The sequence below is a fragment of the Herbaspirillum sp. LeCh32-8 genome, from assembly GCF_017814915.1.
GTDB lineage: Bacteria > Pseudomonadota > Gammaproteobacteria > Burkholderiales > Burkholderiaceae_D > Herbaspirillum.
In genome coordinates, this window is the sequence record NZ_JAGIPZ010000001.1 from 663,967 (window position 1) to 721,637 (window position 57,671).

Consider the following 57,671-nt stretch of genomic DNA (forward strand, 5'->3'; position numbering starts at 1 on the left):
GCTGCTGATTTCGGTGGAGCCGTTGATCGACATGGGACGTACGGCGTTGAACGTCAGCGGCTCCATGACGGCCGGCACGATTACCAGCCAGGTGATGGGGCAAACCGACAAGCAGGCGATGCACAGCGATGACGAGGTCGCATTGGCGCAATAAGCCGCCACGCAACTGAGGCGGAGCAAACAACAAGGCTTAAATACGATGGCGAAGGTCAAGACCAATTACACCTGCACGGAGTGCGGCGGCATCAGCAGCAAATGGGCGGGCCAGTGCCCGGCCTGCGGACAGTGGAACACCCTGGTGGAGACCCTGGTCGAGCCGGCCGGCGGCAACCGCTATTCCTCGACCCCGCAAAGCCTGGCGCAGACCGCGCCGGTGCTGAGCCTGGCCGACATCGAGGCGATCGACGTGCCGCGCTTCGGCACCGGCATCGAAGAGTTTGATCGCGTGTTGGGCGGCGGCCTGGTGCCGGGCGGGGTGGCGCTGATCGGCGGCGACCCGGGCATTGGCAAGTCGACGCTGCTGCTGCAGGCGCTGGCCAATATCTCCAAGCTGAAGAAGGTGCTGTACGTGAGCGGCGAGGAATCCGGCTCCCAGATCGCGCTGCGCGCCAAGCGGCTGGCGGTCGATGCGCGCGATCTGCAGCTGCAGGCCGAGATCCAGCTGGAAAAGATCCTCGCCACGCTGGCCGAGCACAAGCCCGAAGTGGCGGTGATCGACTCGATCCAGACCATCTATTCCGACGCGCTGACCTCCGCGCCAGGCTCGGTGGCGCAGGTGCGCGAATGCGCGGCGCAGTTGACGCGCGCGGCCAAGACCTCGGGCATCACCATCATCATGGTCGGCCACGTGACCAAGGAAGGCGCGCTGGCCGGCCCGCGCGTGCTGGAGCATATCGTCGACACGGTGCTGTATTTCGAGGGCGACACCCACTCCAGCTTCCGCCTGGTGCGCGCCTTCAAGAACCGCTTTGGCGCGGTCAACGAGCTGGGCGTGTTCGCGATGACGGAGAAGGGCTTGAAGGGAGTGTCCAATCCTTCGGCGCTGTTCCTGTCGCAGCATGAAAACCAGGTGCCGGGCTCCTGCGTGATGGTGACCCAGGAGGGGACGCGGCCGCTGCTGGTGGAAATCCAGGCGCTGGTCGACAGCTCGCACGTGCCCAACGCGCGCCGCCTTTCGGTGGGCCTGGAGCAGAACCGCCTGGCCATGCTGCTGGCGGTGCTGCACCGTCACGCCGGTATCGCCGCCTTCGACCAGGACGTGTTCATCAATGCCGTGGGCGGGGTCAAGATCACCGAGCCCGCGGCCGACCTGGCGGTATTGATGGCGATCAATTCCTCGATGCGCAACAAGCCGCTGCCGCGCGGCCTGGTGGTGTTCGGCGAAGTCGGCCTGGCCGGCGAGATCCGCCCGGCGCCGCGCGGGCAGGAGCGTTTGCGCGAGGCGGCCAAGCTGGGTTTCTCGATCGCCGTCATCCCCAAGGCGAACGCGCCCAAGCAGCCGATCGAAGGGTTGAAGGTCATCGCGGTGGAGCGCATCGACGATGCGCTGCAGAAGTCGCGCGAGATCGACGATCTCGGCAGCTGACCGTTCCGGCGTGCAGTTCGGCGGCGCAGTGCGCGTCGCCGCCACTTGACCGGGAGGTTCTCAGCCCGGCACGTCGAAGGTGACGATGACCTGGTTCATGTCGCCCTTGACCGGCCCCTGCGGCAGATGGCCGCCGCCCTTGACCCGGTAGTAGAGCAGGAACGGACGGGTCGCGTCCTTGCCATTGAAGAAGCTGGTGTTGCCGCTGCTGGCCTCGGTCACGCTCCAGCAGGTGTCGGCGTTTTGCCAGCACAACACCGCCTCGAATCCTGCCGGCTTGCTTGCCACGCCATAGCGCCATGCCACGTCGCGGATGGTCGAGCCGGGCGGTATGCGCTCGATCACGCGGAACTGGGTAATGTAGTCGGCGTTCTTGGCGCGGATATCGGGTCCGGCCGCGTCCGAGGCATACGAGCCGACCGGGCCGGTTGTCGGCGCGGCGGGCACAGGCGCAGGCGGCGTGGATGGTTGCACCGGCCCGATGATGACGATGGGACGGCTGCCGTCGCGCGCGCCGGGGGCGACGCTCAGGTTGCGGTCGACATAGGTTTGCGCGCAGGCGAGGGCGGGCAGTAGCAGCGCGGACAAGATCGGCCCGCTGCATAACAGTGCGGCCGGTAACCGCCGTTCAGCCATGGCGGCGATGATGCTGCAGCGGCAGCGTGATCTGGATCAGCAGGCCGCCGTGGGTTTCTTCGTGGCCCTTGAGCATCAGCTTGCCGTTGTGGCGCAGCACGATGCGGTTGACGATGGCGAGTCCCAGGCCGGAACCGTTGGCCTGGCTGCGGGCCACTTCCAGGCGAGTGAAGGGGCGCAGCAGGCGTTCGCATTCGCTGTCGGGCACGCCGGGACCATGGTCGCCGATTTCCACCACCACGTTATGTCCCTCGATGCGGCTGCGCAGGTCGATCTCGGCGCAGTCGGTGCCGGGCGTCTTGCCGTAGCGGCGCGCATTTTCCACCAGGTTGCTGAATACCCGCGCCAGCTCGGTGCCGTTGCCGGCGACTTCGGCGCTGGTGGCGATGTCGGTGCTCATCCTGACGTCGGTCAGGCGGGTCGCCTTGGCGGCCACGTCGTGCAGCAGCGCGGCCAGGTCGATGGTCTCGAGATTGCTGGCGTCGAAGGGTTTGGCGTAGTCGAGGAACTGGCCGATGATGCTGTCCATCTGCGCCAGGTCGGAATGCATGCCGTCGCGCGACTCGTCGGAGAGGTTGGCCATTTCCACTTCCAGCTGCATGCGCGCCAGCGGCGTGCGCAGGTCGTGCGAGATGCCGGCCAGGATCAGGGCGCGGTCGGATTCGACGCGGTTCAGGTCGGCCACCATCTGGTTGAAGCTGCGATTGGCTTCCTCGATTTCGGTGGGGCCGGATTCGGGCAGCGGTTCGGGTTGCCGGCCCTTGGCGATAGCGCGTGCGGCTGCCGTCAGGCGCGCCAGCGGCTGGTTGATCAGGGTGGAGATGAAGACCGCGCCGATCAGCGACAGGAACAGCGCGATCGAGCCCCAGCCCAGCCACTGCAGGCTGGACGTACGATCCAGGCGGCCGCGATCGAGCATCAGCCAGTACTGGTCGTCATCGATGTTGAAACTGATCCAGAAGCCTTCGACGTCGTTGACGCTGGAGGCGAACAGGGTGTTTTCGTCCAGCGACTGGCGCACGTAGTACTCAAGCTCGGGAACGATGGGGGAGTCCTCGGGCGGCACGATCTTGTCGCTCTTCTCCAGCGGGTAGATGCGGATGCCTTCGTTGCTGGCCAGGTCGAACAGCAGTTCACGCCGCATCTCCGGCGCCGAGTGGGTCAGCGCGGCGCGCGTGATGGTGACCACCGACACGATCTGCGCGGCCAGCGACTCCGCGCGCGGGCCGCGTTCGACCATGCGGAAGCTGGCCACCCAGGCCACCATGCTGGCGGTGATCAGGAAGGTCAGCAGGAAGAAGGTGCGCCAGAACAGGCCGTTGCTGAACCATCCTGATTGGGTACGGACTTTCATCGGCAAGCGGCCTGCAAAGCGTTGGACAACGCGGCGGTGGAGACGGAGGTCAAGCGGGAGATCAGCGCGGCTTCCCTTCCGGGATGAACACGTAGCCCAGGCCCCAGACGGTCTGGATGTAAAGCGGGTTGGCCGGATCCGGTTCGATCAGCTTGCGCAGGCGCGAGATCTGCACGTCCAGACTGCGGTCGAACACTTCGTATTCGCGGCCGCGCGCCATTTCCATCAGTTTTTCGCGCGACAGCGGCTGGCGCGCGTTGCGCGCGAACACCTTGAGCACCGAAAATTCGCCGGTGGTCAGCGAAATGCTCTCGCCGTTCTTCTTCAGCGTGCGGGTGCCGAGATCCAGCACGAAATCGCCGAATTCGAAGGTCTCGGGCGTCTCGGACGGCGCGCCGGGCAGTTCCTCAGGACCCTTGCGGCGCAGCACCGCATTGATGCGGGCCACCAGTTCGCGCGGATTGAAGGGCTTGGGCAGGTAATCGTCGGCGCCCATTTCGAGGCCGATGATGCGATCCACGTCTTCCCCCTTGGCGGTCAGCATGATGATCGGCGTCTGGTCGCCGGCGCCGCGCAGGCGGCGGCAGATCGCCAAGCCGTCTTCACCGGGCAGCATCAGATCCAGCACCAGCAAATCGTAGCGCTCGCGGATCCACAGTTTGTTCATGGCCTGCGCGTTTTCCGCAGTGACCACATTGAAACCTTGCTCGGTCAGGTAGCGGCGCAGCAGGTCGCGCAGGCGGATATCGTCATCCACCACCAACACTTTGAATTGATTGGCGGATGTTGTCGTATTAGTATTGTTGCCGTTGGTCGAGTTCATGGTGCCTATGGTAGCGTCTCCGCGATTTAGAGCAAGTCGCGGTCGAGTATTCATTACAAACTGTTACATACCTTACCTTAATCATCTTATACCATCGCGGCCTGCGGCCTACACTGGAATCAAGTTGAGCGTAACCCTAAAAGTATTCTGAAATTTGATTCTCTGCATCTGTGGAAAACGCGTTATGAAGATTGCTGTCGTCAACAAGCTCTGTCTGGCCTCGGTGCTGGCGCTGGGAGCGGTGACCGCCTCGCTGGCAGGACCGCCGCCGGGCGGCCGGCCGATGTCCGGTCCGCCGGGCGAGTTCCGTCAGCACGGGGGCGGCGAATTCAATGCCCAGGACCATCGCAACCAGATGGCAGCGGAGCAGGAACAACGTCGCGCCGCCGGCAAACTGAGCCCCGACGAGCGCCGCGAATTGCGCCGCCAGATCAACGAGGTTGGTCAGGATATCTACCGCGTCAAGCGCTGACCGGCTGCCATCCTGTTGACCCGGGGCAAGCAAAAGAGTTGCCGCCGTATGCCTGCTACAACGCATTGAGCCGCTCAAGCGGTAATTTTATGAAAAGAAAAGCCCGGACGAAAAGCTCGTCCGGGCTTTTTATTTTATGGTTCGGTTTCTTTCAGGCTGCATCGGCGCGCATGGGGCCGATTACCCGTGATCACACCTCATGCGCCTTGCCGAGCCGCTTTTCCAGCCGATGCTGCAGGGCTTCAAAGCACAGGCTCAAGATCCAATAGATGCCGGCCGCCGCGATGTAGAGCGGCAGCGGGCGGAAGGTCACGGCGATGACTTCCTTGGTCGCCAGCATCAGCTCGGTCACCGTGATGACGGAGACCAGCGAAGTGTCTTTGATCAGACTGATCAGCGTATTGCTCATGGAGGGTACGGCGATGCGCACCGCCTGCGGCACGATGATGAAGCGCAGTGTCTGGAAGTAGGTGAGGCCGATGCTATAGGCGGCGTTCCACTGGCCGCGCGTCACCCCCAAGATGGCGCCGCGCAGGCTTTCCGACAGGTAGGCGCCGGCGTTCAGGCTCAGGGTCAGTACGCCAGCGGTCAGCGGCGAGAATTCGATACCCACGCTGGGCAAGCCGTAATACACCACAAAGATTTGCACCAGCAACGGAGTGCCGCGCATCAAGCTGACGTAGACCGCCGCCGGCCAGTGGATCGGGCGCCAGGGCACGATGCGCGCCACCGCCAGCACGAAGCCCAGCGCCAGGCCGCCCAGCATTGACGCCAGCGCGAACAGCAGGGTATAGCCCACGCCCTTCATCAGCGTGGGGCCGGCTTGCTGCAGCAGTTCGAGAATTTCCATAGGCAATCGATATAAAAAATTATCCCCGCAAGGCGGGGATAAATGTCGTCCGAAGGGCGCCGTTCAGACGCCGGACCAGGTTCGCCGGAAGTCGCCGGCAAGCCCGTGGGCGCCGGCGAGCGGCTTATTGTGCTTTCGGCGGCTGGCTGACGTCAATGCCGAACCACTTCTCGGACACCTGCTTGAAGCTGCCGTCGGCCTTGATATCGGCCAGCGCCTTGTTCAGGGCCGTCTTGAACTCCGGGTTATCCTTGCGGAACGGAATACCGATCTTGTCGACCGCGCCGACCGGGTTGCCGCCCTTCAAAGGCAGCTTGGTCGACTTCAAGATGTAGCCCACCAGCAGGCTGTCGTTGAGCGCGGCGTCGATGCGACCGGCCGCCAGGTCAGCCAGGTACTCGGGCGAACCGGGGTAGGTGCGTACGTCGATGCCCGGCACGCTCTTGGCCTTTTGTTCGAAATTGGTGCCCTGGCCCAGGCCGAGCTTCTTGCCCTTCAGGTCGTCCAGGCTCTTGAACTGGCGGGTTTCGTCCTTGCGCACGATCAGCTGGGCGCTCGACAGGGTATACGGATCGGAGAAGTCGAAGGCCTTCTGGCGTTCGTCGGTGATGCCGACCTGGTTGATGATCACGTCATACTTGCCGGCGCCCAGGCCAGCCAGGATGCCGCTCCACTCGGTGGTGGTGAACTCGGGCTTCACGCCCAGCTTGGCGGCCAGCAGGTTGGCCACATCCACTTCGAAACCGGTCAGCTGGCCGGTCTTGGGATCCTTGAAGTTGAACGGCGGATAGTTGCCTTCCAGCGCCACCTTCAGGGTGCCGCGACTCTTCACGGTTTGCAGCAGGTCGGCAGCGGAGGCGGACAGGGCGCCGGCCAGCAGCGCCACGCCGGTGGTTGCCAGCAGCCAGGTCTTGATGTTCTTGTTCATGCAATCTCCTTTGAGAACGGTTGCCACGGGAAATCGCGGCCAGGCCGCAATGATGCCTTCGTTTTGCCAAACTACAAGGGTTTGCTTAATACATTCGTGTAGGAAGCTTATGCCGCGGGCCACCCGTTTCGGATCATACTGCGCCCGCGGCGCTCAGGCCTGCAACTGCTCCAGCGCGTCCTGCTGTTCAAGCCATTCATTCTCCAGCTGGTCCAGTTCCTTCACGCAGTAAGCCTGATCGGTGATCAGCGTCTTCAGTTCTTCCTTGTTGGCGGCGTCGTAGATGTCCGGGCTCGCCAGGCGCGCATCGATGTCGGCCTTGCGGGCGTTGAGCTTGGCGATCTGCTCGTCGAGGCGTTTGATGCGCTGTTCAATGGGTTTCTTCAGCGCCGACATCTTCTGTCGTTGCTCGGCTTCCAGGCGTTTCTGTTCCTTGCGGTCCACCGCCGGCGCTTCAGGCGAGGCCGTTGCTGCCGATGTCGCCGAAGATGTCGCCTTGCTCGGCAACGGCGCGGCATCCGCGCCTTCGCTGCGCGCTGCCAGCTTGGTCTTGAACAGCCAATCCTTGTAGTCGTCGAGGTCGCCGTCGAAGTCTTGCAGCTTGCCGTCGGCCACGATCAGGAACTGGTCGGTGGTGGCGCGCAGCAGGTGGCGATCGTGGGACACCAGCACCAGCGTGCCTTCGAACTGCGCCAGCGCCATCGTCAGCGCTTCGCGGGTTTCCAGGTCGAGGTGGTTGGTCGGTTCGTCCAGCAGCAGCAGGTTGGGGCGTTGCCAGACGATCAGCGCCAGCGCCAGGCGCGCCTTTTCACCGCCGGAAAACGGCGCGATCGGGGAGCTTGCCATGGTGCCGTTGAAGTTGAAGCTGCCGAGGAAGTTGCGCAGCTCCTGCTCGCGCACATCCGGCGCCAGCCGCGTCATGTGCCACAGCGGCGACTCGTCATGGCGCAGCATCTCGACCTGGTGCTGGGCGAAGTAGCCGATCACCAGGCCCTTGCCCAGGCGTGCGGTGCCGGACAGCGGATCGATCTCGCCGGCGACGGTCTTGATCAGCGTCGATTTGCCGGCGCCGTTCACGCCCAGCAGGCCGATGCGCTGGCCGTTCTGCAGCGAGAAATCGATGCCGCGCACGATGATCTTCTCGTCGTCTTCAATGCGATAGCCGGCGTTGACCTTCTCCATCACCAGCAGCGGATTCGGTGCCGACAACGGCTCGCGGAACTCGAACGAAAATTCGGCCGCCGCGCGCAGCGGCGCCAGTTCTTCCATCTTGGACAGCGCCTTCATGCGACTCTGCGCCTGGCGCGCCTTGGTGGCCTTGGCCTTGAAGCGGTCGATGAAGGATTGCAGGTGGGCGCGCTGGCGTTGCTGTTTCTCGATCATGCCGGCCATCAGCTCCAGCTGGGCCGAGCGTTGGCGCTCGAAGGCCGAGTAGTTGCCGGAGTAGCGCTTGAGCTTGCGATCGTCGATGTGCACGATCACGTTCACCACGCCGTCGAGGAAGTCGCGGTCGTGGGAGATGATCAAGAGCGTGCCGGCATAGCGCTTCAACCAGTCTTCCAGCCAGATGATGGCGTCCAGGTCCAGGTGGTTGGTCGGTTCGTCCAGCAGCAGCAGGTCGGACGGGCACATCAGCGCCTGCGCCAGGTTCAGGCGCATGCGCCAGCCGCCGGAGAAGCTGGCCACCGGGCGCTGCATCTGTTCCAGCGAAAAGCCCAGGCCCAGCAGCAGCTGCTCGGCGCGCGAGCGCACGGTGTAGGCGTCGGCGTCGGCCAGCGCGGTGTGCAGCTCGGCGATGCGGTTGCCGTCGTGCTCGCCGTCGGGTTGCGCCTCGGCCTCGGCCAGTTCGGCCTCCAGTTGGCGCAGGTGGGCGTCGCCGTCGATGGCGTATTCGAGCGCCGCGCGCTCCAGCGCCGGGGTCTCCTGCGCCACGTAGGCCATGCGCCAGCGCGCGGGGAAATCGATGCTGCCCTGGTCGGGATGCAGCTCGTCGCGCAACATCGCGAACAGGCTGGACTTGCCGGCGCCGTTGGCGCCGATCAGGCCGATCTTGTCGCCCGGGTTGAGCGTGAGGTCGACATTTTCCAGCAGCGGTTTGATGCCGCGCTGGAGGGAAACTTGCTGGAAACGGATCATCGGTGAATCGAAATCAAGGAAAGCGTGCGGTACCGGCTGCGTGCGCCGATCAGCCCAGCTGCAGCTGTTCGGCGGTGACCAGGAACACCATGTCGTCGCCGGCGCTGGTGGTCATCCAGGTCAGTTCCAGCTCGGGGAAGGCGGCTTCGGCGAATTCGCGCTCGTTGCCGATTTCCACCACCAGCACGCCGTTCTCGGTCAGGCGTTCGGCGGCGCCGGCCACGATCTTGCGCACCAGGTCCATGCCGTCCTCGCCGCCGGCCAGCGCCAGTTGCGGCTCACGCAGGTATTCCGGCGGCAGCTTGGCCATCGAGCCCGAGTTCACATACGGCGGGTTGCTGATGATCAGGTCGTACTTGCGCGGTGCCAGTTGCGTGTACAGGTCGGATTCGACCAGCGTGATGCGGTCTTGCAGCTGGTAGTCGGCGACGTTCCTGTGCGCCACCTCCAGCGCTTGCGGCGAGATGTCGACGGCGTCGACCTGCGCATTCGGGAAGGCGTCGGTCAGCAGGATGGGCAGGCAGCCGGAGCCGGTGCACAGGTCCAGCACGTTCTCGATGGCTTCGGGATCCTGGATCCACGGCGCGAAGTGGTGCGGCAGCAGCTCGGCGATGAAGGAGCGCGGTACGATCACGCGCTCGTCCACGTAGAAGCGGTAGGCACCCAGCCAGGCTTCGTTGGTGATGTAGGCGGCCGGCACGCGATCCTTGCTGCGGCGCTCGATCACTTTCATCACGGAGGCGATTTCTTCCGGCAGCAGGCGGGCGTCCAGGAAGGGATCGAGCTGATCCAGCGGCAGCTTCAGCGTATGCAGGATCAGGTAGGCGGCTTCGTCGAAGGCATTGCTGCTGCCGTGGCCGAAGAACAGCTGTTCGGTGTTGAAGCGGGTCACGGCGTAGCGCAGCAGGTCGCGTACGGTGGAGAGGGTGTTGGTTGTCATGGTTGATCTCTTGTCTTGGTGAGCGCGATTATTCTGGTGGCCTTGATGACATGCACCGTCATCCTGACGAAAGTCAGGATCCAGCGTCGTTCAACGGTCATCGATATGCAACGAAAGTCACTGGGTCCCGGCCTGCGCCGGGACGGCGGAGAAGTTGGAGGTCGATCCGCGCTGGCGGTCCGCGTTTCAGCCCAGCAGGTTCTCCAGCGTCTTGCGATAAATGTTCTTCAGCGGATCGATGTAGCGCACCTCGATGTGCTCGTCGATCTTGTGGATGCTGTCGTTGGGCGGGCCGAACTCGATCACCTGCGGGCAGATCTGCGCGATGAAGCGGCCGTCCGAGGTGCCGCCGGTGGTCGACAGTTCGGTCTCCAGGCCGGTCTCGTCCCTGATCGCCTTGGCCAGCGCGCCCGAGAGGTCGCCGCGCGGGGTCAGGAAAGGCAGGCCGCCGACGGTCCACTTCAGGTCGTATTCCAGGCCGTGCTTGTCCAGGATGGCGTGCACGCGCTGCTGCAGGCCTTCCACGGTGCTGGCGGTGGAGAAGCGGAAGTTGAAGTCGATCACCACGTCGCCCGGGATCACGTTGGACGCGCCGGTGCCGCCGTGGATGTTGGATACCTGCCAGGAGGTCGGCAGGTAGTATTCGTTGCCGGCGTCCCATTGCTCGGCCACCAGCTCGGCCAGTGCGGGCGCGGCCTGGTGGATGGGGTTGCGCGCCAGTTGCGGGTAGGCGATGTGGCCCTGGATGCCCTTGACGGTCAGCTTGCCCGACATGGTGCCGCGGCGGCCGTTCTTGATCATGTCGCCCAGGGTCTTGGCCGAGGTCGGTTCGCCCACGATGCAGTAGTCCAGCTGCTCGCCGCGCGCCTTGAGTTCATTGCAGACCACCACAGTGCCGTCGATGGCCGGGCCTTCCTCGTCGCTGGTGATCAGGAAGCCGATCGAGCCCTTGTGCTCAGGGTGGGCCGCGATGAATTCCTCGCAGGCCACCACCATGGCGGCGATCGAGGTTTTCATGTCGGACGCGCCGCGGCCGTACAGGCGGCCGTCCTTGATGGTCGGCTGGAACGGGTGCGATTGCCACTTCTCGACCGGGCCGGTGGGTACCACGTCGGTATGGCCGGCAAACACCAGCAGCGGCTGCGCCGTGCCTTTGCGCGCCCACAGGTTGGTGACGTCGCCGGACTGGATGGTCTCGCAGGTGAAGCCCAGCGGCGAGAGCAGTTCCGCCAGCCGCGCCTGGCAACCTTTGTCTTCAGGGGTGACGGAGGAGAGGGAAATCAGTTCCTGGGTAAGGGCCAGCGTCTTGCTCATGATTATTCTTCAAAGATGTGTTGATACTGATCGGCCTTGAAGCCGACGTGATATTGCTTGCCGTCGAACAGCACCGGGCGCTTGATCACCGAGGGGTTTTCCACCATCAGCGCCACGGCCGACGCGTCATCGGTAATCGAGGCCTTGCGCTCGTCGGACAGCGCGCGCCAGGTCGTGCTCTTGCGGTTGACCAGCACGTCGCGCTCGACGTCCTTCAGCCAGGCTTGCGCCTGCGCGGCATCGAGGCCGGCCTTCTTGAAGTCGTGGAAGGTGTAGGCGATGCCTTGCGCGTCCAGCCACACGCGGGCCTTCTTGACGGTGTCGCAGTTGGGGATGCCGTACAGCGTAATGTCTTTTGCCATGCTCTTTTACTCGTTCAATGCGCAATGCGTTCGCGCTTCATGCTTCCAGGTTCATGCGCCTCAGAACACGACGCCGCGCCGGTGTCCATGACAACCGGCGCGGCGCACAGGTCCAGCTCTGCGTCAGGGATTACTCGCCGCGCAGCAGTTCGTTGATGGAGGTCTTCGAACGGGTCTGGGCGTCGACCTTCTTGACGATGATCGCGGCGTACAGGCTGTATTTGCCATCCTTGGAGGGCAGGTTGCCCGGCACCACCACGGAGCCGGCCGGCACGCGACCGTAGTGCACTTCGCCGGTTTCACGATCGTAGATCTTGGTCGACTGGCCGATGTACACGCCCATCGACAGCACCGAGTTCTCTTCGATGATGACGCCTTCCACGACTTCCGAACGGGCGCCGATGAAGCAGTTGTCTTCGATGATGACCGGGCCGGCCTGGACCGGCTCCAGCACGCCGCCGATGCCCACACCGCCGGACAGGTGGACATTCTTGCCGATCTGCGCGGCCGAGCCGACGGTGGCCCAGGTGTCGACCATGGCGCCTTCATCGACGTAGGCGCCGATGTTGACGTAGGACGGCATCAGCACCACGTTGCGGCCGATGAAGGAGCCGTGGCGGGCAACCGCCGGCGGCACCACGCGGAAGCCGCCACGGGCGAAATCTTCAGCGGTGTAGTTGGCGAACTTGGTCGGGACCTTGTCGTAGAACTGCGGGTAGCCGGGGGCGCCCGACGACACCACGACGTTGTCTTCCAGGCGGAAGGACAGCAGGATGGCTTTTTTCACCCATTGGTTGACTTCCCACTGGCCCACGCCCTGGCGGTTGGCCACGCGCAGGGTGCCATCGTTCAGGCCGGAGATCACCTCGGCGACCGCGTTGCGGATGTCGGCCGGCGCGGACTTCGGGGACAGGCTGGCGCGGTCTTCCCACGCCTGATCGATGATTTGCTGAATGGACTGTGTCATGTTGATATGGCTGAACGCTCGGGCGAAAAATAAACGGTAACGGTGCGGGGCGACTTACGCCTGGCCGGCGAGTTTCTTGGTGAAGGCGACGATGCGCTGCGCGGCTTCCAGGCATTCCTCCACCTCGGCCACCAGCGCCATGCGGATGCGGCCGGCGCCGGGGTTGATGCCGTGCGCCTCGCGGGCGAGGTAGCTGCCCGGCAGGACGGTGACATTATATTCGGCGTAGAGGCGGCGGGCGAACTCGGTGTCGCTGATGTCGACCAGCTTGTCGACCTTGGCCCACAGGTAGAAACTGGCGTCCGGCAGCGACACGTCCAGCACTTCCTGCAGCAGCGGCGTGACCTGCGAGAACTTGGTCACGTACTTGGCGATGTTGTCCTGGACGTGGGTCTCGTCCTTCCAGGCTTCCACCGATGCGGCCTGGATCACCGGGCTCATGGCGCCGCCGTGATAGGTGCGGTACAGCAGGAATTTCTTCAGCAGCGCGGCGTCGCCGGCCACGAAGCCCGAACGCATGCCGGGCACGTTGGAGCGTTTGGACAGGCTGGAGAACGAGATCAGGCGCTCGTAACCGCGGCCCAGCTTGTGCGCCGCCTCCATGCCGCCCAGCGGCGGATCCTGCTTGAAATAGATTTCCGAGTAGCACTCGTCGGAGGCGATCACGAAACCGTAGCGGTCCGACAGCGCGAACAGTTCCTTCCAGTCTTCCAGCGACAGCACGGCGCCGGTCGGGTTGCCCGGCGAGCACACGAACAGCAGCTGCACGCGCGACCATACTTCTTCCGGCACGCTGCCGAAATCGGGCGCGAAGTTGCGCGCCGGGTCGGAGTTGACGAAGTAGGGTTGGGCGCCGGCCAGGTAGGCTGCGCCTTCGTAGATCTGATAGAACGGATTGGGGCACATCACCAGCGCGCCCGGCTTGTTCGGGTCGATCACGGTCTGCGCCAGCGCGAACAGCGCCTCGCGCGAGCCGTTCACCGGCAGGATCTCGGTCGCCGGATCCGGACGCGGGATGCCATAGCGATTCTGCAGCCAGTCGGCGATGGCGCTGCGCAGCGCCTCGCTGCCCAGCGTGGCCGGGTAGCTGGCCAGGCCGGCCAGGTTGTCGGCCAGCGCCTTCTGGATGAAGGCCGGGGTGGGGTGCTTGGGTTCGCCGATGCCCAGGCTGATGGCGCGATAGGCCGGGTCGGGCGTGATGCCGGCGAACAGCTTCTTGAGCTTTTCGAAGGGATAGGGCTGCAGTTGGTCGAGTAGGGGATTCACGGCGCTGAACTGGAAAAGCCTTTCGGCCGTTCCGCGCAACATCGCGGGCGGCCTTGGCAAAGGGCTGGGGAAAGCTTGCGATTATACCGTTATTGCAACATTGGATGAACCGCAGCGGCGGCGGCTGATGTTGGCAAAACGGCATCGCGCCGATGGGGCGCCGGATGAAAGACGCAAGTTGTCAAAACAATAAAACCGGCCGGGCAAACCGGACAATCACGGGTGCGATGCCGGTGTATTCAGCCGATTGTCAGTATGCAACGTGGCGTATTGTTGTCGCTCGCCAATTTTTCGCGCCGGCCTTGTTGACGCCGGCGATGTACTACGTCAAGAACTCCGGAGAACAATAATGAAAAGCTTGAAAACCCAGCTCCTGTCCGCCCTTGTGGTGATGTGGATAGGACTCTTGCTGCTGGCGGCCTGGTCGGCCTTCAGCGCCCGCGAGAACATGATCAACGAGCGCAAGGACGGCCTGCGCCGCGTGGTGGAGGCCGCCAACGGCGTGGTCGCCAGCTACGTGAGCGACGTCGCCGCCGGCCGCATGCAGAAGGCCGATGCGCAAAAGGCCGCGCTGGAGCGCATCGGCGCCATGCGCTATGACGGTGACAACTACCTGTTCGTGTTCGATTCCCAGCCGGTAGTGCTGCTGCTGCCGTCCAACAAGGGCATGGTCGGCAAGAACGTGGCTGACCGCAAGGACTCCGAAGGCAAGGCCTACTACGCCGAGATGGTCAAGGTCGGCAAGGCCGAGAAGAAGGGCTACGTCGAATACATGGGCCGCCTGCCGGGCACCGACGACAGCAATCGCACGCCCAAGATGAGCTACGTGATCCACAACGAGGACTGGGACTGGTTCATCGTCACCGGCGTGTTCCTGAGCGACGTGCAGTCGCATTTCCTGAACAACCTGTTCAAGCTGCTGGGCATTCTGCTGGTGGTGGGTGTGGCGGTTTCGGTCATGATGCTGGCGATCATCCGCCGCATCACGCGCAGCCTGGGCGGCGAGCCGGCCTATGCGGTCGACATCGCCACCCGCATCGCCGCCGGCGACCTGACGGTGCGCGTCAACACGCGCCCCGGCGACAGCAAGAGCCTGCTGTTTGAAATGGCGTCCATGCGCGAGCGCCTGGCGCAGGTGATCAAAGGCATCCACCAGGGCACCGACGCCATCGACATCGGCGCGCGCGAGATCGCCGCGGGCAACCTCGATCTGTCCTCGCGCACCGAGCAGCAGGCCGGCTCGCTGGCGACCACCGCCTCCAGCATGGATTCGCTGACCTCCACCGTGAAGCAGAACGCCGACAACGCACGTCAGGCCGGCCAGTTGGCCAACAGCGCCTCCGACATCGCCAGCCGCGGCGGCGAGGTGGTGGGCCAGGTGGTGCAGACCATGGAAGGCATCACCGAGAGCTCGCGCAAGATTTCAGACATCATCGGCGTGATCGACGGCATCGCCTTCCAGACCAATATCCTGGCGTTGAACGCAGCGGTGGAAGCCGCCCGCGCAGGCGAGCAGGGTCGCGGCTTTGCAGTGGTGGCTTCCGAAGTGCGCTCGCTGGCCCAGCGCAGCGCGCAGGCGGCCAAGGAAATCAAGGCGCTGATCGAGGATTCGGTGCAGCGCGTGGGCAGCGGCTCCGAGCAGGTGGCGCGCGCCGGCGACACCATGGGTGAAGTGGTGGCTGCGGTGCGTCGCCTGACCGATATCGTCGGTGAGATTTCCGCCGCGTCCGAAGAGCAGCGCAACGGCATCGAGCAAGTCAACCACGCCATCGGCCAGATGGACCAGGTGACGCAGCAGAACGCGGCGCTGGTGGAAGAAGCCGCCGCGGCGGCCGGCTCGCTGGAAGAGCAGGCGCGCCGCCTGAAGCAGGCGGTGGCGACCTTCCGCGTGGAGGCCGAGGCGGAAGCGGCTCAGGCTGCGCCGGTGGCGCGTCCGGTGACTCGTCCCGCCGTGGCCAGGCCGGTTGCCAAGGCTGCGGTCAAGGTCGCGGTGAAGCCGGCCACAACCGCCCAGACTTTGCCCGCGCCTGCCCAGAAGCCTGCTGCCAAGCCCTCGGCTGATGAAGGCGAATGGGAGACCTTCTGATGGTGCCGGTCGCGCCGGCGGCCATTGGCCGATAGCGATTGCGCAGAAAGAAAAAACGCCGCATCTGCGGCGTTTTTTCATGGGGCGTCGGATGCCGGCGCACAGGATCAGCCGCCGAAGCTTTTCACTCCCTGCCATTGCGCCTGGCTGGCCTGGTAGAGCGTATAGGGCGGATTGACCTGGGCGCCGTCGGCGGCAAAGGCGACCGGGCCGGACATGCCGCGATACTGCATCTTGTGCAACTCGGCCGAGAGCTTGCGGGGATCGGTGCTGTCCAGCCGGCGCATGGCTTCGACCAACATGCCGACCGCATCATAGGAAAACATCGCGTAAGCGGTCAGCGCCGAGTCGTATTTCCTGCGATAGCTCTTCTCGAACTCGGCATAGCCGGGGCGCCGATCCACCTGCAGGCCGTGCAGCAGCACGCTGGAGCCGTCCGGATACAGCCCCGTGCGCGGAAACTCCAGGTTGACGCCGCCGCCCGTGGAGAGCAGCTTGCAATCCAGACCCACGCGCTTGCAGGCTTGCAGCAGCGCCACCACCTGCGGGCCGATCGCGGTGAAAAACATCAGGTCCGGCTTGGCGGCCTTGATGCGCAGCAGGGTGGCGCTGAAATCCGAACTCTTGCCGCCCACCGATTCGCGTACCGCCAGCTCGATGCCGGCCTGGCGCAGCCGGGCGATGTAGCCGTCTGCCAGTGCGGCACCCAGTTGGGTGCCGTTGTCCAGCACCGCCACCCGGCGCGCCTTGATCACCTGGCCGCTGACTTCGGTCAGGTAACTGGTGGTGATCTCGCTATTGCCCAGCAACTGGAATACGTTCTTGTAGCCGCGCGTGGTGAGGCTGCGGCCAGTGGCGGTGGGGCTGATCATGGGAATGCCGGCATCGGCATAGATGGGCGCGGCGGCGATGCTGGTGTCGGTGCTGACGTGCCCGATCACGCCGCTGACATTGGCGGCCACGAAGGAATTGGCGGCGATGCGGGCGAAGTTCATTTCGGACTGGTCGTCCACCACCATCAGCGCGAAGCGGGTGGCCTTGCCGCCGATGACGATGCCGCGCAGGTTGGCGTCGTCGACGGCCAGCAGCGCGCCGTCGCGCGCGCCGAAGCTCAGGTTGCTCTGCTGCCTGACGCCGAAGCCGCCGGCAAAGCCGATGTTGACGATCTGCTCGCGGCCGGCGGCCGACGCCGACCGGGCCGTGGCGCCCAGCATCAGCGCGCCGGCGCCGGCCAGGATCAGGCGGCGCGATTGCGATACGATCATGAATCCCCTTGGTATGCGTTGTAACGTTCCCAGTGCCGTTGCGGACGTGGCCGCACGGTCGTTTGCAAGCACTATACCCAAAGTTTGTGGCGGCAGTGTGTCCGACGGGGAGGGGCGCAGGCGCATGCCGGGCGCGCGGCGATGGCGGCGGCAGGCCGTTTTTGGCCTGATTGCGGCCCTGCGATGTTATGATGTCGGCCTTTCCGGAAGCAAAGTTTCCGCTTTCAACCAACCAGTCTAATTTGTCGATAACGTGCGTCTAACTTCCATTAAATTATCGGGATTCAAGTCCTTCGTCGAGCCAACGCATTTCCAGGTTCCGGGGCAGCTGGTGGGCGTGGTCGGGCCGAACGGCTGCGGCAAATCCAATATCATCGACGCGGTGCGCTGGGTCCTGGGTGAATCCAAGGCTTCCGAGCTGCGCGGCGAATCGATGCAGGACGTCATCTTCAACGGCTCCACCCACCGCAAGCCGGCCGGACGCGCCTCGGTCGAACTGGTGTTCGACAACTCCGCCGGCAAGGCGGCCGGCCAATGGGGCCAGTACGCTGAAATCGCCGTCAAGCGCACGCTCACCCGCGACGGTACTTCGTCCTACTACATCAACAACCAGTCGGTGCGCCGCCGCGACATCCAGGACATCTTCCTGGGCACCGGCCTGGGCCCTCGCGCCTACGCCATCATCGGCCAGGGCATGATCTCGCGCATCATCGAAGCGCGTCCGGAAGAGCTGCGCATCTTCCTGGAGGAAGCCGCCGGCGTGTCCAAGTACAAGGAGCGCCGTCGCGAGACCGAGAACCGCCTGCACGACACCACCGAAAACCTGACCCGCCTGGAAGACATCCTGCGCGAGTTGAACACCAACCTGGAAAAGCTGGAAGCCCAGGCCGCCGTGGCCAAGAAATTCCACGAGCTGCAAGGCGATCAGGAAGAAAAGCAGAAACTGCTGTGGCTGCTGCGCAAGAACGAAGCGAAGGCCGAGCAGGAGAAGTTCTTCAAGGAAATCGAGCGCGCCCAGATCGATCTGGAAGAGCAGACCGCCAAGCTGCGCCACGTGGAAGCCGAGCTGGAGCACATGCGCCAGGCGCACTACGGCGCCGGGGACCGTCTGCACCAGGCGCAGGGTCACCTGTACCAGACCAACTCCGAGATCGGCAGCCTGGAGGCGCAGATCAAGTTCGTCATCGAATCGCGCAATCGCCTGCAATCGCAGCTGAACTCGCTGACCGCGCAGCGCGATCAATGGCAGCGCCAAGGCACGCAGCAGCAGGAAGAGCTGGCCGAGGCCGAGATCGCGCTGGAAGAATTCGGCATGCGCGTGGAGCAGTCGCAGCAGGCCGTGCACAACACCAACGACAGCCTGCCGGCGCTGGAGCAGGCCTGGCGCGAGTCGCAGGTCAAGACCACCGAGTCGCGCGGCAAGATCATGCAGGTGCAGCAGCAGATCGAGCTGCAGTCCACGCACCAGCGCAACGCCTCCAACATCCTGTCCGGCCTGGCGTCGCGCCGCGAGCGCCTGATGCAGGAAAAGAACGGCATGGCCATGCCGGACGACGTCCACCTGACCAACCTCAAGCTGCAGCTGGAAGAAAAGCAGGCCTCGCTGGAAGAGGCCAACATGCACCTGGAAGAAGCACAGGAGCAGGTGCCGCGCCTGGAAGAGGAACGTCGTGCCGCGCAGGAGCTGGTGAGCCGCGAAACCTCCGTCAACGCCCAGCTGGAAGCGCGCCTGTCGGCCCTGAAGCAACTGCAGGAAAGCGTGCAGGCGCAAGGCAAGGTCCAGCCCTGGCTGGAAAAGCACGGCCTGGCCGAACTGCCGCGCCTGTGGCAGAAGCTGCATATCGAGTCCGGCTGGGAAACCGCGCTGGAAGCGGTGCTGCGCGAACGCATGTCGGCGCTGGAAATGTCCAACCTGGACTGGGCCAAGGCCTTCTTCAGCGACGCCCCGCCGGCCAAGCTGGCGCTGTACGCGCCCAACGCCGGTGCGGCCCAGCCTGCCGCGCAGCCGGCCAACGGCCTGAAGCCCTTCATCAACCTGCTGCAGCTGAACGACCCCGGCCAGCGCGCGCTGATGAACGACTGGCTGCGCGACGTCTACGTTGCCGACGACACTGCGATCGCCTTCGCCGAGCGCGGCACGCTGCCGCTGGGCGGCGTGTTCGTGACGCGCGCCGGCCACGTGGTGAGCCAGTCCAGCGTGCGCTTCTACGCATCCGATTCGGAGCAGGACGGCATGCTGGCGCGCCAGCAGGAAATCGAGAACATCACCAAGCAGCAACGCGCCCAGTACATGCTGGCCGAAGAGGCCAAGGGCCGCGCGGTGCGCGCCGAGGCCGCGTTGTCGGGCGCCTCGCAGCGCCTGCAGGAGCTGCGCCAGCGTTCGGCCTACCTGACCCAGTCGGCGCACAGCCTGCAGATCGAGGTGATGAAGCTGGCCGAAGTGCAGGAGCGCTTCAACCAGCGCAGCACCCAGATCGCCACCGACCTGGAAGAAATCGGCATGCAGGAAGCCGAGCAGCAGCAGGTGCAGGCCGAGTCCGAGGCCCGCTTCGAGCAGCTCGACATCGAGCTGGCCGAGCTGCAGGAGCAGCATGAAAACGGCCAGACCGACTACCTGACCAAGGAACAGCAGTTGAACGACGCCCGTGCCCGCCTGCGTGAGCTGGAGCGCGCGGCGCAGGAAACCGAGTTCGCCGAGAAGTCCCACCGCAGCAAGATCGAGGAATTGAAGCGCAGCATCGCCACCGCGCTGGAGCAGGCGGCGCAGCTGTTCGCCAGCATGCAGCAGGGCAGCCTGGAGCTGGAAAGCCTGGACGACCAGGCCGCGCAAGCCGGCCTGCAAGAGCTGCTGGACCGCCGCAGCGAGCAGGAACGCGCGCTGGCCGACGCCCGCCACGAGCTGGACCAGCTCTCGCAGCAACTGCGCACGCATGAGGAAAGCCGCATGCAGGCCGAACGCAGCCTGCAGCCGCAGCGCGACCGCATCACCGAACTGCAGCTGAAGGAACAGGCGGCGCGCCTGAACCAGGAGCAGTTCTCCGAGGCGCTGGCGCAGACCCAGGCCGACGAGGCGGCGCTGTCCGAGAAGCTGACTTCCGACATGCGTCCGTCCTACCTGCAAGGCGAAGTGACCCGTCTGACCAACGCCATCGCGGCGCTGGGCGCGGTCAACCTGGCCGCGCTGGACGAGCTGGCCACGGCCTCCGAGCGCAAGCACTTCCTGGATTCGCAGCATGCCGACCTGAACGAGGCGATCACCACGCTGCAGGACGCGATCCACAAGATCGACATGGAAACCCGCGACATGCTGCAAGTCACCTTCGACAAGGTGAACCACCACTTCTCGGAACTGTTCCCGGTGCTGTTCGGCGGTGGCCAGGCCAAGCTGATCATGACCGGCGACGAGATCCTGGATTCCGGCGTGCAGGTCATGGCGCAGCCGCCGGGCAAGAAGAACGCCACGATTCACCTGCTTTCGGGCGGTGAAAAGGCGCTGACCGCGACCGCGCTGGTGTTCTCCATGTTCCAGCTGAACCCGGCGCCGTTCTGCTTGCTCGACGAGGTGGATGCGCCGCTGGACGACGCCAACACCGAGCGTTTCGCCAACATGGTCAAGCGCATGTCCGATTACACGCAGTTCCTCTTCATCTCGCACAACAAGATCGCGATGGAGATGGCGCAGCAGCTGATCGGCGTGACCATGCAGGAGCAGGGCGTGTCGCGTATCGTGGCGGTGGACATGGAGTCGGCCGCCAATTTCGCCAACGCGGAGCAGGCCGCCTGATGGCGGGAGCGCCGCGATGCACTCTTGTCGGTACGGCAACATGCGCCGACAGCAGCCAGCACAGCGGCTTCCCGGCCTTTGTCGGCTTGACAAGCAGGGCCCAGGAACACTACCCTGAAGACCTTGTCATACAGCCCGGCAGTGAGCGTGTTTTAAGCGCTTTTACCAGCCGGATATGCTTTTTGCGGCCCCCACGGGCCATGAAAAATAACAATATCTTGACCGCGATCTTGCCGCAGCCAGTCCGTTCTACGCAGCCGATGCGAGGACAAACCCCCTCGCCAGCCCACGCTTGCGCAGGCGCATTTGCAATGGATGGACGGCTCCCGCACAAGCGTGGGTCAGGCACTCTCGGATTTATAGGATTCGGATTCCTTCAATGAGCAGCTTCTTCGAACCGACCATGCCACGCTGCGCCGACGCCGGCGCCCACCAGCCAGCCAATGCGAAGGGGCGTGCAGCATGATGGATCTCCAGACCAGCCTGATTGTGATCGGCGGCGTATTCGTCGTCGGCGTCATTTCCTACAACAAGTGGCAGGAGCACAAGGCGCGCAAGACCGTGGAGCGCGCCTTTTCCTCCTCGCACGACGACGTGCTGATGTCGCCGGAAGAACAAGCCGAGCAGGGCGCGCGTAGCGAGCCCCCGGCGCATGATTTCGCGTCGCCGGCTCCCACCATGGAGCGCGGCGCCGACAATTTCTCCGCCACGCCGCAGGACGAGCGCGTGGAGCCGGGCCTGTACGACATGCCCGAGCGCAAGCCGGTGCCGGCCCCGGTCAAGGCCTACATGGACCAGGCTGAATTCGAACAGCGCGAGCCCTATCTCGGCGACGCCCCCGTTGCCGACGCCAACAAGCAGGCCGCCGACGCGGCCATGGCCGACGCCCTGGCGCAGGCGCCGCAATCGACGGTGGCGCAGGTGATCGCCGGCGCCGAAGAACAGATCGAGGCTGCTCCCGCCTTCACGCCGCCGCCGGAAATGCAGGCGCGCCTGGCGCCCAAGCGCGAGCTGCCGGTGGATGAGCTGATCGACTGCAACATCCCCATCGCCCTGGAAAACCCGCTGCGCGGCGACAAGCTACTGCCGTTGCTGCAGAACCTGCGCCATGTCGGCAACAAGCCGGTGCACTTCATCGGCCGCACCGCCGAAGGCGACTGGGAAGCCGTGGCCCATGGCGGCGTCTACACCGCCTTGCTGGCCGGTGCGCAACTGGCCAATCGCAGCAATGCCCTGAACGAAATCGAATACTCCGAGCTGGTCATGCGCCTGCGCGACCTGACCGATTCGCTCTCCGGCGAGCCCGAACTGCCGGATATGCCCGACGTCATCCGCACCGCCCAGGCGCTGCACCAGTTCATCGCCGACCATGACGTGCAGCTGTCGGTCAACGTGCGTTCCAACGGCGCGCCGTGGAACCTGGCTACGCTGCTGGCGGCGCTGACCCGCCAGGGCTTCGACCGTCGTACCGAGGGCTACCTGGTGATGCAGGACGGTGAGGGCGAGGTGCTGTTCGCGCTGTCGACCAACGCCACCCAGGCCGACGAAACCACCGACCGCCTGACCCTGCTGCTGGATGTGCCGCGCGTCTCGCCGGCGCGCGACGGCTACGGCGCACTGGTGGCCTGTGGCCGTTCGCTGGCGGCGCGCCTGGGCGGCACGCTGGTCGATGACAGCGACCAGCCCTTGCCTGACGCCTCGCTGGCCGACATCGCCGAGCAGGTATCGGCCTTCTACAGCGCCATGGAATCGGCCGATATCCCCGCAGGATCCACCCGCGCGATGCGCCTGTTCAGCTGAGGGGCGACGCCCCTTCTTCCGAGATGCAAGCAGATTTGTTTTCCGCAGGACGGCCCCCGGCAGGGGCGCCGGACTGGCTGGTTCGTGCGCATGAGCTGCGCACCGAACTGAATCGCCACAACCACAGTTATTACGTGCTGGATCAGCCCAGCATTCCCGACGCCGAATACGACCGCCTGTTCCAGGAGCTGCAGTCGCTGGAGACGGCGCACCCCGAGCTGGTGACGCCGGATTCGCCGACCCAGCGGGTGGGTGGCGCGCCGTTGCCGCAATTCGAGCCTGTGCGTCACGACATTCCCATGCTGTCGCTGGGCAACGGCTTCGCCGATGAAGACATCGAAGCCTTCGACAAGCGCGTCATGGACGGCCTGGAGAGCTTGCAAGAGGTGCGTTACGCCACCGAGCTCAAGTTCGACGGCCTGGCGATCAGCCTGCGTTACGTCGACGGCGTGCTGGTGCAGGCCGCCACCCGCGGCGACGGTACTACCGGCGAGAACGTGACGGCCAATATCCGCACCGTGCGCGCGATCCCGCTGCGTTTGCATGGCGACAAGATTCCTGCAGTGCTGGACGTGCGCGGCGAAGTGCTGATGTACAAGGACGACTTCGCGCGCCTGAATCAGCGCCAGCGCGATGCCGGCCAGAAGGAGTTCGCCAACCCGCGCAACGCCGCCGCCGGCAGCTTGCGCCAGCTGGACTCGCGCATTACCGCGCAGCGCACGCTGCGTTTCTTCGCCTATGGCATCGGCGTGCTGGAGGGCATGGACATGCCGGCCTCGCACTCGGCCTTGCTGGACTGGTACCAGCAGCTGGGCCTGCCGGTGTGCAAGGAGCGCGCCGTGGTCAGCGGCGCGGCCGGTTTGCTGGCCTTCTTCCGCGGCATCGGCGAGAAGCGCGAGCAGCTGCCCTATGAGATCGACGGCGTGGTCTACAAAGTTGACCGCCTGGACCAGCAGAAGCACCTCGGCTTCGTCTCGCGCGCGCCGCGCTTTGCGCTGGCGCACAAATTCCCGGCGCAGGAAGCGCTGACCGTGGTGCAGGGCATCGAAGTGCAAGTCGGCCGCACCGGCGCCATCACGCCGGTGGCGCGCCTGAACCCGGTGTTCGTGGGCGGCGTGACGGTGACCAACGCTACGCTGCACAATGAAGACGAAGTGCGTCGCAAGGACATCCAGGTCGGCGACACCGTCATCGTGCGCCGCGCCGGCGACGTCATTCCGGAAGTGGTCGCCTACGTGCCGGAGAAGCGTCCGGCCGATGCCCGTGCCTTCGTCATGCCGACCGCCTGCCCGGTGTGCGGTTCGCCCATCGTGCGCGCCGAGGACGAAGCCATCGCTCGCTGTTCCGGCGGCTGGCTGAAATGCTCGGCGCAGCGCAAGGGCGGCCTGCAGCACTTCGCCTCGCGCCGCGCCATGGATATCGAAGGCCTGGGCGAGCAACTGGTGGAGCAACTGGTGGACACCAATATCGTGACCACGCCCGCCGATCTGTACCGCCTCGGCCTGCTGGCGCTGGCGACGCTGGACCGGATGGCCGAGAAGTCGGCGCAGAACGTGCTGGATGCGTTGCAGAAGTCCAAGAACACCACGCTGCCGCGCTTCATCTACGCGCTGGGCATCCGCCATGTGGGCGAGGCGACGGCCAAGGAACTGGCGCGCCATTTCGGCAGCCTCGACAAGCTGCTGGCCGCCGGCGAGGAGCAGTTGCTGGAAGTGGCCGACATCGGTCCGGTGGTGGCGGCTTCGATCCGCGCCTTCTTCAGCGACGCCCTGAATGTGGAGCTGGTGGAGCAATTGCGCGCGGTAGGCGTACACTGGCCTGAAAGCGAAGGTGTCGACAGCGCGCCCAAGCATCTGGCCGGCAAGACCTTCGTGCTGACCGGCACGCTGCCCAACCTGTCGCGCGACGAGGCGTCGCAGCTGATCGAGGCGGCCGGCGGCAAGGTGGCGGGTTCCGTGTCGAAAAAGACCAGCTACGTGGTGGCCGGCGCCGAAGCCGGCAGCAAGCTGGCCAAGGCCGAAGAGCTGGGCCTGGCCATTCTCGACGAAGACGGACTCAAGGCGCTGTGCGCCGGAGGCGGTGCCGGGGCCGAATAAGACTGGTCCGCGGCATCGGTCGCAACAGTATCCAGGCGCCAGGCCTGCCGCTTGCCGGCAATCCTGGCGCAACAGAATCAAGCAATTTCACCTTCCTGATGGAGCAATGATGATCAAACGGATCAAGAAAGCAGTTTTCCCCGTGGCCGGCCTGGGCAGCCGCTTCCTGCCTGCGACCAAGGCGCAGCCCAAGGAAATGCTGCCCATCGTCGACAAGCCGCTGATCCACTACGCGGTGGAAGAGGCTGTCGCCGCCGGCATCACCGAGATGGTCTTCATCACCGGCCGCAACAAGCGCGCCATCGAGGACCACTTCGACAAGGCCTATGAGCTGGAAAGCGAACTGGAGGCCGCCGGCAAGCAGAAGCTGCTGGAGATCGTGCAGAACGTGGTGCCCAAGAACGTCAATTGCATTTTCATCCGTCAGTCGACTCCACTGGGCCTGGGCCACGCCGTGCTGTGCGCCCGTCCGGTGGTGGGTGAGGAGCCGTTTGCCGTGCTGCTGGCCGACGACTTCATGGACACTGACGCCGGCGTGAAGCCGGTGCTGGCGCAGATGACCGACATTTACTCGCGCGAAGGCATGAGCATGCTGGCGGTGCAGGAAGTGCCCAAGGCAGACACCAAGCAGTACGGCATCGTCAGCGCCACGTCCTACCAGCCCAACCTGGAGCGCGTGAACGCCATCGTCGAAAAGCCGGCGCCGGAAGACGCGCCGTCGACGCTGGCCGTGGTGGGCCGCTATGTGCTGAACAACCGTATCTTCGACTATCTGGAAAACATCGGCCGCGGCGCCGGCGGCGAGATCCAGCTGACCGACGGCATCGCCAAGCTGATGCAGGCTGAGTCGGTCCTGGCCTATCGCTACCAGGGCCAGCGTTACGACTGCGGTTCCAAGCTGGGCTACCTGAAGGCGACCGTCGCCATGGGCCTGAAGCACCCGGAAACCGGCGCCGCCTTTGGTGAATTCCTGACCGAAATCGGCAACAAGTAAAGTTGTGCCTTCCTCCCCGGCGTCGGCAGCGGTTGCCTGCGGGATAGGTGATAATCAGACAGGCGCCCGGTATTGCCCGGGCGTCGTCTTTTGGAGCACAGAAATATGGCCATCCGCGACATCCTCAAAATGGGCGACCCGCGCCTGCTGCGCCAGGCGCAGCCCGTGACCCAGTTCGGCACGTCCGAGCTGGCGTCCTTGGTGGACGACATGTTCCAGACCATGCGCGCCGTCAATGGCGCCGGCCTGGCTGCGCCGCAGATCGGCATTGATTTGCAGCTGGTGATCTTCGGTTTCGGCAGCAACCAGCGCTACCCGGATGCGCCGGCGGTGCCCGAGACGGTGCTGATCAATCCGGTGCTGACGCCACTGTCGGACGAGATCGAAGACGGCTGGGAAGGTTGCCTTTCGGTGCCCGGCATGCGCGGCGTGGTGCCGCGCTGGAGCCGCCTGCGCTACCAGGGCTTCGACCTGGACGGTAACGCCATCGACCGCACCGTCGACGGCTTCCATGCGCGCGTGGTGCAGCACGAGTGCGATCACCTGCAGGGCATCCTGTATCCGATGCGCATCCGCGACTTCACGCAGTTCGGCTTTACCGAGGTGTTGTTCCCCGAGCTTGATCCCAATCACGACGACTGAGATTTCTCTGCTCTACGTCTCATCCCGGCCTGAGCACCGGGATGACGTCCTTCCTTCCTTCCTTCCTTCCTTCCTTCCTTCCTGCCTTCCTTCGGCCACAGGCATGGCAGGCGCTTGCCAACACCATTGCGTCGGCATCTCCCCGTTGTTTTCCTGACGCTCCGCCCCGATCCTCGTGGCGGAGCTGATCTTGCATCCAATCCGATCAAGGAGTTATCGATGTCGAAAGCATTCGAATCGGCGGAAAACAAAGCCTTCCGTATAAATCTTTTTTACGTCCTGACCGGCGGTCCAGGCACAGGTAAGACGACGTTGCTGGCAGCCTTGCTAGACGCCGGTTACGGCGTCAAGGAAGAGGCGGGCCGGGGCGTGATCCGGCGCCAGATGGTAGCCGGCGGCGACGCGTTGCCATGGAAGGATCGTCTGGCGTTCTCCGCCGAGATGCTTGAGGCGGAATTGCGCCTGCATGAGGCGCATGCCGGACGGAGGGCCCCGGTCTTTTGCGACCGAGGCATTCCCGATGTACTTGGCTACATGCAGTTGGAAGACCTGGACAAGCTATCACAAGCTGCCGGATTGCTGGCGCGGGTGAAGCAGGCCGCCGGAAAGTGGCGATATGCGGAGCCGGTCTTTATCTTGCCGCCGTGGCGGGAGATTTATGAAACTGACCGCGAGCGCAGGCAGGACTGGGCGACGGCGGTCGCCACGCACGACGCGATGAGGGCAGTCTATGCGGCGCTGGGTTACCGGGTCGTCTCGTTGCCGCCGGGTAGCCCGGCGCAGCGGCGAGATCAGGTGTTGGGGCAGCTGGAGCGGCACGCCGGATGAAAAACGGCCCGCAGGAGTGCTGCGGGCCGTGGTCTTGCGGGATTGCGCCGCGGTCAGGCGCTATCCTTGACGCGCATGTTGATGTGCGCCAGCGCTTCTTCCACCTGGTCGATCAGGATCAGGCACAGGTCGCCCGGCTGGAGTGACGCCAGGGCGGTGTCGATGGCCAGGAACTCGCCGTAGATCTCCTTGACGTCGCTGGTGCGGCTGGCCTTTTCCAGGCCGCGCTGCAGCAGCGCGATTACTTCGCCGTCGACGCGGCCGCGCTGACATTGGTCCTGGTACAGCACCACTTCGTCGAAGGCATCGCCCAGCAATTCGGTCTGGCGGGTGATGTCGTCGTCGCGGCGGTCGCCGGCGCCGCTGATGACCACCGAGCGGCGCTGGGCGGGCATGCTGTCCACGGCCTTGATCAGGGCGGCGATGGCGTCCGGATTGTGGCCGTAGTCGGCGATCAGGGTGGCGCCCTTGTAGTCGAACAGGTTGAAGCGGCCCGGGGCGGTGCCGCTGTCGCTGATGAAGCTGGCCAGGGCGCCGGTGACTTGCTCCCAATCCAGGCCCAGCGCCCAGGCGGCGCCGACCGAGGCCATCACGTTCTCGACCTGGAAACCGATGGCGCCGCTGCGGGTCAGCGGGATGCCGGAGAGCTTCAGGCGTTTCTCGAAGTCGCCCTGCGCGGCCACGATGGCGTCGCCGTCGCGATAGACGATGCGGTGACCCTGGGCGCGATGGGTGGCCATGATCGGGTGGGCCGGGTCCAGCGCGAAGAAGGTGACCGAGCCGGGGCAGGAGGCTGCCATCCTTGACACCATCGGATCGGCCGCGTTGAGCACGGCGGTGCCGGTGGGCGCCACGTTCTCGACGATCACGCGCTTGACCACTGCCAGGTCTTCCACGGTGCTGATGTAGGACAGGCCCAGGTGGTCGCCCATGCCGATGTTGGTCACCACGGCCACGGCGCAACGGTCGAAGCCCAGGCCTTCGCGCAGTACGCCGCCACGCGCGGTCTCGAGCACGGCGGCGTCGACGTCCGGGTGGAACAGCACGTTGCGCGCGCTGCGCGGGCCGCTGCAGTCGCCGGTGTCGGTGCGCTGGCCGTCGATGTAGACACCGTCGGTGTTGGTCATGCCCACGCGCAGGCCGGTCTTGGCCAGCAGGTGGGTGATCAGGCGTACGGTGGTGGTCTTGCCGTTGGTGCCGGCCACCGCCACCACGGGAATGCGGCCGTCGTCGCCGTCTTCGTACATGGTGGAGATGATCGCTTCGCCGACGTCGCGGCTCTTGCCGTAGGACGGCGAGAGGTGCATGCGCAGGCCGGGCGCGGCGTTGACTTCGACGATGCCGCCGCCTTGCTCTTCCATCGACATGTGGACCGAGTTGCAAACCACGTCGACGCCGCAGATGTCCAGGCCGACCATCTGCGCCGCCGCGATGGCGCGTGCGGCCATGTCGGGGTGCACGTCGTCGGTGACGTCGGTGGCGGTGCCGCCGGTGGACAGGTTGGCGTTGTTGCGCAGAACCACGCGCACGCCCTGGGCCGGAATGGCTTCAGGATCGAGGTTCTGGGCGGACAGCACGGACAGCGCGATGTCGTCCAGGCGGATCTTGGTCAGCGAAGTGGCGTGGCCGTCGCCGCGCGCCGGGTCGGCGTTGACCTGGTCGATCAGCTGGCGGATGGTGTGCACGCCGTCGCCGATGACTTGCGGCGGATCGCGGCGGGCCGCAGCCACCAGCGTCTTGCCGATCACCAGCAGGCGGAAGTCGTGGCCCGACAGGTAGCGCTCGACGATGACCTCGTCGCTGATCTTGGCGGCATTGGCGAAGGCGTGTTCGATCTGCGCGCGGGTGCTGATGTTGACGGCGACGCCCTTGCCCTGGTTGCCGTCCAGCGGCTTGATCACGACCGCGGCGCCGATTTCCTCGGCGGCCTTGAGCGCGTCTTCCACGGTGGTGACCACGCGGCCGTTGGGCACCGGCACGCCGGCGGCGTGCAGCAGCATCTTGGTCAGGTCCTTGTCCTGCGCGATCGACTCGGCGATGGCGCTGGTGTTGCTGGTCTCGGCGGCCTGGATACGCTTCTGGCGGCTGCCCCAGCCGAACTGCACCATGCTGCCCTGGGTCAGCCGGCGGAATGGAATGCCGCGCTTGACGGCGGCGTTGACGATGGAGCCGGTGCTGGGGCCCAGGCGCACGTCTTCATCCAGCTCGCGGATGCGGGCAAGCGCTGCGGTCAGGTCGAACGGGGTGTCGGCTTGTGCGGCCAGGCACAGCTCCAGCGCCAGGTCGAAGGCCAGGCGGCCGACTTCCTCTTCGCTGTACTCGACCACGACCTGGTAGATGCCGGTTTCGATGGTGGAAACGGTGCGGCTGAAGGTGACCGGGCAGCCGGCCTGCGATTGCAGGGCGAGGGCGGCTGCGGCCAGCGCATGCGCCATCGATACGACCTGCTTGCCGCCGTCAGGCTCAAGGAAGCCGATCTGCGGGAAGCGGGCGCGCAGGCGCACCTCGAAGCCGGGCATGTCGTCCACCACCCGTTCCGATTCCGGACAGGAAACGATGGCTTCGATGGCAGTGTGTCTGCACCAGAGATTGGGGCCGCGCAGTGCGCGTATGCGGGATACGTCCATGGACAGGTTTTCCTAATGTCTCTTGATCTTGAATCTGGTCTGTGTTGCCTTGCCGCTGCGCCTTGGATCAGGCGACCTGGCTCTTGAACTTCAGGCCTTGCTGCTCCGCCTGCTCGGTGCCGAACAGCTCGATGCCGGCGCGGATCACTTCGGGCGAAATGCCCAGCGCCCACGCCGCGCCGACTGCCGCCAGCACGTTCTCGACCTGGTAGGCCACGGCGCCGTTTTCGGTCAGCGGGATGGCGTCCACCGAGCTGACCTTGACTTCGCGATCGCCCTCGGCCTGGATCAGGTCGCCGCCGCGCAGGAACACGGCGCGTTTTCCTTCCTTCAGGTGCGCCGCCACCAGCTCGGACTGCGGTTCGGTGCTGAAGAAGATCACTTCGCCGTCGCACAGCTGCGCCATGTCGGCCACCAGCGCGTCGTCGGCGTTCAACACGGCTGCGCCGTCCGGCAGCACCAGGTCGACCTGGGTGCGCTTGACCTTGGTGGCGATCTGTTCGGCGTTCTCGATGTAGTACTCGGGCAGGCTGTCGTCGGGGTCGATGTTGGCGACCACGCCGACCAGGCAGCGGTCGTAGGCCAGGCCTTCGGCGAGGATGGAGACGCTGCCGTTTTCGAACACGGCGGCTTCCACGGCGCGGTTGAGCAGCACGCGATGGGCTGCTTCCCAGTTGGCGCGGTTGCCGCGCTCGACCTGGCGTTCGCCGAAATACAGGCCGTCGCCGCAGGCCAGGCCGACATGCTTGCCGGAGAGGTGAATGATGCGCGCGACCAGGCGCGAAATGGTGGTCTTGCCGTGGGTGCCGGTGACGCCCACGACCGGAATGCGGCCGGTTTCGTCCTCGCCGAACAGGTTGTTGACGATGGCTTCGCCCACCGGGCGCGGCTTGCCGTCGGAGGGCTTCAGGTGCATCAGCAGGCCCGGGCCGGCATTGACTTCGACGATGGCGCCGCCCTGGTCGGCCAGCGGGCGGGTGATGTCTTCGGCCACGATGTCGACCCCGGCGATGTCCAGGCCGACGATGCGCGCGGCCAGCGAAGCGGCGGCGGCCACGCTGGGGTGGACCTTGTCGGTGACGTCGGAAGAGACATTGCCGTTGCGCAACAGCAGGATGCGGCGACCGGCGGCCGGCACCGAGTCGACGGTCAGTTTCTGGCGCTGCAGTTCCAGCACGGCGGCCGGTTCGCGTTCCAGCAGCACGGGGTCCAACAAGTGTTCTTCCAGCAGGCCGCGGCGCGGGTCGCGGTTGAGCTCGTCGAGCAGCTGCTGTACGGTCGACTTGCCGTCGCCGATGATGAAGATGGGTTCGCCGCGGGCGGCCGCGGCCAGCTTGCCGCCGACGATCAGCAGGCGGTGCTCCAGGCCCGGCACGAAGCGCTCGACCAGCACGCCGCTGCCTTCTTCCAGTGCGACCTTGTAGGCGGTCTCGATTTCCTCGCGGGTGTTCAGGTCAATGAACACACCGCGGCCATGGTTGGCGTCGCAGGGCTTGACCACCACCGGCAGGCCGATGTCTTCAGCGGCATCCCATGCATCTTCCGGGCTTTCCACCAGGCGGCCTTCGGGCACCGGTACGCCGCAGTTTTCCAGCAGGGTCTTGGTCAGGTCCTTGTCGCGCGAGACGCTCTCGGCGATGGCGCTGGTGTCGTCCGATTCGGCGGTCCAGATGCGACGCGAATTGCAGCCATGGCCCAGCTGCACCAGGTTGCCTTCGGACAGGCGGATGGTGGGGATGCGGCGTTCTTCGGCGGCATCCACGATGCAGGCGGTGCTCGGACCCAGGCAGAGCTTGTCGACCATGCGGCGCAGTTTTTCCAGCGCGGCGTCGACGTCGAACGGGCGGTCTTCGATGGCGGCCATCACCAGATCGCGGGCGGCGTACAGCGCGGCGCGGGTGACCGTCTCATGACGGGCGCGCACCACCACCTTGTAGACGCCGCGCACATTGGTCTCGCGCGCCTTGCCGAAGCCGCCGGGCAGGCCGGCCAGGTTCTGCAGTTCCAGCGTGACGTGTTCCAGGATGTGGCCGGGCCAGGTGCCTTCTTCCAGCCGGCGCACGAAGCCGCCGCGCACTTCATAGCTGCAGCGGTGCTCGATGAGCGTGGGCAGCCAGGTGGTCAGGCGCTGGGTGAAGCCGGGGATGGTGTTAGAAGGAAAGTCTTCCAGTTCGCCGATGTCGATCCACACTTCGAGGGCCGAGCGGTAGGTCCAGATGTTGGGACCTTTCAAGGGCAGGAAACGGAGGAATTCGATGTTTTTCATGTCTGGAGATATGCCGCGTAAATTACCGTTTGTGTCTATCTGTGGTGCCGGACCGCTTGGTGTTGCCGGGCTGTTATTTGTGAAACGTTTTCAGGCTCGTCTTCCGTTGACCTCGCGAAACAAAGTGGCGCCACTCGTTACAGCCGGACTGCAGCGTCTTTCCCGTGGCGCCGGCGCTGCAAGCTCTTCCTTACGGGGCGGCGTCATGGCGGGTTGGGCGGGTTCCGAAAAGGTACGACAGAATTTCTCGGTCAGCATTCCGTCAGAATAGCGCATGCTCCACTAACGTGTTCGAAGGCGTTTGGTTTACTGGGAATGACGAAAGAATAAGCTCGGGGCGGACGAGGCCTTGCCCGGCGGAAAATCAAGGGGTGCGCCTCGCGCGGAAAATCAGGTCGAGTTTGCTGGCGGCAGAGGCGGATCTCATTGGAGTTATGCTTGTTCTGAGGATGTGATTGGCCGCTATTGTCGCAGAGTGTCCGGTGGCCGTGGCGCGAATTAACCAAAAAAACGACGGTCAACATGGTGTAGACCGGCCGCAGACGCCCTTGCCGCCGCGCTTTCGCATTGTGCGGGAAACGTGGCTGAGCTCATGCGTGCACCGTTTGGCGGTGTCTGGCGTTATGCGAGGAACGCATGAACATGCAAGAGACGCAAGAGACGTATTCGCCGTGGATGGCAGGGCGATGCCGGCAGGGGCTGCGCTATAATCCCGCGCTGCCCGCATCGGGCCTTGCCATTCACTCACAACCAGCCAAAACTGCTCGCTTCGGGCCTAATGTTGCCGTTAAATGACTACTGATTCCCTTCCTTCCGCCACTGCCAGCCTGCCCGAACGCTGGAGAGCGGAAACTGCCGCCCGCCTGGCCGCCGACGAGAAGATCGCGGCCTGGCTGGAGCTGGACCTCGATTCGCAACTGCAATTTCGCACCTCCCTGTTGGTGGCCACCGAAACCCGTTTGCTGGCCAACACCCCCGAAGGTACGGTGTGGCAGGAATGGCAATACAGTCCCGAGCTGAACCTGAAGCACTTCGACCACGCAGGCGTGGGCACGCTGGAGCTGTGCGACGGCGCTGGCCGCCTGGCCGCCTGGCGCTACACGCTGGCGCAAAATCCCCAGGCGCTGCGCCTGATCAAGTTGTTCGAGCAGCAGCGCGACCTGCTGGCTTCCGGTGTGAGGCCGGTGGAAGAGGGCGACGTCTGCCCGCAATGCAAGGCACCCATCCCCGAAGGCCAGGAGGCCTGCGCCATCTGCCCGGAAACCAAGGAGGCGCCGCCGTCCACCTGGGCGCTGTTCCGCCTGTCGCGCTTTGCCAAGCCGTACAAGGGATCGCTGCTGCTGGGCTTCCTGCTGACGCTGGCCTCTACGGCCGCCACGCTGGTGCCGCCGTACATGACTATGCCGCTGATGGATAACGTGCTGATCCCGTTCCAGAACGGCGCGCCGATCGACACCCACCTGGCCATGCTCTACCTGTCCGGCCTCTTGGGCGCGGCCTTGCTGGCCTGGGGCCTGGGTTGGGCGCGCACCTACATTCTGGCGCTGGTGTCCGAGCGCATCGGCGCCGATTTGCGCACCACCACCTATGAGCATCTGCTGCGTCTGTCGCAGGAATATTTCGGCGGCAAGCGCACCGGCGACCTGATGGCGCGCATCGGGTCGGAGACCGACCGCATCTGCGTGTTCCTCTCGCTGCACCTGCTGGACTTCGCCATCGACGTGCTGATGATCATCATGACGGCGGCCATCCTGATCTCGATCAACCCCTGGCTGGCGCTGGTCACCCTGCTGCCGCTGCCGTTCATCGCCTGGATGATTCATGTGGTGCGCGACCGCCTGCGTCACGGCTTCGAGAAGATCGATCGTATCTGGTCGGAAGTGACCAACGTGCTGGCCGACACCATCCCCGGCATCCGCGTGGTCAAGGCCTTCGCCCAGGAAAAGCGCGAAGTGGCACGCTTTCGCGAGGCCAACCGCCACAATCTGATGGTCAACGACCGCGTCAACAAGATCTGGTCGCTGTTCACGCCGACCGTGACCTTCCTGACCGAAGTGGGCCTGCTGGTGGTGTGGGTGTTCGGCATCTGGCAGGTGTCCAACAACCAGATCACGGTGGGTGTGCTGACCGCCTTCCTGGCCTATATCAGCCGTTTCTACACCCGTCTGGATTCGATGAGCCGCATCGTGTCGGTGACGCAGAAGGCCGCCGCCGGCGCCAAGCGCATCTTCGACATCCTGGATCACGTCTCCAGCGTGCCTGAGCCGGCCAACCCAGTTCACCTGGAAAAGGTGAAGGGCGCCATCGAGGTGCGCAACATCGGCTTCCGCTACGGCAACCGTGCGGTGATCCGCAACATGAGCCTGTCGATCGCGCCGGGCGAGATGATCGGCCTGGTCGGCCACAGCGGTTCCGGCAAGTCGACCATGGTCAACCTGATCTGCCGCTTCTATGACGTCTCCGAAGGCGCGATCCGCATCGACGGCGTCGACATCCGCTCGCTGCCGATTTCTGAATACCGCCGCAACATCGGCCTGGTGCTGCAGGAGCCGTTCCTGTTCTTCGGCACCATCGCCGAGAACATCGCCTATGGCAAACCGGAAGCTACGCGGGAGGAGATCGTTGCCGCCGCACGTGCAGCGCACGCGCACGAGTTCATCCTGCGCCTGCCGCAGGGTTACGACTCGCTGGTGGGCGAACGCGGCCAGGCGCTTTCGGGCGGTGAACGCCAGCGTATTTCGATCGCTCGCGCGCTGCTGATCGACCCGCGCATCCTGATCCTGGACGAGGCCACCTCGTCGGTGGATACCACCACCGAGAAGGAGATTCAGAAGGCGCTGGACAACCTGGTCCAGGGTCGCACCACGATCGCCATCGCGCACCGCCTGTCGACGCTGCGCAAGGCCGATCGCCTGGTGGTGCTGGACCGCGGCCAGGTGGTCGAGGTCGGCAACCACGAGGAATTGATGGCGCGCGAGGGCCATTACTACAAGCTGTACCAGGCGCAGGCGCGCAATCCTGACGGCGAGGCGGAAGTCTCGGTCAGCGACGACGAGAAGGGTGAATGAAGATGACCATGACGACAAACCCTGCTCAGCAGCCGTCCTTCGGCCTGCATCGCAACAGCTTCGGTCGCCTGGTGTTCACGGGCGCTGACGGCGCCTCGCACGAGAACGTGATTCCGGTACGCGCTTTCCCGGTCAGTGCGCCCGACGGCGGCGTGTCGGTGGTGTCCAGCGACGGCCACGAACTGGCGTGGATCGACCGTCTGGAACAGGTGGAGGTGGAGGCGCGCAAGCTGATCGAGGAAGAGCTCGCCAGCCGCGAATTCATGCCGGAGATTTGCCGCATCGTCGGCGTGTCTACCTTCGCCACCCCGAGCGACTGGACGGTGCAGACTTCGCGCGGCGTGACCACTTTCACGCTCAAGGGCGAGGAGGACATCCGCCGCCTGCCGAACTCGGCGCTGCTGATTGCCGACAGCCACAGCATCCAGTTCCTGGTGCGCGACCTGAAGGCGCTGGACAAGCACAGCCGCAAGATTCTGGATCGCTTCCTCTGAGTTGCCCGAGTTGCTGAGGCGCCTGCCCGCGCTCAATGTGCCGGCAGCAACCCTGCAATGAAAAAGGCCCTGATGCAGATCAGGGCCTTTGTTTTTTCGGGGTAAGCGATGTTCAGAAACGCTCGTCCGGACGCAGGTAGCGCCACTGGCCGGTCGGCAAATCGCCCAGCTTGACGCCGCCGATGCGGATGCGTTTCAGGCCGATCACCTTCAGTCCCACCATGTCGCACATGCGGCGGATCTGGCGCTTCTTGCCTTCGCGCAGGACGAAGCGCAACTGGTCTTCGTTTTGCCACTCGACCTTGGCCGGCTTGAGCGGCTTGCCGTCCATGATCAGGCCGTGGTTCAGGCGCTTGAGGTCGTGCTCGGGCAGCTTGCCCGGGCGCGTGTACTTCACGCGCACCAGGTATTCCTTGTCGACGTCGGAGTCTTCGCCGATCAGGTGCTTGGCGATGCGGCCGTCCTGGGTCAGCACCAGGAGACCGACGGAGTCGATGTCCAGCCGTCCGGCCGGCACCAGGCTGCGCAACTGCCTGGGATGGAACTGCATGTCGGCGTCGTCCTCCGGCCAGCGCGACTCGGCGTTGACCAGCGTTACCGCCGGTTTGTAGCCGTCTTCGGCCTGGCCGCTGACGAAGCCCATCGGCTTGTTGATCAGGATGGTCACGCGCTGGGATTGCTCGACGCTGGCCTGGCGTTCCACGGTGACCTTCTGGTGCGGCAACACCTTGCTGCCCAGCACCGACACCACCGCGCCGTCCACGCGTACCCAGCCTTTCTCGATCCACTCGTCGGCCTCGCGGCGCGAGCAGAGGCCGAGTTCGGACATGCGTTTGGAGAGGCGGACGGGTTCGGTCATGGGGATTGCCTTGCAGAAAACAGGGGCCGGATGCGGCGAGGGGGAGATTGTACGGCAGATTGCGGCGCAGTGACGCCTGCGACGCCTGCGCGGACCCGGTATCGCGATCCGGCGCAGGGGGGGGCGGCAGCGTTCAGACGCGCAGCGTGGCCAGCAGTTCGGTTTCCAGCATGATCTGGTTGCGCGGCTGGGACAGGCCAGGGCCGTCGATCAGGAACACGTCTTCCACGCGTTCGCCCAACGTCATCACCTTGGCGGTGTGCAGGTTGATCTTGTACTTGGCCAGCACGTTGGAGATCGAGTACAGCAGCCCGGCGCGATCGTTGGCCGAGATCGACAGCAAGTAGTACTGGCCGCGCTCGTCGGGGCGCAGGTCCACCGAGGGATTGACCGGGAAAGTGCGCGACAGGCGCGACAGGCGCGCCTTGGAGGGCGCCGGCAGCGGGGCGTCGGACTTCAGCAGCTCGCCCAGTTCGTGCTCGATCAGGTTGATGATGTCGCGGTAGTTCTTGGCGAACACCGGGGCGTTGATGAGGAAGGCGTCCAGCGCGTAGTCGTTCTTCGTGGTGTGGATCTTGGCGTCGAAGATGCTGAAGCTTTTTTCGTCGAAGTAGCTGCAGATGCGCGCGAACAGGTCGGCGCGGTCGGGCGTGTAGACCGCCACCTGCACGCCTTCGCCGATCGGCGCCAGGCGGCAGCGCACCAGCGGCACGCCGGTGTCGACCTTGTCGTAGAAGCAGCGCGTCTGCCAGGCGATGTCGGAGGCGTCGTGGCGCAGGAAGTAGGCCACGTCGAGCTGTTTCCAGAACTGCTCGTGGGCGTCTGCAGGCAGGCCGTACAGGCGCAGCGTCTTGATCGCTTCCTGCTGGGTGTTCTTGAGCTCGCGGTCGGTCGACGGCGCCTCGCCGCCCAGCACGCGCAGGGTGATGCGATACAGGTCTTCCAGCAGCTTGCCCTTCCAGGCATTCCACACCTTGGGGCTGGTGCCGCGGATGTCGGCCACCGTCAGCAGGTAGAGCGCGGTCAGGTGACGCTCGTCCTTGACCAGTTGCGCGAAGGCGGTGATGACGTCGGGATCCGACAAGTCCTGCTTTTGCGCCACGTGCGACATCGCCAGGTGCTGCTCCACCAGGAACACAATCAGCTCGGTGTTTTCGGGGGAGATGTCGTGCTGCACGCAGAACTGGCGGGCGTCGTCCATGCCCAGCTTGGAATGGTCGCCGCCACGCCCCTTGGCGATGTCGTGGAACAGCGCTGCCACGTACAGCACCCAGGGTTGGCCGAAGTTGGCCATCAGCTGGCTGCAGAAGGGGTATTCGTGCGCGTGCTCGCTCATCGTGAAGCGGCGCACGTTGCGCACCACCATCAGGATGTGCTGGTCCACCGTGTAGACGTGGAACAGGTCGTGCTGCATCTGGCCGACGATATGGCGGAAGTTCGGCAGGTAGCGGCCCAGCACGCTGGTGGCGTTCATGCGGCGCAGGGCGTGCATGATGCCGCGCTTGGCCTGGATGATGCGCATGAAGAGCCGGTGGTTTTCCGGGTTGGCGCGGAAGGCGTTGTCGATCTTGAAGCGGGCGTGCCACAGCGCACGCATGGTGCGCGCCGACATGTCTTTCAACTCGGGGTGCTCGGCCAGCACCAGGAATACTTCCAGCATGGCCGAGGGGGTCTCTTCGAACACGTTGTCGTGGGCGATGTCGACGAAGCGATTGACCTCGTTGAAGCGTTCATTGATCTGGCGCGGCACGGCCGGCTGCGGGAACAGGTGGGCCTCGATGTTTTGCAGCAGGATGGTGTTGAGCTGCACCACCGCCTTGGCTGCCCAGTAATACCGCTGCATCAGGTATTCGCTGGCGCGGCGGGTGTCGGTGGTCTTGAAGCCGAAGGTCTCGGCGATCGGCGTCTGGATGTCGAACACCAGGCGGTCTTCGCGGCGGTCGGTGACGATGTGCAGGCGGATGCGGATGTCCTTGAAGGCGCGCTCCTTCTGGCGCAGCTGGCGCGCCTCGGTGGAGGTCAGCATGCCGTGCTCGGCCAGCTTGGTCCAGGAGTCGCCCAGCCCGGCCGCCTTGGCCACCCACAGGATGACTTGCAGGTCGCGCAGGCCGCCCGGGCTTTCCTTGCAGTTGGGCTCCAGGCTGTAGGGAGTGTCTTCGTACTTGATGTGACGCTGGCGCATTTCCAGTGTTTTCGCCTGGAAGAAGGCCAGCGGGTCGAGCGCGGCGTGGTAGCGCTCCTGCAGGTGCTTGAACAGCGCGCGGCTGCCGGTGACCAGGCGGGCCTCCAAGAGGCTGGTCTGCACGGTGATGTCGGCCGCCGATTCATCCATGCACTCGTCGATGGTGCGGATGCTGTGGCCGATTTCCAGGCCGATGTCCCAGAACAGCTGCACCAGTGACTCCAGCTTGGCCTTCTCCGCGCCGTCCGGCGCATGGGGCAGCAGGATCAGCACGTCCACGTCCGAATGCGGGAACAGCTCGCCGCGGCCATAGCCGCCCACGGCCACCAGCGCGGCCTCGGCCGGCATGCCCAGCTCTTCCCAGGCCTGGGTGAGGGCAGCGTCGACGTTGCGGCGCAGCTGGGTCAGCAGCTGTTCGGTCTTGTGATTGGTCTGAAAGGCGTCGATGGCCTGCTGACGGGCGGCCTTGAGCTGCTTCTTGAGCGTGACGGCGAGTATCGGCATCGTCTTGGATATCGTATTTGGCTTGGTTGGCGGCAGGGAGGCCGCTGGTCGGTCAGTTTGCCGCGTCCCCGTGCGGCGTCTTGCCTATAGCAGGTTTCGTGCCGGGTTTGGCCGGCCGGAAACATATTGTGTTGCCTCCCAAAACGTTTTCGGCGGAAATGGCGATGACCGTTGCTGGTTTCATCGCGATTTCCGCCGAAGTCCGGGAGGCCGAAAAAATCAGGCCGCTGCCGTCACCTGATTCTGGATGAAGGCCGGCGGCGCAGGCATGCCGGGCGAGACGGTCAGCACTTCAAAGCCGGTCTCGGTGACCAGTACGGTGTGTTCCCATTGCGCCGACAGGCTGCGATCCTTGGTCTTGATGGTCCAGCCGTCGCCCATTTCGCGGATTTCGCGACGGCCGGCGTTGATCATCGGCTCGACCGTGAAGATCATGCCGGCTTCCAGCTTTTCCAGTGTGCCGGGGCGGCCGTAGTGCAGCACCTGCGGCTCTTCATGGAAGACTTTGCCGATGCCGTGGCCGCAGAATTCGCGCACCACGCTGTAGCCGGCTTTTTCGGCGTGCTGCTGGATGACGTGGCCGATATCGCCCAGGTGGGCGCCGGGCTTGATCTTGGAGATGCCCAGCCACATGCATTCGTAGGTGATCTCGGTCAGGCGGCGCGCCAGGATGGAGGGCTCGCCCAGAAAGAACATGCGGCTGGTGTCGCCGTGGTAACCGTCCTTGATGATGGTGACGTCGATATTGAGCACGTCGCCGTTCTTCATCACCTTGTCGCCCGGGATGCCGTGGCAGATGATGTCGTTCAGGGAAGTGCAGATGGCCTTGGGGTAGGGCGTGTAGCCGGGCGGGCAGTAGTTCAGCGGCGCCGGGATGCTGCCTTGCACATTGGTCATGTACTCGTGGCACAAACGGTCGATCTCGCCGGTGGTGACGCCGGGTTTGACGAAGGGGGTAATGTAGTCCAGCACTTCGGCGGCCAGGCGGCCGGCTACGCGCATGCCTTCGATATCTTCGGCGGTTTTGATGGTGATGTTGCCCATGGTGAATCGCAATTCGCTAGAAAATCGTCAAGAAGGGATTATAGTCGACAGGGGTATTTTCTGTTGGGCGCTCGCGCGGGCGAAGGCCGCAGCTTGAGTGGCGCTCGCGTTTCACGAAGTTCATGTGATGCTTGAACAAACGGCTTGGACGGGGTAGAATCTTGGGCTAACCTGAAAGAGTCAGGTTGGTCATGGTGATGTTTGTGGGAAATATTGTCCTGCCGTCATCCTGATGATTGCTTTTTTTGAAACGCGAATCCGTTCGCTAAAAGGGTGTCCGGCTGCATGAGCTGGATGACCGAGCGGATTCCAGACCTAACCCTGGAGAAATTCATGTCCGTTACCATGCGCGAAATGCTGGAAGCCGGTGTCCACTTCGGTCACCAAACCCGCTTCTGGAACCCCAAGATGGCCCCCTTCATTTTCGGCCATCGCAACAAGATTCACATCGTCAACCTGGAAAAGACCCTGGGCCTGTTCCAGGAAGCCCAGAAGTACGTGCGTCAACTGTCCGCCAACCGCGGCACCATCCTGTTCGTCGGCACCAAGCGTCAAGCCCGCGAAATCCTGGCTGGCGAAGCTCAGCGCGCAGGCGTGCCTTACGTTGACCAGCGTTGGCTGGGCGGCATGCTGACCAACTTCAAGACCATCAAGACCTCGATCAAGCGCCTGAAGGACATGGAAGCCGCAATCGAAGACGGTTCGGTCGAGAAGCTGTCGAAGAAGGACGCCCTGCTGTTCAGCCGTGAACAGGAAAAGCTGCAGAAGGCCATCGGCGGCATCAAGGATATGGGCGGCATTCCTGACGCCATCTTCGTGATCGACGTCGGCTACCACAAGGGCGCCATCACCGAAGCCGCCAAGCTGGGCATCCCGGTCATCGGCGTGGTTGATACCAACCACTCGCCCGAAGGCGTCACTTACGTGATCCCGGGTAACGATGACTCCGCCAAGGCGATCGCTCTGTACGCTCGCGGCATGGCTGACGCCGTGCTGGAAGGCCGTGCAAACGCCGTCAACGACGTGGTCGAAGCAGTCAAGGGCGACGAGTTCGTCGAGGTCGAGCAGGCTTAATTCTGCTTCTTCCGTGCAGTACAAAAAAGGGGTGCAGCGGGATTACGCGGTGACCCCTTTTTTTTGAGTTAATTTTCGAGTTTCAGGTGCTTCGCGATCCTGCGGAGCACCTCCAAGTCAGGAGAATAGTATGGCGGCAATTACCGCAGCAATGGTAGGTGAACTGCGCGCGAAGACCGATGCGCCGATGATGGAATGCAAGAAGGCGCTGACCGAAGCCGACGGCGATCTGGTCAAGGCCGAAGAGATCCTGCGCGTCAAGCTGGGCAGCAAGGCTTCCAAGGCATCCTCGCGTATCACCGCCGAAGGCGTGATCTCGACCTACATCGCCGGCAACGTCGGCGCGCTGGTCGAAGTGAACTGCGAAACCGACTTCGTGACCAAGAACGACGAGTTCATCGGTCTGGTCGAAGCCGCCGCCAAGCTGGTGGTCGAGCAGAACCCGGCCGACGTGGCCGCCCTGGGCGCCTGCAAGCTGGCCGACGGCAAGACCCTGGAAGAACTGCGCACCGAACTGATCGGCCGCATCGGCGAAAACATGTCGTTCCGCCGCTTCCAGCGCTTCGAGACCCCGGCCAAGCTGGTGTCCTACCTGCACGGTACCCGTATCGGCGTGATCGTCGAGTTCGACGGCGCTGACGAGCAAGTCGGCAAGGACGTGGCAATGCACATCGCCGCCATGAAGCCGGTCGCCCTGTCGTCCGAGCAAGTGCCGGCCGAACTGATCGAGAAGGAACGTTCGGTCGCCGCACTGAAGGCTGCTGAATCGGGCAAGCCGGCCGACATCGTCGCCAAGATGGTTGAAGGCTCGGTGCAGAAGTACCTGAAGGAAGTGTCGCTGTTCAACCAGGCTTTCGTGAAGAACGACAAGCAAAGCGTCGAGCAGATGCTGAAGGCAGCCAACTCCTCCGTGAAGTCGTTCGCCATGTACGTGGTGGGCGAGGGCATCGAGAAGAAGCAGGACGACTTCGCCGCCGAAGTGGCAGCGCAAGTGGCTGCAGCAAAACAAGCTCAGTAAGCGTTGTAAGAAAAGCGGGCCGAGAGGCCCGTTTTTTTAAGCTGGCCCCGGAACTTTTGGGGAAAGCTGCATCTACTGTCATGGCCTTCGTGATCCACTCGCGAACGGCCGACGGCAGGTGGCAAAAAGAACAATAGGGCGCAGCAGTACACTTCAAGCGTCCTGACCTGTTTTCGCGGCGATTCAGCGCCGTTTCGCCCGCGCGGAAACAGGTGCAGGAAGCGTCAATGGCAATTCAAAATCGGATAGAACACGGAGCCCTGCAATGACAACACCTGCTTATAAGCGCGTACTCCTCAAACTTTCCGGCGAAGCACTGATGGGCGACGACGCCTACGGTATCAATCGCGCGACCATCGAACGCATGGTCGCGGATGTGGCAGAAATCAGCAAACTGGGCGTGGAGCTGGCGATCGTGATCGGCGGCGGCAACATTTTCCGCGGCGTGGCGCCCGGCGCCCAGGGTATGGATCGTGCGACCGCCGACTACATGGGCATGCTCGCCACCGTCATGAACTCGCTGGCCCTGGCCGATGCCATGCGCCAGGCCGGCCTGACCGCGCGCGTGATGTCGGCCATCGGCATCGAACAGGTGGTCGAGCCCTATGTGCGCCCGAAGGCGCTGCAGTACCTGGAAGAGGGCAAGGTCGTGGTGTTCGCCGCCGGTACCGGCAACCCCTTCTTCACCACCGACACCGCCGCCGCGCTGCGCGGTTCGGAAATCGGCGCGCAGATCGTGCTGAAGGCGACCAAGGTCGACGGCGTCTATACCGCCGACCCGAAAAAGGATCCTTCGGCCACCCGCTATACCTCGATCTCCTTCGACGAGGCCATCGCCAAGCACCTGCAGGTGATGGACGCCACGGCCTTCGCGCTGTGCCGCGACCAGAAGCTGCCGATCAAGGTGTTTTCCATCGTCAAGCCGGGCGCGCTCAAGAGCGTGATCATGGGCGACGACGAGGGCACGCTGGTTCACGTCTGATCGTCGGGCGGCAGATAAAACCGGCCGCGTGCCGGTATTCCCGTTTACAATGCCCGCTTTCCACCGGGCATTTGCCTTCAAGACAAGTTATTGCATCAAGTTAGGAGAGCAGCATGAGTGTCGCTGACGTCAAGAAAAACAGTGAACAGAAGATGAGCAAGTCGATCGAGACGCTCAAGGGCAACCTCGCCAAGGTCCGTACCGGCCGTGCGCACACCGGCCTGCTGGACCAGGTCATGGTCGACTACTATGGCAGCCCGACCGGTCTGTCGCAGGTCGCCAACCTGACCCTGATCGACGCCCGTACCATCGGCGTGCAGCCGTACGAGAAGAAGATGGTCGCCGTCGTCGAGAAGGCGATCCGCGAAGCCGACCTGGGCCTGAACCCGGCCACCCACGGCGAGCTGATCCGCGTGCCGATGCCGCCGCTGACCGAAGAGCGCCGCAAGGAAATGGTCAAGCTGGTCAAGGGCGAGGCGGAAGATGCCAAGATCGCGATCCGCAATATCCGTCGCGAAGCCAACGAAGGCCTGAAGAAGCTGGTCAAGGACAAGATCGCCTCGGAAGACGACGAGCGTCGCGGCCAGGACGACGTCCAGAAGCTGACCGACAAGTTCGTCGCCGAGATCGACAAGCTGGTCGGCGAGAAGGAAAAGGAAGTGATGACGGTGTGACCGTCCTTGCAGGGCCTGCGCGCGGCCGGAGCAATGACGGCCGCGCGGCACAGAATCAGAAACAAAAAAGGAATTGTGCGGCGGGCAGCGGGAAGGCTGCCGGTGCAGACAGGGCGGATTTATCATCGGCCTGGTTTGTCAAAGTCCCAGCAGCCCGCTACCATGGTGCGGCTCAACGCCATTAATGCACTAAATAATTTTTCATGAAGCATCAGAGCTCAACTCTTGCGGTTCCGGATATCTCCGCGGTTCCGCGTCATGTTGCCATCATCATGGACGGCAACGGACGTTGGGCAACCAAACGATTCCTGCCGCGCGTAGCGGGCCACGCCAAGGGCGTGGACGCGGTGCGCTCCATCGTCGAGGCCTGCGCGGTGCGCGGCGTCGAATTCCTCACGCTGTTCGCCTTCAGTTCCGAGAACTGGCGCCGTCCCGCCGACGAAGTGTCGGTGCTGATGCGCCTGTTCATGACCGTGCTGGAGCGCGAGGTAGGGAAGATGGCGGTCAACGGCATTCGCCTGAAGATCGTCGGCGACATGAGTCGCTTCGATCCCAAATTGCAGGAAATGGCAGCCAAGGCCGAGGCCCAGACTGCGGGCAACACCCGCCTGACCCTGACCGTGTGCGCCAACTACGGCGGCCGCTGGGATGTGATGCAGGCGGTGTCGAAGATGATCAAGGCCAATCCCGGCGCCTCGGATTTCGCCGAAGAAGCGCTGGCGCCTTACCTGGCGATGGCCTATGCGCCCGAGCCCGACCTGTTCATCCGCACCGGCGGCGAGCAGCGCATTTCCAACTTCCTGCTGTGGCAGCTGGCGTACAGCGAGCTGTACTTCACCGATACCTTCTGGCCTGATTTCGGCGCCGAAGCGCTCGACCTGGCCATTGCCTCGTACCAACAACGCGAGCGCCGCTTCGGGCGCACCAGCGCGCAAGTGCTGGACCAGAAAAAGGCTTCCTGATGCTCAAGACGCGTGTCATCACGGCGTTGATCCTGCTGGCAATCCTGTTGCCGATCCTGTATTTCGACTACTTCCCGGCCTTTGCCATGGCGGCGCTGGTGTTCTTCGCCGCCGGCTCCTGGGAGTGTTTTCGCCTGTTCAAGAGCCCGCGCCCCGCAGTGTGGGCGGTGGTGTGGACGCTGGCCTTCTGCGTAATCCTGTTCTTCAGCGGCCTGCCCAGCGTGCGTCCGCTGTACGTGCTGTGCGTGGTGCTGTGGGCGATACGCTTCACCCCGGCGCTGGCGCTGGGGCTGCCCAAGGCGGAGGCCTTCGCCAACCGCCTGCTCAACGGCACCTACATGCTGTCCATCCTCGGCTGCTTTGTGGCTATCGTCGACCTGTTCCAGCGTGCGCCGCTGTACCTGCTGTCGGTGATGGCGGTGGTCTGGGTCGCCGATATCGGCGCTTATTTTGCCGGCAAGGGCTTCGGCCGCCACAAGCTGGCGCCGTCGATTTCCCCGGGCAAGTCGTGGGAGGGCGCCATCGGCGGCTGGCTGGCGGTGCTGGTCATTTCCGCCGCAGTCGCGATGTCCCTGGGTGCCGGCGAGACCTTCCAGTTGCGCCTGTTCAACCGCTGGGGCTGGATGGCCTTCGTGGCCGTGCTGACCGTGATGGTCGCCGCCAGCGTGGTGGGCGACCTGTTCGAGTCGCAGCTGAAGCGCCGCGCCGGTATGAAGGACAGCAGCAACCTGCTGCCCGGGCACGGCGGCGTGCTCGACCGCATCGATGCCCTCATTCCCGTGCTGCCGCTGGCGGCACTGATCGATCTCTGGCTGGCGGCCGCTTAAGCGCCGCCGGTCTCCTCCCGGAAATTCCATGCAGTCCATCAGCATCCTCGGCTCCACCGGTTCCATCGGCGTCTCCACGCTGGACGTCATCGCGCGCCATCCCGACCGCTACCGCGTCTACGCGCTGAGCGCGCACGCCCGCGTGGCCGAGCTGGCCGACCAGTGCCAGCGCTTCCGCCCGCAAGTGGCGGTGGTCGGCTCGGCCGCTGCGGCCGCCGAACTGGAAGCCTTGCTGCGCGCCAGTGATCTTGCCACCGACGTTGCCTACGGCCCGCAGGCGCTGTGCGATATCGCCGCGGCCGACGGCTGCGACATGGTCATGGCCGCCATTGTCGGCGCGGCCGGCCTGGCCTCCACGCTGGCGGCGGCCCGGGCCGGCAAGAAGATCCTGCTGGCCAACAAGGAGTCGCTGGTGATTTCCGGTCAGCTGCTGATGGACGCGGTCGCCGCCAACGGCGCCAGCCTGCTGCCCATCGACAGTGAGCACAACGCCATCTTCCAGTGCCTGCCGCCGGGCTATACCCGTTCGCTGCCGGCGCATGGCGTGGAAAAGATCCTGCTGACCGCTTCCGGCGGCCCGTTCCTGACCCGTGATGTCGCCACGCTGGGCGAAGTCACGGTAGAGGAGGCTGTAGCGCATCCGAAGTGGGTGATGGGGCGCAAGATTTCGGTCGACTCCGCCACCATGATGAACAAGGGTCTGGAGGTGATCGAGGCGCATTGGCTGTTCGGCGCGCCGGCCGACAAGATCGAGGTGGTGATCCATCCGCAGAGCGTGATTCATTCGATGGTGTCCTATGCGGATGGATCGGTGCTGGCGCAACTGGGTAATCCGGATATGCGCACCCCCATCGCCAACGCGCTGGCTTACCCGGAGCGCATCGCCTCCGGCGTGGCGCCGTTGGATCTGGCGCAGATCGCGCAGTTATCGTTCAGTCAACCCGACTTCCAGCGCTTTCCCTGCCTGAAACTGGCGTATGATGCCTTGCGCGCCGGCGGTACGCTGGCCGCGATCCTGAACGCCGCCAATGAAGTGGCGGTGCAGGCCTTCCTCGATCGCCGGATTGGTTTCAGGATGATCGATCAATTGATAGAACGGGTGATGTCCGCCATTCCCAACCGGCAAGCGGCCGATATCGACGCCTTGCTGGAGCAGGACGCCGCGGCGCGCGCCCGGGCTGAAGCCCTGATTTCCCAATGACGCTGCTGCATACCCTGATCGCTTTCTTCGTCGCCCTCGGCACCCTGGTGGTGGTGCACGAGCTGGGACACTACCTGGTGGCCCGCTGGTGCGGCGTGAAGGTGTTGCGATTCTCGGTGGGCATGGGGCGCGTCATCTGGTCGCGCCGCTTCGGCCGCGACCAGACCGAGTGGGCTCTGTCCATCCTGCCGCTGGGCGGCTACGTCAAGATGCTCGACGCACGCGAGCAAGACCTGCAGGACATTTCCCCGGAAGACCTCAAGCGCGAATTCACCCGCCAGTCGGTGTGGCGTCGCATCGCCATCGTGGCGGCTGGCCCGATTGCCAATTTCCTGCTGGCGATCCTGCTGTTTGCAGGACTTTACATGCATGGCGTGCCGGAGCCCGTGCCCGTGCTGCGCGGCGCCGAGCAACAGACGGCGGCGTACCAGGCCGGCCTGCGCGCGGGTGACCGCATCACCGCCATCAACGGCGCGCCGGTGCAGGTGTGGTCGGAGGTGCGCTGGAAGCTGATGCAGCTGGTGCTGGAAAAGGGCGACGCCCGCATCGACGTCGAACGTCCCAATCCGCCCGAATCAAGCGGGCAGGGCAAGCTGCTCAACACCGTGACCCTGCGTCTGGGCGGCATCGGCAGCAATGACCTGGAGGGAGATTTTCTCGCCAAGCTGGGTCTGGCGCTGGCGCGTCCGCCGGCGGTGCTGGGCAAGATCATGGACGGCCCGGCCAAGAGCGCCGGCCTGCAGAGCGGCGACCGGATCCTCGCCATCGACGGCGCGCCGGTGCGCGACGGCCTGGCGTTTGTCGAGAGGGTGCGCGAGTCCGCCGGCAAGCCCCTGGCCTTGCATGGCATGCGCGGCGCTGCGGCCTTCGACCTCACGGTGACGCCGGAGAGTGTGGAGGACAGCGCTTCGGGTAAGTCCATCGGCCGCATCAAGGTGGAAGTGCCGCTGGCGCCGGAGATGGCAACGATCAGCGACGGCCCGCTGGAGGCGGTCTCGAAGGGCGCCCGCCGCACCTGGGACACCAGCGTCATGACCATCAAGATGATCGGCAAGATGATCGTCGGCCAGGTCTCGTGGAAGAATATTACCGGCCCCATCACCATCGCCGATTACGCCGGCCAGACCGCCCGTGTGGGCCTGGTCAGCTACCTCAGCTTCCTGGCTTTCATCAGCATCAGCCTGGGAGTGATGAATCTCTTGCCGATCCCGGTTTTAGATGGCGGTCATTTGCTGTATTATGCGCTGGAGATTTTGACAGGGCGGCCCGTTTCCGAGCGGTTTGGGGAAATCGCGCAGCGTGCCGGCCTGGGAATACTGATGGCGCTGATGCTTGTCGCTGCATTCAACGACATCGTGCGTTTGATGTTCCAAGGATAGATCCGGCCTGACGTTCGACCCGCCTCAAAGGCGGTTCGGATCAAACGACCGGATTTTTTACATTTGCCGGCCAACCCCGATGGCAGTTGTTAAGCAATTGGCAATGGATTGCGATTCCGTTTCCAATTGCTTACCAGCATCATGTCAGGCAGTGCCGCAGCGAAAACACTGTTGATGAACGATAGATGAAATTACACCCTGCGCAATATCCCATCCCGACACTTTCCCGTCGCCTGATCGCCGCAGCCGCTTTCGCCCTGTGCTCCAGCCAAGCCATGGCGGTCACGCCGTTCGTGGTGAAGGACATCCGCGTCGAAGGCATCCAGCGTACCGAAGCCGGCACCGTCTTCAGCTACCTGCCGGTGCGCGTGGGCGATACCTTCAACGATGAAAAGGGCACCGCAGCCATCAAGGCGCTGTATGCCACCGGCTTCTTCCGCGACGTGCGCATCGAGTCCGAAGGCGACGTGCTGGTGGTGCAGGTGGTGGAGCGTCCGGCAATCGCCAGCGTTGATTTCTCCGGCATCAAGGAGTTCGACAAAGAGCAGCTGACCAAGGCCCTGAAGGAAATCGGCGTGGCCGATTCGCGCATCTTCGACCGTTCCCAGGTGGATCGGGCCGAGCAGGAACTGAAGCGTCAGTACCTGTCGCGCGGCCTGTACGGCGCCAAGGTGACGACCACCGTGACCCCGGTCGAGCGCAATCGCGTGGCGATCACCTTCACCGTGGACGAGGGCGATGTCTCGCGCATCAAGCAGATCAACTTCGTCGGCAACAAGGTGTTCTCCGACAGCACCCTGCGCGACCAGATCAAACTGACCACCCCGGGCTGGTTCACCTGGTACACCAAGGCCGACCAGTATTCCAAGGAAAAGCTGCAGGGCGACATCGAGACCCTGCGCTCGTACTACCTGGACCGCGGTTACCTGGAGATGCAGGTCGAATCGACCCAGGTGTCGATCACGCCGGACAAGAAGGACATCTACATCACCGTCAACATCAAGGAAGGCGAGAAGTACACCGTCTCCGACGTCAAGCTGGAAGGCGAGATGTTCGGCATGGACCAGGAACTGTCCTCCCTGATGCAGTTGAAGAAGGGTGATGTCTATTCAGGCTCCAAGCTGACCGACAGCACCAAAAAAATCGGCGAGCGCCTGGGTAACTTCGGTTACGCATTCGCCAACGTCAACGCCAACCCGAACGTGGATCGCGAGAAGAAGCAAGTCGCCTTCACCATCATGATCGACCCGGGCAAGCGCGTATACGTACGTCACATCAACGTCGCCGGCAACACCAAGACCCGCGACGAAGTCATCCGCCGCGAATTCCGTCAGTTCGAGGACTCCTGGTACGACGGCGAAAAGATCAAGCTCTCGCGCGACCGCGTCGACCGCCTGGGTTACTTCAAGGAAGTCACCATCGACACGCCGGAAGTGGCCGGCGCCAACGACCAGGTCGACGTCAACATGAAGGTTGAAGAAAAGCCGACCGGCAACATCATGCTGGGCGCCGGCTTCTCGCAGTCCGACAAGCTCAGCCTGACCGGCTCGATCTCGCAGGAAAACGCCTTCGGCAGCGGCAACACCGTCGGTATCGACATCAACACCAGCACGCGTTATCGCACCATCGCGGTGTCGACCACCAACCCGTATTTCACCGACGACGGCATCAGCCGCACCTATGAAGTCTACCTGCGCACGGTGCGTCCTTCGACCTACCAGACCGGTGACTACCGCGTGAAGACGCTGGGCGGCGCGGTCAAGTTCGGCGTGCCGTTCTCGGAGCTGGATCGCGTGTTCTTCGGCATCGGCATCGAAAACACCGATGTCAGCACCGACTACACCAGCCCCTCGCTGTATCGTCAGTACGTGCGTGACTTCGGCGGCGCCGGCGCGGCCGGTTGCTCGGTGACCGACGTTTCCTCCACGGCCACTTGCGGCGTGGGCAGCGCCCGTACCGTGAGCATCCCGCTGACCATCGCGTGGCAGCGCGACGGCCGCGACAGCGCCCTGGTGCCGACTTCCGGTCGTTACCAGCGCGCCAACCTGGAATTGTCGACGCTGGGTACGCTGAAATACTATCGCGCCAGCTACCAGCACCAGTACTTCCAGCCCTTCTTCAGCAAGGCGGTGACGCTGGCGCTGAACGGCGAGCTGGATTACGGCCGCGGTTTCGGCGGCAAGGCGTATCCGGTGTTCAAGAACTACTATGCGGGCGGTATTGGCACCGTGCGCGGCTATGAATCGTCTTCGCTGGGTAGCCTCAAGGACCAGTACGGCGACTCGATGGGTGGCGCCTCTCGTGTCTACGCCAATGCGGAGTTACAATTCCCGTTCCCGGGTTCGGGCCAGGATCGTACCCTGCGTTGGTTCACCTTCTTCGACGGCGGCAACGTCTTCGCTGATCGCGAGAACATCAAGTTCAACGACCTGCGCTATTCGGCCGGTGTCGGTATCAGCTGGGTGTCGCCGATCGGTCCGCTGAAGCTGAGCTACGGCAAACCGTTGAACCTGAAGGACGGCGACAAGTCTCAGACTTTCCAGTTCCAACTGGGTACCGGCTTCTAAGCTGGCATCTTTGAATTTTGTAATACGGAGAACAACCTTGAAGTTCATCACCAAATCGTTCGTGTCCCTGCAAACCATCGTGATGGCGGCCTGCCTGATGAGCGCCACCGCCGTGCACGCACAGGAAAGCTCCAAGATCGCTTTTGTCAGCACCGAGCGCATCTTCCGTGAAGCGGCGCCTGCCAAGGCCGCGCAATCCAAGCTGGAAGCGGAATTCGCCAAGCGTGACCGCGAGTTGCAAGACATGGCTGCACGCCTGAAGACCCAATCCGAAAAGCTGGACAAGGACGGCGCGGTGCTGTCGGACTCCGACCGCGCCAAGCGTCAGCGTGACCTGTCCGATCTGGACAAGGAGTTCCAGCGCAAGCAGCGTGAATTCCGCGAAGACCTGAACCAGCGCCGCAACGAAGAGCTGGCCGTGGTTCTGGAGCGTACCAACAAGGTGATCCGTCAGATCGCCGAAGCTGAAAAGTACGACATCGTGTTCCAGGAAGCGGTCTACGCCAGCAAGCGTATCGACATCACCGACAAGGTACTGAAGGAACTGGCGAAGTAATTGCAGTTTCCTGATGCGGGCGCGAGGGTGGCAACGCCTTCGCGCCCGCATGTCGCTTGAAGGGCCGCCGCGTCGCGCAGAAATGCGTCGCGGTGGCGATTTTGTATTTGAAGCAACGCATATCAATCGGAAGGCCAAGATGAGTATTCGGCTAGCACAATTGGTCGAGCGCTTGGGCGGACAGTTGAAGGGCGATGCGAACCTCGAGGTTCAAGGCATCGCACCGCTGGACGTCGCGGGTTCGAACCATATCACCTTCCTCTCCAATCCCAAGTTCCGCGCGCAGGCCGACCAGACCCAGGCGGCGGCGCTGATCCTGTCGGAGGCGGATGACGCCCAGGTGCAGGGCTATGCCGGCGCCCGTATCGTCATCAAGAACCCGTACGCCTATTTCGCCCGCGCCGCGCAGCTGTTCCAGACGCTGTCCGAAGTAGCGGCCCCGGCCGGCATTCATGCCAGCGCCGTGGTCGATCCTGCCGCAACCGTCGCTGCGAGCGCGGTGATCGGCCCGCAGGTGGTGATCGAAGCCGGCGCCGTGATCGGCGAGCGTGCCCGCATCGACGCCGGCAGCTTCATCGGTCGCGACGCCAGGGTGGGCGACGACACCCATTTCCACGCGCGCGTCACCCTGCAGCACGCCTGCCAGATCGGCGCGCGCGGCATCGTGCATTCGGGGGCAGTGATTGGCGCGGACGGCTTCGGCTTCGCCAACGAAGCCGGGCAGTGGATCAAGATTCCCCAGGTGGGGCGCGTCATGATCGGCGACGACGTCGAAATCGGCGCCAATACCACCATTGATCGCGGCGCATTGGCCGACACGGTGATCGAGGAGGGCGTCAAGCTCGACAACCAGATCCAGATCGCGCACAACTGCCATATCGGCGCGCACACCGCGATCGCGGCCTGTGCCGGCATCGCCGGCAGCGCCAAGATCGGCAAGTATTGCTCGATCGGCGGCGCGGCGATGATCCACGGCCACATCACCATCGTCGACCGGGTGCACGTCTCGGCCGGTACGCTGGCGCTGCGCTCCATCCTTGAGCCAGGGCAATATACCGGCTTCTATCCGATCACCGAGCATCGCGATTGGGAAAAATCCGCCGCATTGGTGCGCAATCTGGGCTCGATGCGTGAGAAAATCCGGGCGTTGGAAAAATCGCTGAAAACGCTTAACCAGAACCAAGAAGAGAATGAATAGCCTCGACATCAACCAAATCAAAGAGTACCTGCCGCATCGCTACCCGCTGCTCCTGGTGGACCGCGTGCTGGACTGGAGCCTTGAGGACAAGACGATCACCGCCATCAAGAACGTGACCGTCAATGAAGAGTTCTTCAACGGCCACTTCCCGCATGTGCCGGTGATGCCGGGCGTACTGATGATCGAGGCGCTGGCGCAGACGGCCGCGCTGCTGTCCTTCCTGACCGAAGGTCGCAAGCCGGACGAAAACACCGTGGTGTACTTCGTGGGCATCGACAACGCGCGCTTCAAGCGCCCGGTCGGCCCTGGCGACCAGCTGAAGATGGACGTCAAGATCACCCGCGCCGCGCGCGGCATCTGGAAGTACACTGCCGTCGCATCGGTCGACGGCCAAGTGGCGGTGGAAGCCGACCTGATGTGCACCATGCGCAGCGTCGCCGATTCCAGCCAGAACGCCTGACAGGCTGCACGGTATTGCATGCAGGCCCGGCCGGCGATCTCACGCGATCGACGCCGGGCCTGATTCTTTGAATGTTGCGCGCCTGCGAAGCGGGGCGCTTATCGAGTCAGAACACGCTATGTCGAAGATTCACCCAACCGCCATCATCGCACCCGGCGCCGAGCTGGATGCCAGCGTCGAAGTCGGCGCCTATGCCGTCATCGGCGAGCACGTGCGCATCGGCGCGGGCACCCGCATCGGCCCGCACGTGGTTGTCGAAGGTCACACCACCATCGGCCGCGATAACGAGATCTTCCAGTTCGCCTCCATTGGCGCCGCGCCGCAGGACAAGAAGTACGCCGGCGAGCCGACCACGGTGGAAATCGGCGACCGCAACACCATCCGCGAATTCGTCACGTTCAACCGCGGCACCGTGCAGGATGCCGGCGCCACCCGCATCGGCAACGACAACTGGATCATGGCGTATGTGCACCTGGCGCACGACTGCCAGCTGGCCAACAACATCATCCTCGCCAACAACGCCACGCTGGCCGGCCACGTGCACCTGGGCGACTATGTGTTCCTGGGCGGCTTTACCACCGTGCACCAGTTCTGCCACATCGGCGCGCATGCGATGACCGCGTTCACCGCCGCCGTCAGCCAGGACGTGCCGCCGTTCGTGACCGCCGCCGGCAACCGCGCGGTGCCCGCCGGCATCAACAGCGAAGGCCTGAAGCGCCGCGGTTTCACCAGTGAGCAGATCATGGAGATCAAGCGCGCCTACAAGGCGATCTACCGCTCCAACCTGCCGCTGGAAGAGGCCAAGCAGGCGCTGGCGCAGATGGAGACCAAGTCGGCCGATTCGGCTGCGCACATCCGCAGCATGCGTGAATTCATCGAAGCCTCCACCCGTGGCATCATCCGCTGAATTGAGCCGCAGGCAATCGATCGCGCTGGTCGCCGGCGAAAGCTCCGGCGACCTGCTCGGCAGCCGCTTGCTGGCGGGGATACGCGAACGTCTGCCCGACGTACGGCTGCATGGTGTCGGCGGCCAGCACATGATAGAGCAGGGCTTCGCCAGCGACTGGCCGATGGACAAGCTGACCGTGCGTGGCCTGTTCGAGGTCATCCCGCGCTACCGCGAGATCAAGGGCATCCAGGACGCGCTGCGCGACAAGCTGCTGGCCGAACGTCCCGATGTCTTCGTCGGCGTCGATTACCCCGGCTTCAACCTGGGCCTGGAAGAGCAGTTGCGCCGTGCCGGCATTCCGACCATGCATTTCATCGGCCCGCAGATCTGGGCCTGGCGCGGCTGGCGCATCAAGAAGATCGCGCGCGCGGTGTCGCACATGCTGGTGATCTTCCCGTTCGAGGAAAGCATCTATCGCAACGCCGGCATCCCGGTGACCTATGTCGGCCATCCGCTGGCCGAGGTGATCCCGATGCAGCCGGACATGCCGGCCGCGCGTGCGCGCCTTGGCCTGGCCGAGGGCAGGCGCGTGGTGGCCGTCCTGCCGGGCAGCCGCATGGGCGAGCTCAAGCACAACGGCGAAGGTTTCCTGGCCGCGGCGCGCTTGCTGCGCCAGCGCGATCCGCAATTGCAGTTCGTCGCGCCGATGGCCGGCGAGCGCCAGATGGCCTTTTTCCAGGAGCAGATCCGCCAGGGCCATTACGAGGATCTGGAGCTCAAGCTCATCAGTGGTCAGTCGCATAGCGCGATGGAAGCGGCCGATGCCGTGCTGGTGGCCTCCGGCACCGCCTCGTTGGAGGTGGCGCTGTACAAGAAGCCGATGGTGATTTCGTACAAGGTGGTGTGGGCGTCCTACCAGATCATGCGCCACATGGGCTACCAGCCGTGGGTCGGCCTGCCCAATATCCTGGCGCGCGAATTCCTGGTGCCCGAGCTGCTGCAGTACGACGCCACGCCGCAGGCCTTGGCCGACGCCATGTGGCACCAGCTGGAAGATCACGCGCACCAGCAGCGACTGGTGCGCCGTTTCACCGACATGCACCACGCGCTGCTGCGTGACACCAGCCGTGAAAGCGCCAACGCCGTGTGCGAGGTCATCGGCGCGCGCAGGAAGTAGGCCGCCCCGCGCATGGCGCGACGGCTTCAAGACATACCGGAATACAGAAGGAAAGCATCATGCCCAAGGCGGCGCCCCAGACATTGTCCCTGTTCGACTACGCCGGCGAGATCATTTGCGGCGTTGACGAAGCCGGCCGCGGCCCGCTCGCCGGGCCGGTGTTCGCGGCCGCCGTGATCCTGGATCCGGCGCGCCCGGTCACCGGCCTGCGCGACTCCAAGAAACTCTCCGAAGCCGCGCGCGACGGCCTGGCGCTGGAGATCAAGGCCAATGCGCTGGCCTGGGCGATCGCCTCCTGTAACGAGCAGGAGATCGACGAGCTCAACATCCTGCACGCCAGCATGCTGGCCATGCGGCGCGCGGTCGAAGCGCTTGCCACCGTGCCGACGCTGGCGCTGATCGACGGCAACCGCTGCCCGGTGATGAGCATCCGCTCCGAAGCCATCGTCAAGGGCGACGACAAGGTGCCGGCCATCTCGGCCGCCTCCATCCTCGCCAAGACTGCGCGCGACGCGGCGCTGATGAGCTTGCACGACACTTATCCGCATTACGGCTTTGACCGCCACAAGGGCTATCCCACTGCCTTGCATCTGGAGATGCTGCGCCTGCATGGCGTATCGCCGGTGCATCGTCGTTCTTACGCGCCGGTCAAGGCGCTGCTGGCGGGGCAGGCGGTCGTGGTGGCTGGCGGCAGCGCCGTCGGGCTGGGTTGAGCAGGAGCGCGCATGAAGATCATCACTTCCAAAGACAATCCGCAGTTCAAGGACTTGAAGCAGCTGGCCGGCAGCAGCCAGGCGCGTCGCCGTGCCGGGCAGACGCTGCTGGACGGCGTGCACTTGGCGCAGGCATGGCTGCAGCATCGCGGCGCGCCGCAGGTGTGCGTGGTGGCCGAGAGCGCGTTGCATCATCCCGAGGTGGCGCCCATCCTGGCGCAATGCGAAAGCATGCGCGTGCTGTGCCTGGGCCTGCCGGACAATCTCTACAACGCCATCAGCCAGGTCGAGAACGGCGTCGGCCTGCTGTTGCTGGTCGCCACGCCCAATCCGAAGACGCCGCAGGCCTTGAGCGAGTCGGCGGTGCTGCTGGACGGCCTGCAGGATCCGGGCAACCTGGGCTCGGTGCTGCGCAGCGCCGCCGCTGCAGGGGTGCGCCAAGTCTTCTGTTCCCCCGGCACCGCGGCCGCTTGGTCGCCCAAGGTCTTGCGCGCCGGCATGGGCGCGCATTTCGTGCTGGATATCTTCGAGAATGCCGACCTCGCGCCGCTGTGCGCCGAGGCCGCTATCCCGGTGCTGGCCACCAGTTCGCACGCGGCGCAGACCATCTACGATTGCGACCTGTCCGGCGCTGTCGCCTGGTTGTTCGGGCACGAAGGGCAGGGCGTGTCGCCGCATTTGCAGGAGGCCGCGTCCAACGAGGTGGTGATTCCGCATCTGGGCGAGATGGAATCGCTCAACGTGGCCGCGGCGGCTGCGGTCTGCTTCTTCGAGCAGGTGCGCCAGCGCATGGCGCGGGGCTGAGGCGAGGGCGGCGGCGTGGCGTTTCTTCCCCCCGATGTGTCGGCGCTGGAGGGTTTTTTCCGCGGCGCGTGGCGTTTTTCCCGGACCATCTGGGAAGGGCGCGAGGAGCCGCAGGCGCAAGCGCAAGGCGATTGTGAGTTCGTCGGCGGCGAGTTGGCCCATCAACTGATCTATCGCGAGCGCGGGACCTTGCACATGCTGCCGCCGTCACCCGGCGCGCGCGCCATTCCTTTTACCCGCATCTTCGATTACCGCTTCAACGACGCCGACCTTGAGGTACTGTTCGCCGACGGCGAGCGCGTTGCCCAGCCTTACCAGCGCTACGTGCTGAAAGGCAATCTGCTCGCGCCGGCCGCCGACCACATCTGCGGCCCCGATTGCTATAACGCGGCCTACACGCTGGAGGGGGCGGATCGTTTCACGATGGAAACCTTCATCAGCGGGCCCAAGAAGCGCACCCGGGTGCTGAGCGCTTACCAGCGCACCTGAGCTTTCGCGATCTCAAAACAAAAGAGCCGGCATTTGCCGGCTCTTTGCGTTTGCGCCCATCTGCCAGGATCAGCGCGTTTCCGGCTTCACTTCCTGCAGGATGGTGGCGGCGATTTCCTCGATCGATTTGGCCGTCGACGACATCCAGCGGATGCCTTCGCGGCGCATCATCTTCTCGGCCTCATTGATTTCATAGCGGCAATTTTCCAGCGCCGCGTACTTGCTGCCCGGTCGGCGCTCGTTGCGCACCTCGGCCAGGCGTTCCGGCGCGATGGTCAGGCCGAAGATCTTCTTCTTGTGCGTGACCAGGCCGCTGGGCAGCTTCTCGCGCTCGAAGTCTTCCGGGATCAGCGGATAGTTGGCCGCCTTGATGCCGAACTGCATCGCCAGGTACAGGCTGGTCGGGGTCTTGCCCGAGCGCGACACGCCCACCAGGATCACGTCCGCTTCCGACAGGTTCTTGTTGGACTGGCCGTCATCATGCGCCAGCGAGAAGTTGATGGCCTCGATGCGGTTCTTGTATTCCTCC

Annotated in this window: 47 protein-coding genes (2 of these 47 only partly in view); 29 read left to right on the plus strand and 18 right to left on the minus strand. The window is 64.3% G+C overall.

From position 1 onward, the window contains the following. Nucleotides 1–154, plus strand: partial view of an L-cystine transporter gene (locus tag J8I26_RS03130; RefSeq protein WP_209603930.1) — the 3' portion only. The gene continues 1,235 nt to the left of window position 1, outside the view; only the last 154 of its 1,389 coding nucleotides appear in the window; its start codon lies off the left edge, out of view; the stop codon is at nt 152–154. 45 nt (nt 155–199) lie between these two features. Then, nucleotides 200–1,585, plus strand: a complete 1,386-nt coding sequence (gene radA / locus J8I26_RS03135) for a DNA repair protein RadA (protein WP_209603931.1) — start codon at nt 200–202, stop codon at nt 1,583–1,585. Nucleotides 1,586–1,645: 60 nt separating this feature from the next. Here the strand turns inward: radA and J8I26_RS03140 are convergent, their stop codons facing one another. The 3 genes from J8I26_RS03140 to ompR all read right to left on the minus strand — a co-directional run bounded on the left by J8I26_RS03140 (nt 1,646) and on the right by ompR (nt 4,398). Further along, nucleotides 1,646–2,173 carry a flagellar protein FlhE gene (locus tag J8I26_RS03140; RefSeq protein ID WP_245200027.1) on the minus strand — a complete coding sequence of 176 codons (528 nt, stop codon included), beginning with the start codon at nt 2,171–2,173 and terminating at the stop codon, nt 1,646–1,648. A 40-nt stretch (nt 2,174–2,213) separates the two neighbouring features. Beyond that, on the minus strand, nt 2,214–3,575 hold the full coding sequence (locus J8I26_RS03145) for a sensor histidine kinase (protein WP_209603933.1): 1,362 nt from the start codon (nt 3,573–3,575) through the stop codon (nt 2,214–2,216). A 61-nt stretch (nt 3,576–3,636) separates the two neighbouring features. After that, entirely contained in the window at nt 3,637–4,398 is a 762-nt protein-coding gene (ompR, locus tag J8I26_RS03150; RefSeq protein ID WP_209603934.1) for a two-component system response regulator OmpR, read from the minus strand. 184 nt (nt 4,399–4,582) lie between these two features. On the opposite strand from ompR, the gene J8I26_RS03155 reads away from it, so the two are divergent. Continuing rightward, nucleotides 4,583–4,870: a hypothetical protein gene (locus J8I26_RS03155; protein ID WP_209603935.1), complete on the plus strand. Its 288-nt coding sequence runs from the start codon at nt 4,583–4,585 to the stop codon at nt 4,868–4,870. 190 nt (nt 4,871–5,060) lie between these two features. Here J8I26_RS03155 and J8I26_RS03160 read toward each other — a convergent pair whose 3' ends face one another. The 8 genes from J8I26_RS03160 to dapC form a co-directional block, all read right to left on the minus strand. Further along, nucleotides 5,061–5,720 (minus strand): amino acid ABC transporter permease, encoded by a 660-nt coding sequence (locus J8I26_RS03160; protein WP_209603936.1) that lies wholly within the window; start codon nt 5,718–5,720, stop codon nt 5,061–5,063. A 124-nt stretch (nt 5,721–5,844) separates the two neighbouring features. Beyond that, the gene (locus tag J8I26_RS03165; RefSeq protein ID WP_209603937.1) at nt 5,845–6,648 is read right to left on the minus strand and encodes a cystine ABC transporter substrate-binding protein; all 804 of its coding nucleotides are present in this window, start codon (nt 6,646–6,648) and stop codon (nt 5,845–5,847) included. Between the two features lie 153 nt (nt 6,649–6,801). Next, nucleotides 6,802–8,784, minus strand: coding sequence for an ATP-binding cassette domain-containing protein (locus J8I26_RS03170; RefSeq protein WP_209603940.1), 1,983 nt, complete (start codon nt 8,782–8,784; stop codon nt 6,802–6,804). Between the two features lie 49 nt (nt 8,785–8,833). Beyond that, nucleotides 8,834–9,724: a 50S ribosomal protein L3 N(5)-glutamine methyltransferase gene (gene prmB, locus J8I26_RS03175; RefSeq protein ID WP_209603942.1), complete on the minus strand. Its 891-nt coding sequence runs from the start codon at nt 9,722–9,724 to the stop codon at nt 8,834–8,836. Nucleotides 9,725–9,910: 186 nt separating this feature from the next. Then, entirely contained in the window at nt 9,911–11,038 is a 1,128-nt protein-coding gene (gene dapE / locus J8I26_RS03180) for a succinyl-diaminopimelate desuccinylase (protein ID WP_209603944.1), read from the minus strand. Nucleotides 11,039–11,040: 2 nt separating this feature from the next. After that, on the minus strand, nt 11,041–11,400 hold the full coding sequence (locus J8I26_RS03185) for an ArsC family reductase (RefSeq protein ID WP_209603946.1): 360 nt from the start codon (nt 11,398–11,400) through the stop codon (nt 11,041–11,043). Nucleotides 11,401–11,530: 130 nt separating this feature from the next. Continuing rightward, a complete protein-coding gene (dapD, locus tag J8I26_RS03190; protein WP_209603948.1) occupies nt 11,531–12,367 on the minus strand; it encodes a 2,3,4,5-tetrahydropyridine-2,6-dicarboxylate N-succinyltransferase in 837 nt (278 codons plus the stop codon). Nucleotides 12,368–12,421: 54 nt separating this feature from the next. Beyond that, nucleotides 12,422–13,633, minus strand: a complete 1,212-nt coding sequence (gene dapC, locus J8I26_RS03195) for a succinyldiaminopimelate transaminase (protein ID WP_209603950.1) — start codon at nt 13,631–13,633, stop codon at nt 12,422–12,424. A gap of 349 nt (nt 13,634–13,982) precedes the next feature. On the opposite strand from dapC, the gene J8I26_RS03200 reads away from it, so the two are divergent. Continuing rightward, nucleotides 13,983–15,719, plus strand: coding sequence for a methyl-accepting chemotaxis protein (locus J8I26_RS03200; protein ID WP_209603952.1), 1,737 nt, complete (start codon nt 13,983–13,985; stop codon nt 15,717–15,719). A gap of 107 nt (nt 15,720–15,826) precedes the next feature. Here the strand turns inward: J8I26_RS03200 and J8I26_RS03205 are convergent, their stop codons facing one another. Continuing rightward, on the minus strand, nt 15,827–16,984 hold the full coding sequence (locus tag J8I26_RS03205; RefSeq protein WP_209603954.1) for a branched-chain amino acid ABC transporter substrate-binding protein: 1,158 nt from the start codon (nt 16,982–16,984) through the stop codon (nt 15,827–15,829). 253 nt (nt 16,985–17,237) lie between these two features. Between J8I26_RS03205 and smc the strand changes: the two genes are divergently transcribed. From smc to J8I26_RS03235, 6 genes are all read left to right on the plus strand, one after another. After that, a complete protein-coding gene (smc, locus tag J8I26_RS03210) occupies nt 17,238–20,768 on the plus strand; it encodes a chromosome segregation protein SMC (protein ID WP_209603956.1) in 3,531 nt (1,176 codons plus the stop codon). 462 nt (nt 20,769–21,230) lie between these two features. Then, nucleotides 21,231–22,568 carry a cell division protein ZipA C-terminal FtsZ-binding domain-containing protein gene (locus J8I26_RS03215; RefSeq protein ID WP_209603958.1) on the plus strand — a complete coding sequence of 446 codons (1,338 nt, stop codon included), beginning with the start codon at nt 21,231–21,233 and terminating at the stop codon, nt 22,566–22,568. A gap of 23 nt (nt 22,569–22,591) precedes the next feature. Then, a complete protein-coding gene (gene ligA / locus J8I26_RS03220) occupies nt 22,592–24,664 on the plus strand; it encodes an NAD-dependent DNA ligase LigA (protein ID WP_209603960.1) in 2,073 nt (690 codons plus the stop codon). Nucleotides 24,665–24,773: 109 nt separating this feature from the next. Continuing rightward, nucleotides 24,774–25,658 carry a UTP--glucose-1-phosphate uridylyltransferase GalU gene (gene galU / locus J8I26_RS03225; RefSeq protein ID WP_209604781.1) on the plus strand — a complete coding sequence of 295 codons (885 nt, stop codon included), beginning with the start codon at nt 24,774–24,776 and terminating at the stop codon, nt 25,656–25,658. 105 nt (nt 25,659–25,763) lie between these two features. Further along, nucleotides 25,764–26,300 (plus strand): peptide deformylase, encoded by a 537-nt coding sequence (gene def / locus J8I26_RS03230; RefSeq protein WP_209603962.1) that lies wholly within the window; start codon nt 25,764–25,766, stop codon nt 26,298–26,300. Between the two features lie 219 nt (nt 26,301–26,519). Further along, nucleotides 26,520–27,128, plus strand: a complete 609-nt coding sequence (locus tag J8I26_RS03235; RefSeq protein ID WP_209603964.1) for an AAA family ATPase — start codon at nt 26,520–26,522, stop codon at nt 27,126–27,128. Between the two features lie 53 nt (nt 27,129–27,181). Here the strand turns inward: J8I26_RS03235 and cphA (J8I26_RS03240) are convergent, their stop codons facing one another. After that, nucleotides 27,182–29,755, minus strand: a complete 2,574-nt coding sequence (gene cphA, locus J8I26_RS03240; protein WP_209603966.1) for a cyanophycin synthetase — start codon at nt 29,753–29,755, stop codon at nt 27,182–27,184. A gap of 67 nt (nt 29,756–29,822) precedes the next feature. Beyond that, on the minus strand, nt 29,823–32,021 hold the full coding sequence (cphA, locus tag J8I26_RS03245) for a cyanophycin synthetase (protein ID WP_209603968.1): 2,199 nt from the start codon (nt 32,019–32,021) through the stop codon (nt 29,823–29,825). 791 nt (nt 32,022–32,812) lie between these two features. On the opposite strand from cphA (J8I26_RS03245), the gene J8I26_RS03250 reads away from it, so the two are divergent. Further along, a complete protein-coding gene (locus J8I26_RS03250) occupies nt 32,813–35,089 on the plus strand; it encodes an ABC transporter ATP-binding protein (protein WP_209603970.1) in 2,277 nt (758 codons plus the stop codon). A gap of 2 nt (nt 35,090–35,091) precedes the next feature. Then, on the plus strand, nt 35,092–35,583 hold the full coding sequence (locus J8I26_RS03255) for a DUF1854 domain-containing protein (protein ID WP_209603972.1): 492 nt from the start codon (nt 35,092–35,094) through the stop codon (nt 35,581–35,583). Nucleotides 35,584–35,695: 112 nt separating this feature from the next. On the opposite strand, the gene J8I26_RS03260 is transcribed toward J8I26_RS03255, so the two are convergent. The 3 genes from J8I26_RS03260 to map form a co-directional block, all read right to left on the minus strand. Next, nucleotides 35,696–36,442, minus strand: coding sequence for a pseudouridine synthase (locus J8I26_RS03260; protein WP_209603974.1), 747 nt, complete (start codon nt 36,440–36,442; stop codon nt 35,696–35,698). Between the two features lie 133 nt (nt 36,443–36,575). Continuing rightward, the gene (locus tag J8I26_RS03265) at nt 36,576–39,128 is read right to left on the minus strand and encodes a [protein-PII] uridylyltransferase (protein ID WP_209603976.1); all 2,553 of its coding nucleotides are present in this window, start codon (nt 39,126–39,128) and stop codon (nt 36,576–36,578) included. 219 nt (nt 39,129–39,347) lie between these two features. After that, nucleotides 39,348–40,172 carry a type I methionyl aminopeptidase gene (gene map / locus J8I26_RS03270; RefSeq protein WP_209603978.1) on the minus strand — a complete coding sequence of 275 codons (825 nt, stop codon included), beginning with the start codon at nt 40,170–40,172 and terminating at the stop codon, nt 39,348–39,350. A 333-nt stretch (nt 40,173–40,505) separates the two neighbouring features. Here map and rpsB point away from each other — a divergent pair, with 333 nt between their 5' ends. The 17 genes from rpsB (at nt 40,506) to J8I26_RS03355 (ending at nt 57,142) form a co-directional block, all read left to right on the plus strand. After that, nucleotides 40,506–41,246, plus strand: a complete 741-nt coding sequence (gene rpsB / locus J8I26_RS03275) for a 30S ribosomal protein S2 (RefSeq protein WP_209603980.1) — start codon at nt 40,506–40,508, stop codon at nt 41,244–41,246. Nucleotides 41,247–41,376: 130 nt separating this feature from the next. Next, a complete protein-coding gene (gene tsf, locus J8I26_RS03280; protein WP_209603982.1) occupies nt 41,377–42,264 on the plus strand; it encodes a translation elongation factor Ts in 888 nt (295 codons plus the stop codon). 265 nt (nt 42,265–42,529) lie between these two features. After that, a complete protein-coding gene (gene pyrH, locus J8I26_RS03285) occupies nt 42,530–43,246 on the plus strand; it encodes a UMP kinase (protein ID WP_209603985.1) in 717 nt (238 codons plus the stop codon). Nucleotides 43,247–43,359: 113 nt separating this feature from the next. Then, on the plus strand, nt 43,360–43,920 hold the full coding sequence (frr, locus tag J8I26_RS03290; protein WP_209603987.1) for a ribosome recycling factor: 561 nt from the start codon (nt 43,360–43,362) through the stop codon (nt 43,918–43,920). A gap of 203 nt (nt 43,921–44,123) precedes the next feature. Continuing rightward, nucleotides 44,124–44,882 carry a polyprenyl diphosphate synthase gene (gene uppS / locus J8I26_RS03295; protein ID WP_209603989.1) on the plus strand — a complete coding sequence of 253 codons (759 nt, stop codon included), beginning with the start codon at nt 44,124–44,126 and terminating at the stop codon, nt 44,880–44,882. Then, entirely contained in the window at nt 44,882–45,709 is an 828-nt protein-coding gene (locus J8I26_RS03300; protein ID WP_209603991.1) for a phosphatidate cytidylyltransferase, read from the plus strand. Before uppS ends, J8I26_RS03300 begins: the two co-directional genes overlap by 1 nt. Before the next feature lie 28 nt (nt 45,710–45,737). Beyond that, entirely contained in the window at nt 45,738–46,910 is a 1,173-nt protein-coding gene (gene ispC / locus J8I26_RS03305; RefSeq protein WP_209603993.1) for a 1-deoxy-D-xylulose-5-phosphate reductoisomerase, read from the plus strand. Continuing rightward, entirely contained in the window at nt 46,907–48,289 is a 1,383-nt protein-coding gene (gene rseP, locus J8I26_RS03310; RefSeq protein ID WP_209603995.1) for an RIP metalloprotease RseP, read from the plus strand. Before ispC ends, rseP begins: the two co-directional genes overlap by 4 nt. A 185-nt stretch (nt 48,290–48,474) precedes the next feature. Then, nucleotides 48,475–50,856: an outer membrane protein assembly factor BamA gene (bamA, locus tag J8I26_RS03315; RefSeq protein WP_209603997.1), complete on the plus strand. Its 2,382-nt coding sequence runs from the start codon at nt 48,475–48,477 to the stop codon at nt 50,854–50,856. Between the two features lie 82 nt (nt 50,857–50,938). Then, complete coding sequence (locus J8I26_RS03320; RefSeq protein WP_245200103.1) at nt 50,939–51,412, plus strand: OmpH family outer membrane protein; 474 nt, start codon at nt 50,939–50,941, stop codon at nt 51,410–51,412. A 139-nt stretch (nt 51,413–51,551) separates the two neighbouring features. After that, nucleotides 51,552–52,610, plus strand: coding sequence for a UDP-3-O-(3-hydroxymyristoyl)glucosamine N-acyltransferase (gene lpxD, locus J8I26_RS03325; protein WP_209604001.1), 1,059 nt, complete (start codon nt 51,552–51,554; stop codon nt 52,608–52,610). Next, nucleotides 52,603–53,070: a 3-hydroxyacyl-ACP dehydratase FabZ gene (fabZ, locus tag J8I26_RS03330; protein ID WP_209604003.1), complete on the plus strand. Its 468-nt coding sequence runs from the start codon at nt 52,603–52,605 to the stop codon at nt 53,068–53,070. The genes lpxD and fabZ overlap by 8 nt, the downstream gene beginning before the upstream one ends. A 118-nt stretch (nt 53,071–53,188) precedes the next feature. Beyond that, nucleotides 53,189–53,977, plus strand: a complete 789-nt coding sequence (gene lpxA, locus J8I26_RS03335; RefSeq protein ID WP_209604005.1) for an acyl-ACP--UDP-N-acetylglucosamine O-acyltransferase — start codon at nt 53,189–53,191, stop codon at nt 53,975–53,977. After that, nucleotides 53,961–55,136, plus strand: coding sequence for a lipid-A-disaccharide synthase (gene lpxB, locus J8I26_RS03340; protein ID WP_209604008.1), 1,176 nt, complete (start codon nt 53,961–53,963; stop codon nt 55,134–55,136). The genes lpxA and lpxB overlap by 17 nt, the downstream gene beginning before the upstream one ends. A 59-nt stretch (nt 55,137–55,195) precedes the next feature. Beyond that, nucleotides 55,196–55,849: a ribonuclease HII gene (gene rnhB, locus J8I26_RS03345; protein ID WP_209604010.1), complete on the plus strand. Its 654-nt coding sequence runs from the start codon at nt 55,196–55,198 to the stop codon at nt 55,847–55,849. Between the two features lie 12 nt (nt 55,850–55,861). Further along, the gene (locus J8I26_RS03350) at nt 55,862–56,653 is read left to right on the plus strand and encodes an RNA methyltransferase (protein ID WP_209604012.1); all 792 of its coding nucleotides are present in this window, start codon (nt 55,862–55,864) and stop codon (nt 56,651–56,653) included. Nucleotides 56,654–56,668: 15 nt separating this feature from the next. Further along, entirely contained in the window at nt 56,669–57,142 is a 474-nt protein-coding gene (locus tag J8I26_RS03355; RefSeq protein WP_209604014.1) for a DUF6314 family protein, read from the plus strand. A gap of 69 nt (nt 57,143–57,211) precedes the next feature. On the opposite strand, the gene J8I26_RS03360 is transcribed toward J8I26_RS03355, so the two are convergent. Further along, nucleotides 57,212–57,671 carry the 3' portion of a pyruvate, water dikinase regulatory protein gene (locus J8I26_RS03360; protein ID WP_209604016.1) on the minus strand. The gene runs 395 nt beyond the window's last position, so the window shows 460 of its 855 coding nt (coding positions 396–855); the start codon falls outside the window, past its right edge — the gene reads right to left on this strand; the stop codon is at nt 57,212–57,214.

Excerpts from the sequence above, each read along its gene's own strand:
- J8I26_RS03235 (WP_209603964.1), top strand. The coding sequence starts at position 26,520 with ATGTCGAAAGCATTCGAATCGGCGGAAAACAAAGCCTTCCGTATAAAT.
- J8I26_RS03320 (WP_245200103.1), top strand. The coding sequence starts at position 50,939 with ATGGCGGCCTGCCTGATGAGCGCCACCGCCGTGCACGCACAGGAAAGC.
- ispC (WP_209603993.1), top strand. The coding sequence starts at position 45,738 with ATGCAGTCCATCAGCATCCTCGGCTCCACCGGTTCCATCGGCGTCTCC.
- ompR (WP_209603934.1), bottom strand. The coding sequence starts at position 4,398 with ATGAACTCGACCAACGGCAACAATACTAATACGACAACATCCGCCAAT.
- J8I26_RS03350 (WP_209604012.1), top strand. The coding sequence starts at position 55,862 with ATGAAGATCATCACTTCCAAAGACAATCCGCAGTTCAAGGACTTGAAG.
- fabZ (WP_209604003.1), top strand. The coding sequence starts at position 52,603 with ATGAATAGCCTCGACATCAACCAAATCAAAGAGTACCTGCCGCATCGC.
- dapE (WP_209603944.1), bottom strand. The coding sequence starts at position 11,038 with ATGAGCAAGACGCTGGCCCTTACCCAGGAACTGATTTCCCTCTCCTCC.
- J8I26_RS03160 (WP_209603936.1), bottom strand. The coding sequence starts at position 5,720 with ATGGAAATTCTCGAACTGCTGCAGCAAGCCGGCCCCACGCTGATGAAG.
- J8I26_RS03300 (WP_209603991.1), top strand. The coding sequence starts at position 44,882 with ATGCTCAAGACGCGTGTCATCACGGCGTTGATCCTGCTGGCAATCCTG.
- rnhB (WP_209604010.1), top strand. The coding sequence starts at position 55,196 with ATGCCCAAGGCGGCGCCCCAGACATTGTCCCTGTTCGACTACGCCGGC.
- J8I26_RS03170 (WP_209603940.1), bottom strand. The coding sequence starts at position 8,784 with ATGATCCGTTTCCAGCAAGTTTCCCTCCAGCGCGGCATCAAACCGCTG.
- J8I26_RS03215 (WP_209603958.1), top strand. The coding sequence starts at position 21,231 with ATGATGGATCTCCAGACCAGCCTGATTGTGATCGGCGGCGTATTCGTC.
- J8I26_RS03145 (WP_209603933.1), bottom strand. The coding sequence starts at position 3,575 with ATGAAAGTCCGTACCCAATCAGGATGGTTCAGCAACGGCCTGTTCTGG.
- J8I26_RS03250 (WP_209603970.1), top strand. The coding sequence starts at position 32,813 with ATGACTACTGATTCCCTTCCTTCCGCCACTGCCAGCCTGCCCGAACGC.
- cphA (WP_209603968.1), bottom strand. The coding sequence starts at position 32,021 with ATGAAAAACATCGAATTCCTCCGTTTCCTGCCCTTGAAAGGTCCCAAC.
- galU (WP_209604781.1), top strand. The coding sequence starts at position 24,774 with ATGATCAAACGGATCAAGAAAGCAGTTTTCCCCGTGGCCGGCCTGGGC.
- rseP (WP_209603995.1), top strand. The coding sequence starts at position 46,907 with ATGACGCTGCTGCATACCCTGATCGCTTTCTTCGTCGCCCTCGGCACC.
- ligA (WP_209603960.1), top strand. The coding sequence starts at position 22,592 with ATGCAAGCAGATTTGTTTTCCGCAGGACGGCCCCCGGCAGGGGCGCCG.
- J8I26_RS03200 (WP_209603952.1), top strand. The coding sequence starts at position 13,983 with ATGAAAAGCTTGAAAACCCAGCTCCTGTCCGCCCTTGTGGTGATGTGG.
- J8I26_RS03155 (WP_209603935.1), top strand. The coding sequence starts at position 4,583 with ATGAAGATTGCTGTCGTCAACAAGCTCTGTCTGGCCTCGGTGCTGGCG.
- J8I26_RS03255 (WP_209603972.1), top strand. The coding sequence starts at position 35,092 with ATGACCATGACGACAAACCCTGCTCAGCAGCCGTCCTTCGGCCTGCAT.
- lpxD (WP_209604001.1), top strand. The coding sequence starts at position 51,552 with ATGAGTATTCGGCTAGCACAATTGGTCGAGCGCTTGGGCGGACAGTTG.
- J8I26_RS03265 (WP_209603976.1), bottom strand. The coding sequence starts at position 39,128 with ATGCCGATACTCGCCGTCACGCTCAAGAAGCAGCTCAAGGCCGCCCGT.
- radA (WP_209603931.1), top strand. The coding sequence starts at position 200 with ATGGCGAAGGTCAAGACCAATTACACCTGCACGGAGTGCGGCGGCATC.
- def (WP_209603962.1), top strand. The coding sequence starts at position 25,764 with ATGGCCATCCGCGACATCCTCAAAATGGGCGACCCGCGCCTGCTGCGC.
- J8I26_RS03165 (WP_209603937.1), bottom strand. The coding sequence starts at position 6,648 with ATGAACAAGAACATCAAGACCTGGCTGCTGGCAACCACCGGCGTGGCG.
- lpxA (WP_209604005.1), top strand. The coding sequence starts at position 53,189 with ATGTCGAAGATTCACCCAACCGCCATCATCGCACCCGGCGCCGAGCTG.
- bamA (WP_209603997.1), top strand. The coding sequence starts at position 48,475 with ATGAAATTACACCCTGCGCAATATCCCATCCCGACACTTTCCCGTCGC.
- J8I26_RS03205 (WP_209603954.1), bottom strand. The coding sequence starts at position 16,984 with ATGATCGTATCGCAATCGCGCCGCCTGATCCTGGCCGGCGCCGGCGCG.
- cphA (WP_209603966.1), bottom strand. The coding sequence starts at position 29,755 with ATGGACGTATCCCGCATACGCGCACTGCGCGGCCCCAATCTCTGGTGC.
- dapD (WP_209603948.1), bottom strand. The coding sequence starts at position 12,367 with ATGACACAGTCCATTCAGCAAATCATCGATCAGGCGTGGGAAGACCGC.
- pyrH (WP_209603985.1), top strand. The coding sequence starts at position 42,530 with ATGACAACACCTGCTTATAAGCGCGTACTCCTCAAACTTTCCGGCGAA.
- J8I26_RS03185 (WP_209603946.1), bottom strand. The coding sequence starts at position 11,400 with ATGGCAAAAGACATTACGCTGTACGGCATCCCCAACTGCGACACCGTC.
- J8I26_RS03260 (WP_209603974.1), bottom strand. The coding sequence starts at position 36,442 with ATGACCGAACCCGTCCGCCTCTCCAAACGCATGTCCGAACTCGGCCTC.
- frr (WP_209603987.1), top strand. The coding sequence starts at position 43,360 with ATGAGTGTCGCTGACGTCAAGAAAAACAGTGAACAGAAGATGAGCAAG.
- uppS (WP_209603989.1), top strand. The coding sequence starts at position 44,124 with ATGAAGCATCAGAGCTCAACTCTTGCGGTTCCGGATATCTCCGCGGTT.
- prmB (WP_209603942.1), bottom strand. The coding sequence starts at position 9,724 with ATGACAACCAACACCCTCTCCACCGTACGCGACCTGCTGCGCTACGCC.
- tsf (WP_209603982.1), top strand. The coding sequence starts at position 41,377 with ATGGCGGCAATTACCGCAGCAATGGTAGGTGAACTGCGCGCGAAGACC.
- rpsB (WP_209603980.1), top strand. The coding sequence starts at position 40,506 with ATGTCCGTTACCATGCGCGAAATGCTGGAAGCCGGTGTCCACTTCGGT.
- map (WP_209603978.1), bottom strand. The coding sequence starts at position 40,172 with ATGGGCAACATCACCATCAAAACCGCCGAAGATATCGAAGGCATGCGC.